Origin of the sequence: Bacteroides sp. 1_1_30, assembly GCF_020982715.1 — a bacterium.
In the GTDB taxonomy this organism is placed as follows: domain Bacteria; phylum Bacteroidota; class Bacteroidia; order Bacteroidales; family Bacteroidaceae; genus Bacteroides; species Bacteroides xylanisolvens.
The window spans coordinates 1-57,671 of sequence record NZ_JAJKHN010000030.1; the positions used below are offsets into that span (position 1 = coordinate 1).

At 43.6% G+C, this 57,671-nt stretch carries 38 protein-coding genes (1 of these 38 running past the window's edge); 24 read left to right on the top strand and 14 right to left on the bottom strand.

What is annotated here, in order from left to right; translation table 11 throughout:
• Positions 1–234: 234 nt before the first annotated feature.
• Complete coding sequence (gene cdaA / locus LPH68_RS10690; RefSeq protein ID WP_004299718.1) at positions 235–999, bottom strand: diadenylate cyclase CdaA; 765 nt, start codon at positions 997–999, stop codon at positions 235–237.
• Positions 1,000–1,010: 11 nt separating this feature from the next.
• The gene (gene folP / locus LPH68_RS10695) at positions 1,011–1,877 is read right to left on the bottom strand and encodes a dihydropteroate synthase (RefSeq protein ID WP_192923073.1); all 867 of its coding nucleotides are present in this window, start codon (positions 1,875–1,877) and stop codon (positions 1,011–1,013) included.
• 117 nt (positions 1,878–1,994) lie between these two features.
• On the opposite strand from folP, the gene LPH68_RS10700 reads away from it, so the two are divergent.
• Together LPH68_RS10700 and murF are read left to right on the top strand one after the other, a co-directional pair.
• The gene (locus LPH68_RS10700; RefSeq protein WP_151923108.1) at positions 1,995–4,010 is read left to right on the top strand and encodes a HAMP domain-containing sensor histidine kinase; all 2,016 of its coding nucleotides are present in this window, start codon (positions 1,995–1,997) and stop codon (positions 4,008–4,010) included.
• Between the two features lie 77 nt (positions 4,011–4,087).
• The gene (murF, locus tag LPH68_RS10705) at positions 4,088–5,383 is read left to right on the top strand and encodes a UDP-N-acetylmuramoyl-tripeptide--D-alanyl-D-alanine ligase (protein ID WP_151923107.1); all 1,296 of its coding nucleotides are present in this window, start codon (positions 4,088–4,090) and stop codon (positions 5,381–5,383) included.
• Between the two features lie 122 nt (positions 5,384–5,505).
• Here the strand turns inward: murF and LPH68_RS10710 are convergent, their stop codons facing one another.
• Entirely contained in the window at positions 5,506–5,910 is a 405-nt protein-coding gene (locus tag LPH68_RS10710) for a VanZ family protein (protein ID WP_151923106.1), read from the bottom strand.
• Between the two features lie 103 nt (positions 5,911–6,013).
• On the opposite strand from LPH68_RS10710, the gene LPH68_RS10715 reads away from it, so the two are divergent.
• Together LPH68_RS10715 and LPH68_RS10720 are read left to right on the top strand one after the other, a co-directional pair.
• Positions 6,014–7,384, top strand: coding sequence for a sodium-dependent transporter (locus LPH68_RS10715; protein WP_151923105.1), 1,371 nt, complete (start codon positions 6,014–6,016; stop codon positions 7,382–7,384).
• Positions 7,384–8,304, top strand: coding sequence for a helix-hairpin-helix domain-containing protein (locus LPH68_RS10720; RefSeq protein WP_151923104.1), 921 nt, complete (start codon positions 7,384–7,386; stop codon positions 8,302–8,304). Before LPH68_RS10715 ends, LPH68_RS10720 begins: the two co-directional genes overlap by 1 nt.
• A 178-nt stretch (positions 8,305–8,482) precedes the next feature.
• On the opposite strand, the gene LPH68_RS10725 is transcribed toward LPH68_RS10720, so the two are convergent.
• Genes LPH68_RS10725 through LPH68_RS10735 form a run of 3 tightly spaced genes read right to left on the bottom strand, consistent with a single transcriptional unit; the run spans position 8,483 to position 11,999 of the window.
• A complete protein-coding gene (locus LPH68_RS10725; protein ID WP_004314881.1) occupies positions 8,483–9,139 on the bottom strand; it encodes an ABC transporter ATP-binding protein in 657 nt (218 codons plus the stop codon).
• 8 nt (positions 9,140–9,147) lie between these two features.
• Positions 9,148–9,882: a ThiF family adenylyltransferase gene (locus LPH68_RS10730; RefSeq protein ID WP_151923103.1), complete on the bottom strand. Its 735-nt coding sequence runs from the start codon at positions 9,880–9,882 to the stop codon at positions 9,148–9,150.
• On the bottom strand, positions 9,864–11,999 hold the full coding sequence (locus LPH68_RS10735; protein WP_118407375.1) for a cation:proton antiporter: 2,136 nt from the start codon (positions 11,997–11,999) through the stop codon (positions 9,864–9,866). Before LPH68_RS10735 ends, LPH68_RS10730 begins: the two co-directional genes overlap by 19 nt.
• Before the next feature lie 513 nt (positions 12,000–12,512).
• Between LPH68_RS10735 and LPH68_RS10740 the strand changes: the two genes are divergently transcribed.
• From LPH68_RS10740 to LPH68_RS10835, 20 genes are all read left to right on the top strand, one after another.
• Positions 12,513–13,520 (top strand): aspartate-semialdehyde dehydrogenase, encoded by a 1,008-nt coding sequence (locus LPH68_RS10740; RefSeq protein ID WP_004299708.1) that lies wholly within the window; start codon positions 12,513–12,515, stop codon positions 13,518–13,520.
• Positions 13,521–13,761: 241 nt separating this feature from the next.
• On the top strand, positions 13,762–16,599 hold the full coding sequence (locus LPH68_RS10745) for a TonB-dependent receptor (RefSeq protein ID WP_141408809.1): 2,838 nt from the start codon (positions 13,762–13,764) through the stop codon (positions 16,597–16,599).
• 4 nt (positions 16,600–16,603) lie between these two features.
• On the top strand, positions 16,604–17,836 hold the full coding sequence (locus tag LPH68_RS10750) for a DUF4876 domain-containing protein (protein WP_008642975.1): 1,233 nt from the start codon (positions 16,604–16,606) through the stop codon (positions 17,834–17,836).
• Complete coding sequence (locus LPH68_RS10755; RefSeq protein WP_230296928.1) at positions 17,829–19,340, top strand: DUF6850 family outer membrane beta-barrel protein; 1,512 nt, start codon at positions 17,829–17,831, stop codon at positions 19,338–19,340. The genes LPH68_RS10750 and LPH68_RS10755 overlap by 8 nt, the downstream gene beginning before the upstream one ends.
• A gap of 56 nt (positions 19,341–19,396) precedes the next feature.
• Entirely contained in the window at positions 19,397–21,019 is a 1,623-nt protein-coding gene (locus LPH68_RS10760; protein ID WP_118407379.1) for a fimbrillin family protein, read from the top strand.
• A gap of 115 nt (positions 21,020–21,134) precedes the next feature.
• On the top strand, positions 21,135–21,722 hold the full coding sequence (locus tag LPH68_RS10765) for a hypothetical protein (RefSeq protein WP_008642972.1): 588 nt from the start codon (positions 21,135–21,137) through the stop codon (positions 21,720–21,722).
• Complete coding sequence (locus LPH68_RS10770; protein ID WP_118407380.1) at positions 21,709–22,275, top strand: PepSY-associated TM helix domain-containing protein; 567 nt, start codon at positions 21,709–21,711, stop codon at positions 22,273–22,275. The genes LPH68_RS10765 and LPH68_RS10770 overlap by 14 nt, the downstream gene beginning before the upstream one ends.
• Before the next feature lie 23 nt (positions 22,276–22,298).
• Positions 22,299–23,186, top strand: coding sequence for an ABC transporter ATP-binding protein (locus tag LPH68_RS10775; protein ID WP_118407381.1), 888 nt, complete (start codon positions 22,299–22,301; stop codon positions 23,184–23,186).
• Positions 23,187–23,256: 70 nt separating this feature from the next.
• On the top strand, positions 23,257–23,925 hold the full coding sequence (locus LPH68_RS10780; RefSeq protein ID WP_015532263.1) for a hypothetical protein: 669 nt from the start codon (positions 23,257–23,259) through the stop codon (positions 23,923–23,925).
• A gap of 41 nt (positions 23,926–23,966) precedes the next feature.
• Entirely contained in the window at positions 23,967–25,001 is a 1,035-nt protein-coding gene (locus tag LPH68_RS10785) for a DUF4857 domain-containing protein (RefSeq protein WP_087317051.1), read from the top strand.
• Positions 25,002–25,260: 259 nt separating this feature from the next.
• Positions 25,261–26,535, top strand: coding sequence for a hypothetical protein (locus tag LPH68_RS10790; protein ID WP_087317054.1), 1,275 nt, complete (start codon positions 25,261–25,263; stop codon positions 26,533–26,535).
• A gap of 92 nt (positions 26,536–26,627) precedes the next feature.
• The gene (locus LPH68_RS10795) at positions 26,628–28,121 is read left to right on the top strand and encodes a sodium:solute symporter (protein WP_118407382.1); all 1,494 of its coding nucleotides are present in this window, start codon (positions 26,628–26,630) and stop codon (positions 28,119–28,121) included.
• Entirely contained in the window at positions 28,121–30,586 is a 2,466-nt protein-coding gene (locus LPH68_RS10800) for a DUF4922 domain-containing protein (RefSeq protein ID WP_151923101.1), read from the top strand. Before LPH68_RS10795 ends, LPH68_RS10800 begins: the two co-directional genes overlap by 1 nt.
• A complete protein-coding gene (locus LPH68_RS10805; protein ID WP_151923100.1) occupies positions 30,583–31,941 on the top strand; it encodes a SpoIID/LytB domain-containing protein in 1,359 nt (452 codons plus the stop codon). Before LPH68_RS10800 ends, LPH68_RS10805 begins: the two co-directional genes overlap by 4 nt.
• Before the next feature lie 14 nt (positions 31,942–31,955).
• A complete protein-coding gene (locus LPH68_RS10810) occupies positions 31,956–33,239 on the top strand; it encodes an MFS transporter (RefSeq protein WP_022199305.1) in 1,284 nt (427 codons plus the stop codon).
• Between the two features lie 13 nt (positions 33,240–33,252).
• Positions 33,253–34,089 (top strand): ATPase, encoded by an 837-nt coding sequence (locus LPH68_RS10815; protein WP_151923099.1) that lies wholly within the window; start codon positions 33,253–33,255, stop codon positions 34,087–34,089.
• Between the two features lie 40 nt (positions 34,090–34,129).
• A complete protein-coding gene (murQ, locus tag LPH68_RS10820; protein ID WP_008642957.1) occupies positions 34,130–34,945 on the top strand; it encodes an N-acetylmuramic acid 6-phosphate etherase in 816 nt (271 codons plus the stop codon).
• Positions 34,946–35,453: 508 nt separating this feature from the next.
• A complete protein-coding gene (locus LPH68_RS10825) occupies positions 35,454–37,991 on the top strand; it encodes a glycosyl hydrolase 115 family protein (protein ID WP_087317135.1) in 2,538 nt (845 codons plus the stop codon).
• A 706-nt stretch (positions 37,992–38,697) separates the two neighbouring features.
• On the top strand, positions 38,698–41,133 hold the full coding sequence (locus LPH68_RS10830) for a glycoside hydrolase N-terminal domain-containing protein (protein WP_151923098.1): 2,436 nt from the start codon (positions 38,698–38,700) through the stop codon (positions 41,131–41,133).
• Between the two features lie 158 nt (positions 41,134–41,291).
• The gene (locus LPH68_RS10835; RefSeq protein ID WP_230296929.1) at positions 41,292–45,311 is read left to right on the top strand and encodes a two-component regulator propeller domain-containing protein; all 4,020 of its coding nucleotides are present in this window, start codon (positions 41,292–41,294) and stop codon (positions 45,309–45,311) included.
• Positions 45,312–45,332: 21 nt separating this feature from the next.
• Here the strand turns inward: LPH68_RS10835 and LPH68_RS10840 are convergent, their stop codons facing one another.
• From LPH68_RS10840 to LPH68_RS10875, 8 genes are all read right to left on the bottom strand, one after another.
• Positions 45,333–46,718: a glycoside hydrolase family 43 protein gene (locus tag LPH68_RS10840; protein ID WP_149941895.1), complete on the bottom strand. Its 1,386-nt coding sequence runs from the start codon at positions 46,716–46,718 to the stop codon at positions 45,333–45,335.
• Positions 46,719–46,725: 7 nt separating this feature from the next.
• Positions 46,726–48,651 carry a sialate O-acetylesterase gene (locus tag LPH68_RS10845; RefSeq protein ID WP_032855939.1) on the bottom strand — a complete coding sequence of 642 codons (1,926 nt, stop codon included), beginning with the start codon at positions 48,649–48,651 and terminating at the stop codon, positions 46,726–46,728.
• Between the two features lie 22 nt (positions 48,652–48,673).
• Complete coding sequence (locus LPH68_RS10850; RefSeq protein WP_099146530.1) at positions 48,674–50,632, bottom strand: cellulase family glycosylhydrolase; 1,959 nt, start codon at positions 50,630–50,632, stop codon at positions 48,674–48,676.
• Positions 50,633–50,676: 44 nt separating this feature from the next.
• Positions 50,677–51,414, bottom strand: coding sequence for a hypothetical protein (locus tag LPH68_RS10855; RefSeq protein ID WP_008776484.1), 738 nt, complete (start codon positions 51,412–51,414; stop codon positions 50,677–50,679).
• A 79-nt stretch (positions 51,415–51,493) separates the two neighbouring features.
• Positions 51,494–53,758 (bottom strand): endo-1,4-beta-xylanase, encoded by a 2,265-nt coding sequence (locus LPH68_RS10860; protein WP_230296930.1) that lies wholly within the window; start codon positions 53,756–53,758, stop codon positions 51,494–51,496.
• Positions 53,759–53,788: 30 nt separating this feature from the next.
• Positions 53,789–54,856: a DUF5627 domain-containing protein gene (locus LPH68_RS10865; RefSeq protein ID WP_224262915.1), complete on the bottom strand. Its 1,068-nt coding sequence runs from the start codon at positions 54,854–54,856 to the stop codon at positions 53,789–53,791.
• Between the two features lie 44 nt (positions 54,857–54,900).
• A complete protein-coding gene (locus tag LPH68_RS10870; protein WP_004309633.1) occupies positions 54,901–56,658 on the bottom strand; it encodes a RagB/SusD family nutrient uptake outer membrane protein in 1,758 nt (585 codons plus the stop codon).
• A gap of 44 nt (positions 56,659–56,702) precedes the next feature.
• A protein-coding gene (locus tag LPH68_RS10875; protein WP_004309632.1) for a SusC/RagA family TonB-linked outer membrane protein crosses the window boundary here: on the bottom strand, positions 56,703–57,671 show its final stretch. It continues 1,842 nt past the right edge of the window; the window shows 969 of its 2,811 coding nt (coding positions 1,843–2,811); its start codon lies off the right edge, out of view; it ends in the stop codon at positions 56,703–56,705.

Below are 57,671 nucleotides of genomic sequence, written 5' to 3' on the forward strand. Positions count from 1 at the left end.
TCGGAGATGTGTATAAGAGACAGAAGCAAAAATAGCGCCAATTGGCGCTATTTTGCTTTATTTCATTTATTCCCGATCGCAGAAATACTTGGCAGAAACATAACCATTAGTCACAAAAGGATTATTCATATCTATTGTTATTGCCCTAAAGATAATAAATAAAACACCAATGGTCAAATAATGATAGTCATAAAACGACCATCATTATTTGACCATTGGCCTAGCACTATAAAATCAGTTTTCTTTTGTCAGCAGACTTTCCAATTCTTCCGCGTTCAGACGAAGATAAAATTGTCCGCGATAGGCTACGGAGATACCGCCTGTTTCTTCCGAAACAATAATAGCATGAGCATCCGACTGTTGAGAGATTCCCATTGCTGCGCGATGTCGCAAGCCAAGTTCTTTCGGTATATTCAAATCATGGGATACAGGAAGAATACATCCTGCCGCCTTGATACGTTTTTTGCTGATTACCATTGCGCCATCGTGCAACGGACTATTCTTGAAGAATATATTTTCGATTAAACGTTGGTTGATCGCCGCATCAATCAGCTCGCCCGTACGGACGACTTCGTCTAAAGGAACGTTATGCTCAATAACAATCAATGCGCCGACTTTTTGCTTCCCCATATTCAAACAAGCCATTACCACCGGCATGATATCGTCATGCTTCAACGACTCTTTTTTCGAACCGTTAAAAAGACGGGCCAGTGCGCTGACATGTCGGTGAGACCCCAAAGTCAAGAGGAAACGGCGTATCTCATCCTGAAAAAGAACAATCAATGCGATCACCCCCACATTCATCAATGTGTCGAAAATAGAGCCCAACAATTTCATTTCCAGCACTTGCGTCACCACCAGCCAGATCAGGATAAAAACCAGAATTCCGGTGAACACCTTGATAGAACCGGAAGCTTTCATCAATTTGTAGGTATAGTACAAAACAAAAGCTACCAGCAGAATATCGATAAAATCTTTTATGCCAAACTCAAAAAACATGCACCCTCCTCTTATTTGTCATATCCACTCTCTATTTTTAATTTCTCTGTGATCCGGACAGCTTCCACCGCTTCACGCACATCATGCACCCGCAGGATATGCGCTCCTTTCATTAACGCAACAGTGTCCAATACGGTTGTCCCGTTCAATGAATCTTGCGGGGTTCCTCCCAACAATTTATAAATCATTGATTTTCGTGAAACTCCCACTAAAACAGGAAGTTCGAAGATATGGAATTCTTCCAGATGTGCCAATAGTTCATAATTATGTTCCAGTGTCTTTCCGAATCCGAATCCCGGATCGAGAATAATATCTTTCACTCCCAAGTCGCGAAGTTGCTGCACTTTACGGGCGAAATACAGGAAAACATCTTTTATCAGATTATCATAAGACGGTTCTTTCTGCATATTTTGGGGAGTTCCCTGCATGTGCATCATTATATAAGGTACTCCCAAGTCGGCTACTGTCTGAAACATCCGGTGATCCATTTCACCGGCAGCTATGTCATTAATAATAGCCACTCCATATTCTTTCACACATTCTTCCGCCACATCAGCCCGGAAAGTATCAACGGAAATAATGGCATCGGGATGATTACGATTCAGGATCTCCAAACCGGTGCGCAGTCTTCGCATCTCTTCTTCAGCAGAAATATGTTCGGCATTCGGTCGTGAAGAATAGGCTCCTATATCAATTATTGAAGCACCTTCATCAAGTATCTGCCGGGCCCGGGCAGCAATGTCTTCTTCAGTCTGCATCCGGCTGCCGGAATAAAAAGAATCGGGAGTAACATTTAAAATTCCCATCACCTGCGGAGTAGCAAGATCGAGCAACCGCCCTTTTACATTTATATAAATAGAAGATATAGGTTTCATCATTGACAACATTCCTTTTAGATCGCCTACAAATGTAGATAAAAAAAGCAAGTATTCGTACTAAAAAGAAGAAATAAACGTATATTTGCAAACTATAGAAGAACCCGAAAAATTCATACCATGAGCCGATTAACCCTATTTCGCGTAGGATTTCTTTTCCTCATTTTGTTCTTTACCACTACTGCTAAAGCTCAAAAAGAGGCTGAAACTTTCAATGTTGACTCTACTCTCTATGAATATTATCAACGTTGTCAAGAATACTTATTAGAGCCTGTTGTACTTAATATGTCCGACACTTTATTCCGAATGGCCGGCGAACGGCAGGACGAACGAATGCAGGCAGTAGCCATAGCCACTCAACTGGACTATTATTATTTCCAGGGAACCAATGAAGATAGCGTAATCCACTATACCAACAAAGTAAAAGAATTCGCCAAGGCCACTCATCAGCCTAAATACTATTACTTCGCATGGGCTAACAGATTAATCACCTATTACCTAAAAACAAGCAGAACGAACATAGCACTTTATGAAGTGCAAAACATGTTAAAAGAAGCTCAAGAAGAGGATGATAAGACCGGCCTCTCCCGTTGCTATAACATCATGTCGCAAATCTACACCATCAAAAGATTCGATTCGATGGCGTTCGAGTGGCGATTGAAAGAAATCGAGCTGACTGAAAAATACAAGATCGAAAACTACAACATCTCCCAGACTTATGCCCAGATAGCCAACTATTACATCAACCAGAAAAAGCAAAAAGAAGCATTGGCTGCTGTAGAAAAAGCCATTGCAACTGCCAATTCCTCTACGCAACAAATATCTGCCAAGTTGGAATTCGTAAACTACTACAGCAAGTTCGGCGACTTTCAAGCTGCCGAAAAATTACTGAAGGAGTGTCAGGCAGCATTTGAACAGGACAAAAGACTGGAGTCTATCAAAAAGAGACTGTATAATATAGAATGTTTATACTACCAGCAGACCAAACAATATCCGAAAGCGCTGGAAGCTGCAAAAATGCAGGAAAAAGAAGAACGTCGTTTAAGCGAAAGCATACTTAGCAGCATCCATTACCGCACACAGGGAGAAATCTACCAAAAGATGGGGAATATGAACCTGGCAGTCAAATATCTGCAAATGTACATCAACACGGATGACTCTTTGAAAATAGCCAATGAACAAGTGGCCAGCAGCGAATTCGCCACCTTATTAAATGTAGAAAAGCTCAATGCCGAAAAGAAAGAACTCATGCTTCAGGCACAAGAGAAGGAGTTGCATAATAAAACAACCTTGATTATTTCATTGATTATTTTATTAGGTATCTTATTCATATTCCTTTATAGAGAAAACTTCCTGAAACGCAAACTGAAAGTTTCGGAAGCCGAACTTAAAACAAGGAATGAAGAACTTATGGTATCGAGGGAAGAATTGCGTAAAGCCAAAGATATAGCGGAGGCAAGCAGCCGGATGAAAACAACATTTATCCAGAGCATGACGCACGAAATCCGCACACCGCTCAACTCTATCGTAGGCTTCTCGCAGGTATTAAGCGACCATTACAGCAATAGTCCGGAAACACAGGAGTTTGTCAATATCATCAAAAGCAACAGTAACGACTTGCTTCGACTGGTGACTGATGTGCTCACGCTATCCGAACTGGATCAATATGAACAACTGCCCACTGACGCCGAAACAGACCTTCATGCAATCTGTCAACTTGCATCTGAAGTTGCCAAAGATAACACGCAGAAAGATGTGGAGGTTTTATTCGAACCTGAAAGAGAAAGCCTGCTCATACGCAGTAATTCGGAACGTATATCACAAGTATTGAACAACCTGGCACATAATGCCGCTAAATTTACGACTCGTGGCAGTATTCGCATCGCTTATTCCGTATTGGAAGCAGAAAAGAAAATTGAAATCAGCGTCACCGATACAGGAACAGGCATCCCGAAAGACCAACAGGAAGCAGTATTTGAACGTTTCTACAAAATGAACTCTTTCACGCAGGGCACCGGGCTCGGACTTCCGATATGCCGGAGTATTGCCGAAAAGTTAGGAGGCAGCCTCCGGATCGACACTTCTTACACAGAAGGATGCCGGATGATCCTGACTCTTCCTTTGATATATGCCTAAGCAAAAAACTGTCCGAACTCCCATTAAATCCGAAAGAATAGCCTATCTTTGCAACGTTTTAAATAAAAGATCAGGTTATGAAACTTTCTGCTCTTTACCAGATTTTTCTGGATTGCCAATCAGTAACTACTGATAGCCGGAACTGCCCGGACGGTTCTTTGTTTATCGCCTTGAAAGGTGAGTCGTTCAACGGTAATGCATTTGCCAAATTAGCACTGGACTCCGGATGCGCGTTTGCCATTATCGATGAAATACAGTATGCCATAGAAGGCGATCAACGATATATACTTGTAGACGACTGCCTGCAAACCATGCAGCAGCTTGCCAACTATCATCGCCGCCAACTTGGAACGCGAGTGATTGGCATTACAGGCACTAATGGGAAGACAACTACCAAAGAATTAATTTCCAGTGTTCTCTGCCAAAACCATAATGTGCTTTATACTTTAGGTAATCTCAACAACCATATCGGTGTACCGACTACCCTGCTACGATTGAAACCGGAACATGACCTTGCCGTCATTGAGATGGGTGCCAGTCATCCGGGGGAAATTAAGTTTCTTTGCGAAATAGCCGAACCGGATTATGGTATTATCACTAACGTAGGCAAAGCTCATCTGGAGGGATTCGGTTCTTTCGAAGGAGTTATCAAGACCAAAGGAGAGCTTTATGATTTCCTCCGCAAGAAAGATGCCATCACCTTTATCCATCACGATAACCCCTATTTGATGAATATCTCACAGGGATTGAACCTGATTTCTTATGGAACAGAAGATGATCTCTATGTCAATGGCCGGATTACCGGCAATTCGCCTTATCTTGCTTTCGAATGGAAAGCCGGTAAAGACGGTGAACTCCATCAAGTCTGTACACAGTTGATCGGAGAATATAATTTCCCGAATGCCCTGGCTGCAATCACTATCGGACGTTTCTTCGGAGTGGAAGCAAAGAAGATCGATGAAGCTCTGGCAGAGTATACGCCACAGAACAACCGTTCCCAACTTAAAAAGACGGAAGATAACACGCTTATCATTGACGCATACAACGCAAACCCAACCAGCATGATGGCTGCCTTGCAAAACCTCCGGAACATGACAGTCCCTCACAAGATGCTCATATTAGGAGATATGCGCGAACTGGGTGCTGATAGCCCGGCCGAGCATCAGAAAATCGTTGACTACATCAAAGAAAGTGATTTTGAGAAAGTATGGCTCGTGGGAGAACAGTTTGCCGCAAGTGAACATACTTTTAAAACTTATGCAGATGTGCAGGAAGTTATAAAGGATTTGCAAGAAGATAAACCCAAAGGATATACCATTCTTATTAAAGGTTCCAATGGAATCAAGCTTAGTTCAACGGTAGAATTTCTATAAAGCCGGAATGGTAAACTTCAAATGATAAATGATAAACGGTGAATAATGGTTGACTATATCATATCCATTATTCACCGTTTATTATTTGCCATCGTTCACGGCTTATCGTTCACCTTTGTTGTTCATAGGTTGCTTTTACTATTTATTTTCATCCTCGGCCGTACGACATAATAGGCCACTAAACTAGCCAGAATCGCCCCTGTTGTATTGGCCGCAAAATCCAACCAGTCACCACCCCGGTAAGTAGTACAGTATTCCTGCAGCAACTCTACACAACCGCTGAAAAGCACCGGACAAAGGAACGCACCTACCCACGCATGCCACATCGGAGCATGATCCCTGCGATGTGCACGCAAAAACTCCAGCCACAACATCCCCGACATACCGAAATACATACAAACATGAACCAGTTTGTCTAAATTGGGAATTTCATTCAAATCCGTCTTAGGCGGTTTAAAGAACGACAGATAAATCACTGTCAAAATGATAAAAAGCGAGATAGGATATTTCTTAATATAAGATAGCATATCTAAATAATATTACAATTTTCGTGCAAATATAAGTATCATTTTCTATATTTGCACTTTAACTCGTATATTTTATAACGATTTGTAAGATAAAACAAGATCTATGGCAAAAATTGATAGAGTGAACTTCGGCAGCAAATTAGGGGTTATACTCGCTTCTGCCGGTTCTGCAGTCGGGTTGGGTAATATATGGAGGTTTCCATACGAAACAGGAAATCATGGAGGTGCCGCTTTTATACTGATCTATTTAGGTTGCATCTTTCTCTTGGGATTGCCTATTATGATTGCCGAGTTCCTGATAGGACGCCGATCAAGAGCCAACACTGCAAGAGCGTATCAAACACTAGCTCCGGAAACGCATTGGCGTTGGGTAGGACGCATGGGAGTATTAGCAGGTTTTCTTATACTTAGTTATTATGCAGTAGTAGCAGGATGGACACTTGAATATATTTTTGAGGCTGCCACCAATGGCTTTGCCGGAAAAAACTCCGGAGAGTTTATCTCTTCTTTCCAACAATTTTCCAGTAGCCCGTGGCGACCGGTCGTATGGCTGGTAGCATTTTTATTGATTACTCATTTCATCATCGTGAAAGGAGTAGAAAAGGGGATTGAAAAGTCTTCGAAGATCATGATGCCTACCTTGTTTATCATTATCCTCATACTGGTAGTTTGTTCGGTCACTCTGCCGGGAGCTGGTGCGGGTATTGAATTCCTGCTCAAACCCGATTTTAGCAAAGTGGACGGAAATGTGTTTTTAAGTGCTATGGGACAGGCTTTCTTCTCTTTGAGTCTGGGTATGGGATGCCTTTGCACCTACGCCTCTTATTTCAGTAAAGAAACCAACCTGACTAAAACAGCTTTCAGTGTAGGAATCATTGATACTTTTGTGGCAATACTAGCCGGATTTATCATCTTCCCGGCAGCCTTTTCGGTTGGCATACAACCGGATTCAGGTCCCAGTCTCATCTTTATCACGCTGCCTAATGTATTCCAACAGGCATTTGGCGGAGTTCCCGTATTAGCATACATATTCTCTGTAATGTTCTACGCATTGTTGGCGATGGCTGCTTTAACTTCTACCATTTCTTTGCACGAAGTAGTAACCGCTTATCTTCACGAGGAGTTTAATCTTTCCCGTGGAAAAGCAGCAAGGTTAGTCACAGGCGGTTGTGTCTTCCTCGGAATATTCTGTTCATTATCATTGGGAGTCATGAAAGGATTCACCGTTTTCGGACTGGGAATGTTCGATCTCTTCGACTTTGTAACAGCTAAAATCATGTTACCACTTGGCGGACTGTGTATCTCCCTCTTTACCGGATGGTATCTGGATAAAAAGATTGTATGGTCAGAGATTACCAATGACGGCTCGTTAAAGATACCGGTATACAAGCTTATCATCTTTATATTAAAATATATCGCACCAATCGCCATCTCACTGATATTTATCAATGAACTTGGGCTAATCAAGCTATAATGTTGAAAGACTTCCTTTATTATACTAAAACCGAACGACAAGGCATTATCGTCCTTGTCGTTCTTATTTTAGGAGTATATGCAGCTCCTGAACTCTTTGCCTTTTTCACTCGTGCCGAAGATACCGGCTGCACAAAGAATGAGAAAGCCGATCAAGAATATAATGACTTTATTTCCTCCCTCCGGGAAACAAAACCTCACCCAAAGTCCGGTCATTCTTTTCCATCAACCCCTCAAAGGGAAATCAAGCTTACGATGTTCGATCCGAACACCGCAGACTCCACCACTTTCCTTTCGCTCGGATTACCACCCTGGATGATAAAGAATATCCTGCACTATCGCCATAAACAAGGCAAATTCCGCCATCCGGAGGATTTTCGGAAGATATACGGACTCACAGAAGAACAATACCAGACTCTTCATCCTTATATCCAAATTACAGAAGATTTCAGTTCGAAAGATAAAGATACAATACGGTTATTAACCGTACAAAGCATACAACGGGACACACTTGTGAAATACCAACCGGGAACTGTCGTCAGCCTCAACTCTGCTGATACCACAGAACTTAAAAAGATTCCGGGAGTCGGAAGCACTATTGCCCGGATGATCGTAAATTACCGCGAACGGCTGGGAGGCTTTTGCCGGATAGAGCAGTTACAGGAGATTCATCTAAAAGCAGAAAGGCTCCGCCCGTGGTTTTCTATTGACACCGATCAGATACACCGTATCAATTTAAACAAAGCCGGTATGGAACGAATGATGCGTCATCCATACATAAACTACTATCAAGCGAAGGTCATCATAGAATATCGGAAAAAGAAAGGAATCTTAAAAAGTCTGAAGCAATTATCCCTTTATGAGGAGTTCACTCCTATTGATCTTGAACGGATCGAGCCCTACATTTGTTATAATAAATAAAAAAAGATGCATTCCTATCACACCAGACAAGAATGCATCACACACAAACAAAACAAACACTCTACTATCATCTTCACAGACTTCCGTAGAGAAGCGACTATAAATATATAGCTAAAAGATAGAACACTTGCAAGGCTCTACCTTTTTGGTATACATTTTTAGAAGTTAGGTTCTCTAATTAATATTTTTTAATCATACCATCCACCATATGGACTGTCCGGTCCGTGATTTTGGCAAGTCCCTCGTCATGCGTCACAATGACAAAAGTCTGCCCCAGACGGTCCCTCAAATCGAAGAACAGTTGATGTAAATCTTCTTTATTATGTGTATCCAGACTACCGGATGGTTCGTCTGCCAGAATAACTGCCGGGTCGTTAATCAAAGCCCGCGCTACCGCTACCCGTTGTTTCTCACCTCCCGACAGTTCATTCGGTTTATGAGAAGCCCGGTCAACCAGTCCCATGAAATCCAGAATCTTCGTGGCACGGTCATTTGCCTCTTTAGAAGAAACGCCTGCAATGAGAGCGGGAATCATCACATTTTCCAATGCCGTAAACTCCGGCAACAGTTGATGAAACTGGAAAACAAAACCGATATTCTTATTACGAAACGCAGATAGTTCTTTCTCTTTCATCCGGCTTACTACTGTTCCGTCAATCTGCACCGTACCTGCGTCCGGTTCATCGAGAGTGCCCATGATCTGCAACAAAGTCGTTTTACCGGCACCGCTCGGACCTACGATACTGACAATTTCTCCTTTGTTGATTTCCAGATCAATGCCTTTCAACACCTGTAATGAGCCGAAACTCTTCGTTATACCTTCTAGTTTTATCATAATAGCCTTTATAATCGTTTAATGACATATTCAGCCAGATAGCACCCAAACACGGCCGGCATATAACTGACTGTTCCACACGTCGATTTCTTATTCTGTTCATCATCCGTCAGCAACACGGCTTTCGGGTCGGCTTGTTCCGTACTGAACACTACCGGAAGTTTCCGTTTCATCCCCATCTTCTGCAAGCGTTTCCGTACCGCCTTGCTCAAACCGCAATGATACGTCTCCCAAAGATCGGCAAAACGAACTTGGGTGATGTCACTCTTCGCTCCTGCTCCCATACTGGAAACAATCTTTATACGACGTTTCATCGCCTCATAAATCAGAAAGCATTTCGGACTGATCGTATCAATAGCATCTACTATAAAATCATATTGATTGGCATCCAACAGTTCCGGTATATTCTCATCTTTCAGGTAGACGGGCAGAACGGTCAATTCGATATCCGGATTTATATCTTTATAACGGGCAGCCAATACTTCCGCTTTCGACATTCCCAGTGTGGAATGCATGGCCGGCAACTGACGATTCATATTGGTAGGCTGCACTGTATCGGCATCTACAATCGTCATCCGTCCGACTCCTGCGCGGCAGATCATCTCGGCGGCGTAAGCTCCCACTCCACCCAATCCCACGACCAATACGTGCGCGTTCCGGATGCGTTCCATCTTTTCCTCTCCTAACAGGAGTGCTGTTCTCTGTTGCCAGTCGTATCTTTCCATCAGTTTTTCTTTAACCATTTATAGAACCATTTACCCACTTTCTCATAATGTTGAGACTCATTATGCCCGCGAGGATCAGAGAATGACACAATTTCCTGCGGTTCTCCAAACTGATCGGGATAGATGATAATCAAACTATTATTAGAGAAATATTTTCCCAGTTGCGCCGGCAGACGTTCAAAAGAGGTATCGTAAGAGATAGACCCGCGACGGGCAGAAACAACCACCAGCAAGTGGTCATAATTCACCTGTCCTGTCAATAACAGAAGATCTTCCCATTCTTCCAGGATGGAAAATTCTGTCGGGGTACCTGCATGTCTTTTCTTCACCAGTTGCTGAAGGCGCATCAATGTACGCTCATTGGCAAAGAAATGCACCCGACAGCCGAGGATACTTCCCATACGGCAGAAATGTTCCACCCACTTTGAGAAACCCGATTCATATTCAGCCTTTGGCGGAACAGCAATATTAATTCGGCGCAGGGTGTTAACCGGCATCAGGAATTTGGCAATCATCACTTCACGATGCGTACCTTTCAATAGGCTTTCAGCCAGATGTCCGAAGAAAGAATCGACAATATTGGCCTTCCGGTGCAAACCGATCACAACATCCGTAGCTTCATATTCTTTAATCGTATGGATAATCCCCGAAGCAATATTCAAATCATAACGACTCACCATCGTGACAGGCACATCGGCGGCAGCAGCAATCATAGCAGCCTTCTCCAAATTCCGTTTGCCCTGCTGCTCTTTCTTCTCCGAACTGTTATTATCATTAATCACATTCAATGCCACCAATGCATTCTTTTGCTTGGCATCCTTTATCACCAAAGCCAGATTAACCAAATCTTCAATCGTCTCCGGATTAGCGACCGGAATCAGGATCTGTTCCTTATTTATCTGTTTAGCTTCTTCTTCCGCTTGCACATTTTCATCCAGAGCAAAACGGCGGGCCGAACGTTCAGTCACCAAAGAACTGATGACGCAAGTGAAAAGTATCATCACTACCGTGCCGTTCAATACATCATCATTCAACAAACGTTCTCCATTCTCCATAATGATTTCATGGCCGATCAGTACTGCTGCCAGTGTAGCCGCAGCCTGCGCATTACTCAAGCCAAATATCATGCTCCGTTCATTCGACTGCATCCGGTATATCTTCTGCGTAATCCAAGCAGCCAACCATTTACTAAAGGTCGCCACCACCGTCATTACAATAGCCACCTTCAATGCTTCACCTCCGGTAAACAGGCTCCTTACATCAATAATCATCCCGACACCAATCAAGAAATAAGGAATAAACAAGGCATTTCCCACAAACTCCAGGCGGTTCATCAAAGGAGATACATGAGGAATCAAACGATTCAACACCAAGCCTGCCAGGAAAGCGCCTAAAATTCCTTCCATTCCCACGAATTCCATCAATCCTCCTCCAAGGAAGACCATTGCCAGCACAAACACAAACTGCATCACGCTGTCATCATACTTCCGGAAGAACCAACGCCCGATACGGGGAAAGAAGAAAACAATCAGGAATCCGAGAAAAGCCACTTTTGCCACAAGAAATACCCAGAACCAACCATCAACAGTGCCTTTAAACATACCACCTATGACGGCAAGAATAATCAAAGCAAGGGTGACGGTGACAGCCGTCCCCCCAATGGTTATATTGACGCTGCGCAAACGCGACAATCCATAACGGCTAATAATAGGATAAGCTATTAAAGTATGGGAAGCGTACATACTTGCCAATAACACCGCCGTGAGAAAGCCATAACCCAGCATACTCATACTACTCCATATTCCCAACGCCATCGGAATCAGAAAGGTGAGCCAGCCGAACACAACACTTTTCGTCCGGTTTTTCTTAAAGTCCTCCATATCCATTTCGAGTCCGGCAAGGAACATGATATAATATAATCCCACTTTGCCGAAGAGTTCGAAACTGCTGTCACGGTCGAGCACATGAAAGCCGTGTTCGCCAATCAACACACCCGCCAGAATCATGCCTATAATATGAGGTATATGAAGACGTCCGAGGATCATCGGAGCAAAGAGAATGATAATCAATACCAAAAAGAATACCCAAGTCGGGTCGGTAATCGGTAAGGTTAAATTAAAATCAAACAGGTTCATAGGCTGTGGCTTTAGGAATTCAATGCAAAGGAACAAAAAAGTTTGCAGAATCACAATGAATGTCCAGACGTATTATTCAGCAGTCAATTACTTACTTTACTACTTTTTTTCCCCCGCTTACCTATCAAGATCTATTTCGTTAGGCACTTTTATTTCGTTCTACTATAGTCTCCCTTTCGTATGACTATAGTTATACGCAAGGGAGACTATAGTTATCCTTTCGTTACACTATAGTTAAACGAAGTAATATTAGGCAATAAAGATAATCTTATCAAGCTACGAAACCAATCCGATTCGCATCGCGACGGAGAACGCATCCCTTTTGGTGCATTTATCCCGTCCAACAACCACACTTGATTATACGTAAGGTTAAAGAAATCCGCCGAAAAACTGAAATATTTCTCTCAAAAGCGATGTTTATATGCTAAATTGTTATAATTTTGCAGCCAAATCTTTTCTATTCGACAGGATAAGGAGAGAAATTCAATATTCACAATTTAACAAAAGAAAAAGATGAAAGTAGCTATTGTTGGCGTAAGCGGAGCCGTAGGACAAGAATTCCTGCGCGTGCTCGATGAGAGAAACTTCCCGATGGACGAGTTAGTTTTGTTCGGTTCTAAACGTAGTGCCGGAACAACTTACACTTTCCGCGGTAAACAGATCGAGGTGAAACTCTTACAACACAACGATGACTTTAAAGGGGTAGACATTGCTTTCACTTCTGCCGGTGCAGGAACATCCAAGGAGTTCGAAAAAACAATCACCAAGTATGGTGCTGTGATGATCGACAACTCCAGCGCATTCCGTATGGATGCCGATGTACCTTTGGTTGTGCCTGAAGTAAATGCCGAAGATGCATTGGAACGTCCGCGTGGCGTTATTGCCAACCCGAATTGTACGACTATCCAGATGGTAGTTGCACTGAAAGCCATCGAAAAGCTTTCTCATATAAAAACCGTGCACGTGTCTACCTATCAGGCAGCAAGCGGTGCGGGTGCTGCTGCGATGGACGAATTGTACGAACAATATCGCCAGGTATTGGCAAACGAGCCTGTGACTGTAGAGAAGTTTGCCTATCAGTTGGCTTTCAACCTGATTCCGCAGATTGACGTATTCACAGAAAACGGTTATACGAAAGAAGAAATGAAGATGTATAATGAAACACGTAAGATCATGCATTCTGACGTAAAGGTTAGTGCAACTTGTGTACGTGTTCCTGCATTACGTGCTCACTCGGAAAGTATCTGGGTAGAAACAGAACGTCCGATTTCCGTAGAGGAAGCTCGTGAAGCATTCGCTAACGGTGAAGGGCTGGTTCTTCAGGACAATCCGGCAGAAAAAGAATACCCGATGCCGCTGTTCCTGGCAGGTAAAGATCCGGTATACGTAGGCCGTATCCGCAAAGACCTGACAAACGAAAACGGATTAACTTTCTGGATTGTAGGTGACCAGATCAAGAAGGGTGCTGCTCTGAATGCTGTTCAGATTGCCGAATATCTGATTAAAGTAAAAAATATCTAATACAATAGACTGGATATAATATCCGGTCAATGACAGATAAGCCAAATAAATCAACCGGCTTGCAATGTGATAGTGATCGCAATGCAAGCCGTTTTTTTATTTTCTAAATTACCTATTAAAGAAAAGGTACCTATTATTAGGTAAAATATCCCCAGTTGCAGGTATTAAGATTTGTGAAAATAGCTATTTATAGTGATTGATATAAACTTGGTTTTTATCGAATTTTGCACAAAACTTATCTATGAAATATTGTCTTTTTAACATAGCATTCTGGGGGCTGCTATTTTTCAATTTATTTGAGGCCGCAGCTAATTCAAACATCTATACAATCTCGGGACGTGTGACCGAGCCCAAAACGAATTCCCCCTTGCCCGGTGCTTCCATTCTCATTAAAGGCACCTATTTATGGGCTGTATCCAATCAGAAAGGCGAATTCACGATACAAGGAGTGCAGGAGGGAAAATATAATCTGGAAGTTTCTTTTCTGGGTTATGTACCGGCAACAATTCCGGTAAATGTGCACAGTAATATCAAAAACCTACATATAGAACTCAAAGAAAACACGCTTGCACTGGATGATGTAGTCGTTACTGCACAAGCGCCCAAGAATGAGTTAAACACTACGCTCACCATCGGTAATAATGCGCTGGAACATTTGCAGGTATCCAACGTGAGCGATATCTCCGCTCTTCTTCCGGGAGGAAAGACAAAAGTGCCGGATCTTACCACTAATAATATCTTCTCATTACGCGACGGAGGGTCGACAGCCGGTAATGCAGCCTTTGGGACAGCCGTTGAAGTGGATGGGGTACGTATTGGCAATAATGGCTCATTTGGAAATATGAACGGAGTGGATACCCGTAATATCACCGTGGCGGATATTGAATCGGTTGAAGTCATCACCGGAGTACCTTCGGCTGAATATGGGGACTTGAATAGCGGAATGGTCAAGATTCACACCCGAAAAGGGAAAACACCCTGGAACATATTATTGTCCATCAATCCCCGCACCGAACAGGTTTCCTTCTCCAAAGGATTGGATTTAGGAAACGACAAAGGCGTTATCAATATAAACGGAGAATGGACAAAGGCTACCCAAAAGTTGGTATCTCCCTATTCGTCTTATACGAGAAGGGGATTCTCTGCCGGATATAGCAACACTTTCAGCAAAGTGTTCAGATTCGATATCGGTGTTACAGGTAATATCGGAGGAATGAATACCAAAGATGACCCGGATGCCTATTCGGGAGAATACAACAAAGTGAGGGATAACGTATTCCGGGCAAACACTTCACTGGCCTGGCTGCTCAACAAATCGTGGATTACCAACCTCAAGTTCGACGCATCGGTATATTACAATGACAACAATTCCCATGCACATACTTTCTATTCGTATGCATCGGAACAGCCGGCTGTTCATGCCACGCAAGAAGGATATTTTATGGCAAACAAACTGCCATATACCTACTTCGCAGATCAGATCATCGACTCCAAAGAACTGGATTATGCCGCATCGTTAAAATATGAATGGAACAGACGATTCAAGACTGTAAACAGTAACCTGAAAGCGGGTGTTCAGTGGAAAGCAACAGGGAATGTGGGTGAAGGAGAATATTACAAAGACCCTTCACTGGCTCCGAACGGTTATCGCCCCCGCCCTTACACCGCTTATCCATATATGCATAACGTTTCGCTTTATGCAGAAGAGAGTCTGTCGTTACCAGTGGGAAACACGATGCTTAGACTGATGGCGGGAGTGCGTTGGGAACATTTGTTTATCAAGGGAACGAACTATAAAAACCTGAATACTCTTTCACCGCGTTTCAATGCCAGATGGCAGTTGAACGAACATATCGCTATCCGTGGCGGTTGGGGAATCACTGAAAAGCTTCCCTCTTTCTATACCTTGTACCCCAAACAGGAATACCGGGACATACAGACATTCGGTTTTTCCTATAATAACAATGAATCATCTTATATCTATTACAGCCAGCCCTACACATTACTGCACAATGAAAATCTACGCTGGCAACGGAATCAGAATTCGGAATTGGGCATTGACGTCCATATAGCCCGGACCAGGATTTCGCTAGTCGGTTATTTCAACCGTACCAAGTTACCGTATAAATACACGAGTTCCTATAACCCGTTCTCTTACGATGTTCTCCAATTACCAGAGGGATTCACTATGCCGGCCAATCCGCAAATCAATGTGGATAATCAGACAGGAATGGTGTACATACGTGACAATGCATCGAGCTACTGGACTCCTATGGACGTAAAGGTGACCGACCAGACTTTTGTCAAGTCAACCTCTCCCGATAATGGAATGGACGTCATTCGCCGCGGAGCGGAAATGATTGTTGATTTCCCGGAAATAACTCCTATCCGTACGCAATTCCGGTTAGATGCCTCCTATGCTTATACTAAATATATCGACAATTCTTTGTCTTATTATTATCAGAACGGATGGTCGCACACCAGTCTTGCCAACCGCTCCTACCAATATGTAGGTATCTATGCCAATGGCGACAACTTATCGACGACTGCCAACGGTAAACGTACCCACTCATTGGATGCCAATATCACAGCCATCACCCGTATTCCGAAAGCCAGACTGATTATTTCATGCAGACTGGAGGCTTCGCTTGTGAAGCGTTCGCAGAATATCTCCGAATATAAGGGAAAAGAATACGCGTTCAACGTAAGTGAAAGCAGCAATGCCCAAACGGGTGGAAGCATTTATAACGGTGACTCTTATACGGCTATCTGGCCGGTGGCATATCTCGACCTGAACAATGAGATGCATCCTTTCACGTCAGCCGAAGCCGAGAATCCGGAATTCTCTTATCTGATACGCAAATCGGGCAATGCCTACACATTTGCAGCGGATGGATATGATCCTTATTTCTCCGCCAATATCAACATAACCAAAGAGATTGGCGACCATGTGTCTCTTTCTCTCAACGCTATCAATTTCACCAATTCACGGCCGTATGTAAAATCTCATGCAACCGGTGTGAGCGCGCTCTTTACCCCGGATTTCTATTATGGACTTACTTGCCGTATTAAATTTTAAAGATATGAAGCAGTCTATCTACATATTATTACTAACAGTGACCGGGATCTTTGCAGGATGCACGGATCTTGATAAAGAGAATCCGTACGACGATCAGTTGCACAGCCTGCAAGTGACTGCCGTATACCCGGATGGATACTCGGAATATCTCCGGGAAGGAGTGACCGTAAAGATTGAAGATGTCGATCGTGGAAATTCTTACAAGGCTAAAACCGACAAGAACGGAGTGGCGCAATTCTCTCTGACTAAAGGTATATATCGCGTGCAGGTCAGCGACAAGGACGGACAGGATATTTTCAACGGACTGGCCGATAATGTGAAACTGACCAGCGGAAACATGGCGTTCAACCTCCCGCTCATCCATTCCAGAGCCGGGGCTATTATTATTAAGGAGATTTATTGCGGAGGATGTACAAAGTTGCCGCTGGAGGGAAACTACCAGTCCGACAAATATATAATCCTGCATAATAACGATTCGGAAGTGCAATATCTCGATAGTTTATGTTTCGGAGCGCTTGATCCTTACAATTCCCAAGCTACCAATGTCTGGGTAACGCAGGATGAAATAACCGGAGCAACCATCTTCCGGGATTTTGCTCCCATCGTTCAGTGCATCTGGCAGTTTGGCGGTACCGGCAAGACTTTCCCGCTTCAACCGGGAGAAGATGCAGTGATTGCCATCAATGGGGCAGTTGACCATGCAGCGCAATACCCGCAATCTGTCAATCTGAACAAACCGGGATACTTTGTCTGCTACAATAACGTTTATTTTCCGAATACACAGTATCATCCGGCTCCGGGGGATCAAATCACACCGGATCATTATCTGAACGTGGTATTGAAAACCGGACAGGCGAATGCTTACTCGTTCTCTATCTTTTCTCCTGCTACGGTTATCTTTAAAGCTAAGGATACCACGATACAGGACTTTGTTCTAAAAGAGGGAAGTGTGATACAAAAACCGGGAAGTACCACCGACCGGGTGATAGCAGTTCCGCTCGACTGGGTGATTGATGGAGCGGAAGTGTACTACGGTGGTTCCTCCAACAACAAGAAACGTATATCTCCTTCCATCGACGCAGGATATGTCACTCAAAGTGCGACATACAACGGACGCAGCTTATATCGACATGTGGACGAAGAAGCTACGCAGGAAGCAGGTTATGAAGTATTGATGGACACCAACAACTCTTCTACCGATTTTTATGAAAGAGAAAAACAATCTTTGCATGAGTGAGATGAAAAAAATATATATAACAGGTCTTTGGTTACTATGTATAGTGTACGGTGTTTCGGCACAGACTTACGACATTATAGAACGGCGTAATTCCTGGAATACCGGAAAAAATGTTACAGGTATCAGGATGGATAGCATCTCTTCTTCCTATGCCGAACTGTATGGTAAGAATAACCATGGTGATTTCCACCACTCTTACGAAGCGGAGAAATCATGGAATGCCGGAGCAATAGCCAAGTCTATCACTCATCTGAAAGGGTATTCGCTGACTGGTTCTTTCTCATTCGATCATACTTCCGGTAAGGACATGAGTGGTTCCATGTTTATCCAGCCGGGATTTTATCCGGTAGACATTCTAGAGTTCACTCCCGGACGCAAAGACCTGCAACGATACGCTTTTATGGGCGGTATTGCATCAGATATTGCACCTAACTGGCGATTGGGAGGAAAGATTGACTTTGCCGCCTCCAACTATTCCAAACGGAAAGACTTGCGACATACCAATTACCGGCTGGATTTGAAAGTAGCCCCCAGTGTGATGTATCACTCGGGCGATCTAGCCATCGGTTTTTCTTATATGTTCAGCAAAAACAGCGAATCGGTCAAGGCGGAAGTAATCGGGACTACCGAAAACTCCTACAACGCCTTCTTGGACAAAGGACTGATGTATGGAGCTTATGAAGCATGGGACGGCAGCGGGATTCATCTAAGCGAATCGGGAATCAACGGCTTTCCGATCAAAGAACTGTCTAACGGGGGAGCACTGCAACTTCAATGGAAGAGATTTTATGGAGATATCGAATATACCTATTCTTCGGGGTCTGCCGGTGAAAGAGATGCTATCTGGTTCAAATTCCCCACTCACCGGATTGCCTCTCATTTGAGTTATCATTTCAAACAGGGAAAGAAAGAGCATTTTCTACGATTGAACCTGCAATGGTCACATTTGGTCAACAACGAGAATGTGATTAATAAGGAGACTGTTAACGGAATAACGACGACTTATATCAACGGCTCCAACCGCATTTTCGAAAGAGATGCTTTCTCGGTCCATCCCGAATATGAATTTATAAGTCCTCGTACAGAAGTTCGTTTGGGAACACATATTTCAACTTTCAAACGACTGACTACCCAGATGTATCCGTATGTAGCGTCGGAAAAGATGCTTTGTACGCAGACTTATGTATCCAGCGTGTTTCATATAGGGAAATTTGACTTAAAGGCAGCCGCTTCCTTTGCCATAGGAAACTCTACCGAGAAAAACAGAGTCGTTGCAACAGATACGGAGCCGGGTGATCCACCTTATCGTCTGACAGATTATTATAATCTGCAGAATGAATATGCTACCGCTCCACAAGCAACGCTTCGTCTCGGTTTACGCTATCATTTCAACCATGGGATCTATGCTGAAGTACAGGGAAGTTATACACGCGGTTTCAACCTTCACTATATAGATGGTTCGAGCCGTTGGAATGAGACTATCAAGTTAGGATATACTTTTTGAGGACCGGGATATGCTTTTTGAAAACAATGAATATATATAAACTAAATTATTAAGCAATGAAAAAGAGTTTAACATTTATCTTTGCAGCAGCACTTTTGGTATCTTGCCAGCAGGAAGAGAACGAAACGCTGACACCTGCCAACAGTCGTATTACTATCTCGCCTGTTATCACACGCGCTACCGAAGTTAACTTTGAGACCGGAGATAAAATTGGCGTTACAATCATCCAAAACGATGACTTCGTATATGCGGAAAATAAACAGATGACATTCAATGACGGAGTATTTGCAGGTGACTTGCTTTGGTATCCGGAAGGAAATGACAAATCGCAGATAGTAGCATACTATCCTTATAGAGAAGGTAATACTCCTACTTCTTTTTCTGTAGAAGCCGATCAGACCACCGGATATGGGGCATCAGACCTTATGGCAGCAAGCAATAAAGATGTACTTCCTACTGTAAATACTATAACAATGAACTTTAAGCATCTGCTTACCAAACTGGTCATTAATGTAACAAAGGAAGTAGAAGCCAACATAACATCCATTGCATTGAAAGGCTCTATCCCGACTGCAACTCTTGATCTGGCTGCCCTTACAGTTACTGCTGACGCGAATGTCGCAGCTACAAACATTACGGCACAGGTTGTTGAAGCGAACAAAACTTACCGCGCCCTCATCGTTCCCCAAACGGTAGCTTTGACGCTCGAAGTAGCAACTTCTGATGGCAAGACCTTGTCGCAGAAACTCACATCTACTACTTTAGCGCAAGGAGGACAATACAGCGTAAACATCCGTGTATTGCCTGACGATATAGAGGTTAAACTTATCGGTGACATCGAAAACTGGACAGATGAAGGTGAAATCGGAGCAGACAATGAGATTCCTTTCGAAGAACATCTCGATGAGAACTATTTCTTATACGATAATGTAAAATATAACACGGTAACTTTGGCAAACGGTACTACGTGGATGGCTGAACCGCTTATCTATCTTCCGAAAGGATATACTCCTTCTACCGATCCTACTGCTGATAGCCATGTTTGGTACCCGTATGAAATCAAAGCTGACGGTGCAACCGTAGCCACAACAGAGGAAAGTGCTATCAAAGAATTAGGTTATCTATATGATTTCCAAGTTGCACTGGGCGGTAAGGAAATTACTGAAAGTAATCTGAACTCTTTTGAAGGAGCGCAAGGTATTTGTCCGAAAGGTTGGCACATACCAACACGTCTGGAATACTTTAATCTGGTAGGAAAAACAACGAATGATGTCGACGGCAAGGTACCGGCTGATGGTGATAAAGCTCTTTTCTATGATGCAGTTTATGACGGCGCCAAAATATCATCACTGAATAATGCAGGATTCAATTACCAATTCTCCGGCGTTCGTATGGCAACAAGCCTTACAGGTGCCGGCAGCTATCAAAAAACGGCAATAGCAGAAGATGCCAATATTCAAACTGCATGGCACGGAAAACCGGCAATGAATTATCTTATGACTTCGACTGCCTTCAAGCCCGTATACAATAGCACCAGCGGACTACTTACCAATATACAGTTCTTTGGATTAATGAGTACAATCAATGCAAAGTATTCGGAAGGCAGATTATCATTATCTTATGTCAGCATTAAAGCCGGTATGCAACTCCGTTGCGTAAGGGATCAAGCTGCCAACTAAAGGAGTAGTATTTGTTTCAAGCATGGTTGAAACTCCCCGCCCGTAAGGCGAACTATTAAAAGCTATAAACAAACGAAAAACAGATTACAAACTATATAAAAACGAAGCAATAACAATGAAAACAAAAAAGCTAACAATCGCAATTGCCCTTATGGCAATGACTTTTATCGGAACTTCATGTGGTAACAAACAACAGAAAAGCGCATCAGAAGCGACTACAGAACAGTCTGCATCTTCCGCTTTGGAAATTGATTCTCTCCTTGCCAATGCCGAAAACCTTGCAGGACAAGAAGTAACCATTGAAGGCGTTTGCACACATACCTGCAAACATGGTGCAAAGAAAATCTTCCTGATGGGCAGTGACGATACCCAAGTGATCCGTGTAGAAGCCGGGACATTGGGAGCCTTCGATCCTAAATGTGTGAACTCTATCGTCCGTGTTACCGGAACATTGAAAGAACAACGCATCGACGAAGCCTACCTCCAAAACTGGGAAGCACAACTCAAAGCACAAGCTGCCGAAAAACACGGAACCGGTGAAGCCGGATGCGATTCTGAAAAGAAAGCACGCGGCGAAACAGCCAACAGTCCCGAAGCCCGCATCGCAGACTTCCGCGCAAAAATAGCCGACCGCAAAGCAGAAACAGGAAAAGAGTATTTATCTTTCTATTTTATGGAAGCCAACTCGTATGAAGTGGAGTAGTACTGTTCGTAAATGGAGCCGGCTCATACACCGTGACCTGTCATTTTTCTTTTCCGGAATGGTATTGATATATGCCATTTCCGGAATTGTAATGAATCACCGTGACACGATTAATCCGAACTTCTCCATCACACGGAAAGAATATAAAATAGCGGAAAAGCTACCGGACAAAGCAGGAATGAGTAAAGAGAAAGTACTTACTCTACTGGAACCTTTGGGAGAAACCGGCAACTATACCAAATTTTACTTCCCGAAAACGGACGTAATGAAAGTCTTCCTGAAAGGCGGTTCCAACCTCCTGGTAAACGTGAAGACAGGAGACGCGGTATATGAATCCGTCACCCGTCGCCCGCTTATCGGAGCGATGTCCCGTTTACATTACAATCCGGGACAATGGTGGACTTACTTCGCGGATATTTTCGCTATCGCCCTTATTATCATTACTCTCTCCGGCATTATCATGCTGAAAGGGAACAAGGGCATTATCGGCAGAGGAGGAATAGAACTAATAGTCGGAATCTTGATTCCCATTCTTTTCCTTTTCTTCTTTTGAATCGAAATAACAGATAAAATCAAATGGAACAAATTATCGAATGTAACAACCTGACGCACTACTACGGTAAACGGTTGATTTACGAAAACCTTAGTTTCACAGTGCCCAAAGGACGTATCCTGGGACTATTGGGAAAGAACGGTACGGGCAAAACCACCACTATCAATATCTTGAGCGGTTACCTGAAACCCCGTTCGGGAGAATGTCGCATCTTCGGACAGGAGATACAGACCATGGCACCGGCTCTGCGCCGCAATATCGGACTGCTCATCGAAGGTCATGTGCAATACCAATTCATGACCATCACCGAAATAGAAAAATTCTACGCAGCCTTCTACCCCGGCCAGTGGAAAAAAGAAGCGTACTACGAACTGATGAATAAATTGAAAGTAGCTACCGGACAGCGCATCTCACGTATGTCCTGCGGACAGCGCTCTCAAGTAGCTCTCGGACTGATTCTCGCACAAAACCCGGAACTTCTGGTACTGGACGACTTCTCGCTCGGACTCGATCCCGGCTACCGCCGCCTGTTTGTGGACTATCTCCGCGACTATGCCCGTTCGGAAGGTAAAACCGTCTTTCTGACCTCGCATATCATTCAGGATATGGAACGTCTCGTTGACGACTGCATTATTATGGACTACGGAAAGATACTGATTCAGAAACCAATCACCGAATTACTGGAAAAAGGACGCCGCTACACCTTCACCATTCCCGAAGGTTACGAGCTTCCTGCATCGGATGATTTCTACCATCCTTCCATCATGCGGAACCAGCTGGAGACTTTCTCCTTCCTGCAACCGGCAGAAACAGAAGCCAAACTGAAATCAATGTCAGTGCCCTACACAGACTTGCACTGTGAGCAAGTCAATTTGGAAGATGCCTTTATCGGCCTCACCGGGAAATACTGATTAAATTAAGAATAAGAGTTGGCAACTCGTAACCCATAAATCATCATTCATAAATCATAAATCCTCAAGAATGTACGCTATATTTTATAAAGAATGGATAAAGACACGGTGGTATTTTCTGCTTGCCGTGCTCGCCACACTTGGTTTTACAGGCTACTGTATGCTCCGCATTAACCGGGTGGTAGAAATGAAAGGGGCTGCCCATGTATGGGAAGTCATGCTGCAACGGGATGTCATCTTCATTGATATGTTGCAATATATACCTCTGATTGCCGGAATCCTGATGGCAATCGTGCAGTTTGTCCCCGAGATGCAACGCAAATGTCTGAAACTGACTCTCCATCTACCTTATCCGGAACTGAAAATGACGGGCAATATGTTACTCTCCGGACTCATACTGCTTCTTGTCTGCTTCGCTTCCAATTTCCTGTTGATGGAGATCTATCTGAACGGAATCCTTGCCCATGAGCTCAAAAACCACATACTGCTTACCGCTTTAACGTGGTATCTCGCCGGCATCTCCGGCTATCTGCTCGTCGCATGGATTTGCCTCGAACCGGCATGGAAACGCCGTATCCTGAATCTCATTATCGCAGTATTGTTACTCCGAATCTTCTTCCTGTCGCCTACGCCGGAAGCATACAACAAGTTTCTCCCTTATTTAGTGGTCTATACTTTGTTGACAGCCTCTTTCTCGTGGCTCTCTATCGTACGGTTCAAGGCCGGAAAACAGGATTAACCAATAAAAAAATTAAAGATTTAAAATTAAAAGATTGAGAAATGAGACGTTTCAGTACCATACTATTATATGTAACCATCGCTTTTCTGCTTCTTTGGCAGCTGCCCTGGTGTTACAATTTCTTTGTCGTAAAGCCGGAAAAGACTCCCTTTACCCTGTATAGTTTCGTAATTGGCGATTTCGCCCAGATGGGACAAGAAGAAGGGAAAGGAACCGTGCGCCGCGACCTTGCAGGAAACATTTATTCGGAAGCTGCTTTCGACAGCATCCTGCCTATGTTTTATTTCCGTCAGTTGATGTCTGATGAGCGTTTTCCGGATACCATTCAAGGAATCGCAATGACTCCTAAAATGGTGCAGACAGAAAACTTCAACTTCCGCAGTGTGCCTTCGGATATAAACGCACCTTCTATCGGGCTTTACCCACTGATGGAATCTATGTCAGGACGTGTGGACCTGAAAATGCCGGATGACGTATTCCGTATCACCTCCAAAGGGATCGAATTTATCGACATGGCTACCAACAGCGTGAAGGAAGACAAAAGCCTTCAGTTTACCGAAGCTATGACTAAGAAGGATTTTCGTTTTCCGGCAACGGAAATCGTAGGAAATCCGACGGTGAAAAAGGAGTATGACGAAGGTTATCTTCTGTTGGATGCCGACCGTCGTCTGTTTCATCTGAAACAGGTGAAAGGACGCCCGTATGTCCGTGCCATCACCTTGCCTGAAGGCCTGACATTAGAACATCTGTATCTGACCGAGTTCAGAAATAAAAAGACGCTTGCTTTTATGACCGATGCCAACAACGCTTTCTATGTGTTGCAGAACCGGACGTATGAAATCGTAAAAACAGGAATCCCAGCATTTGATCCGGAAACGGATGCGCTCACCATCATCGGTAATATGTTCGACTGGACAGTCCGTGTGACAACTCCGGCTTCAGATAACTATTACGCATTGGACGCCAACGATTATTCGTTGATAAAGAAGTTGGAGAACGAATCGAACGTTCATTCCATGCCAGGTATTACGTTCACATCTTACACAGATAAATATGTAATGCCACGCTTCGAATAATGTTTCAATAATTGAATGTAACATGGGTGAGGGGTTATCAAAAGTCAATAAATTAAATGTGACTTTTGATAACCCCTCACTGTTTCCTTTCCACGCATTTAGAGAAAACAAAAGGATTTACAATTATTTCTTCAATAAGTATGTTTTTTCCCAGCAAAAGGTTTACCTTTGCCGACTCATCAACTATTTAAACCGCAATTGCTTCTGCATTATACTCAAACAAATACGGTAAAACGAAATAACTCAAACTAAAAACCGTATGAAAGTTTACCAAGCATTTGCTTTCCTAAGTATCTTCATCATATTGTTCTATAATTGTTCGCTCCCTGCTGATGACGAAGAAAAGGGAGATTTAAAAGGAGGAGACACTATCACACCCGAACTTCCTTGGGAAGGAGAGATGGACAAATTCACCATCAATTCTAAAGAAGGAATCCATCTAAATGATCCACAGGAAGACGCCGGAACAGCATATATCACCATTCCTTCTACCTCTGTAAAAAACACCCGTTGGGAATTTGGAGTTCACCTCACCTTCAACCCCTCCGCCAACAATTATGCACGATTTTATCTGACTTCTTCCTCAAACATTCTTTCCGGTAATTTAAACGGCTATTACATTCAGATTGGAGGAGCAAAAGATAATGTAGCTCTTTATCGCCAAAACGGAAACCAATCTAAACTACTGGCTTCGGGAAGAGAACTAATGAAAGGAAACTCTTCACCGAAACTATACATAAAAGTAGAATGTGACAATAACGGTTACTGGACTTTTTGGACACGGCTTGAATCCGAGAATGAATACGTAAAAGAAAAACAGATAAAAGATACCGATATACAGACTTCCCGCTACTGCGGTATATACTGCATTTACACCAAAACCCGTTGTAAAGGATTCACGTTCCATCACATACAGTTGTCTAATGACGTAGAAACGAACACATCACCCGACGAAACACCCGATAACCCCGATACGGACCTTCCAGATAATCCGGACACTCCCGAACTACCGAGAGATGTGAGAGGTATGCTTCTTTTCAATGAAATAATGTATAACAATGCCACTGATGGTGCAGAATATGTAGAAATCTATAATCCAACTGAACAGGCAGTCATTTTACCCGCACTTTATCTATATAAAATGCATGAAGACGGGACAATATACAATACTACTATCCTTCAAAATGAGAGTCCTTCTACTCCCCTAGCCATTCCTTCCAAAACTTATCTTTGTTTCACGAAATACTTCAACAGAGTTGTTCAGAAACATAAAGTTGGTGGAGAAAATATAATAATTATACCGAACTTCCCGGCACTGAACAATAATGGTGGGTATCTGGCACTTTCGAGTAGTAAAGAGACTGCACCAGGACATACTTTTGACACTTGTTGTTTTAGAGATGAAATGCACACCATTGACAAAATAACCGGCATTTCGCTTGAAAAGAAATCTCCGGAGTTGTCCTCGCTCAATAAAAACTGGCGTTCGTCCAAACACGCGACCGGAGGCACACCGGGAATAAAAAATAGGTAAGAGTATACATATCTATGATAAATTCCCTACTTTTGTAGACAAAGATAAACTAATTCGGATCATTCATCCTCAAACGAATTTAAATAGCAGATATGAGTCCAGCCGTTATATCTATCACTATTGTGGCATACTTTATAATCCTGTTCACTATCTCTTATATAGCAGGACGCAAAGCTGACAATGAAGGGTTCTTCGTAGGAAACCGTAAATCGGCATGGTATGTTGTTGCTTTTGCCATGATTGGTTCCACCATTTCGGGAGTTACTTTTGTATCTGTTCCGGGCATGGTACAAGCCAGTAGTTTCTCTTATCTGCAAATGGTACTCGGCTTTATAGTCGGACAGTTTATTATCGCCTTTGTGCTTGTTCCACTGTTCTATCGGATGAATCTGGTTTCTATCTATGAATATTTGGAGAACAGATTCGGAGCTTCATCCTATAAAACAGGAGCATGGTTCTTCTTTATCTCAAAGATGCTGGGAGCTGCCGTTCGACTATTTCTGGTATGCCTGACGCTGCAACTGCTGATCTTCGAGCCTTTCCATCTTCCTTTCCTGTTGAATGTCATGCTTACCGTATTTATCGTATGGCTCTATACTTTCCGGGGCGGAGTGAAATCATTGATTTGGACGGATGTATTGAAAACATTCTGCCTGGTAGTCTCTGTGGTACTATGTATCTATTATATAGCCTCCAACTTGCACCTCAACTTTAGCGGCCTGGTTACTACCATATCAGATAGTGACTTTTCCAAGACATTCTTTTTTGACGACGTGAACGACAAACGCTATTTCTTCAAACAGTTCCTGGCAGGAGTGTTCACTGTCATTGCCATGAACGGGCTCGACCAGGATATGATGCAACGCAATCTTAGTTGCAAGAATTTCCGGGATTCTCAAAAGAATATGATTACAAGCGGTATCTCACAATTCTTTGTCATTCTGCTTTTTCTGATGCTGGGAGTACTATTATATACGTTTACAGCACAACAAGGCATTGGGAATCCGGAAAAAAGCGACGAGTTGTTTCCGATGATTGCTACCGGAAATTATTTTCCCGGCATAGTCGGAATATTATTCATTATCGGACTGATAGCCTCCGCCTATTCTGCAGCGGGTTCTGCCTTGACGGCACTGACCACTTCCTTTACTGTAGATATTTTACATGCACAGAAAAAAGGAGAGGCGGCACTTAGCCAAATACGCAAACATGTACATATCGGTATGGCAGTTGTGATGGGAGCAGTCATTTTCGTATTCAATCTGCTGAACAACACCAGTGTGATTGATGCGATTTACACATTGGCCAGTTATACGTATGGCCCTATCTTAGGACTGTTCGCTTTCGGCATCTTCACCAAGAAACAAGTTTATGATAAATATATTCCGTTGGTAGCTATCGCTTCTCCTATTCTTTGCTATATCCTGCAAAGAAATTCGGAAGCATGGCTCAACGGTTACCAAATTAGTTACGAGTTGTTGATAATCAATGCCCTGTTCACATTCCTTGGACTTTGTTTGTTCATCAAAAAACAAGACAAAGAAACATCTTACACAACTCATACTACAAAACAAGAAGTAAAATAATGAAAACAACAATCAACTGTTTTCTTCCTTTCAGCCGGTTGGAAGAAACTATGCAAACAGTTAAGGAGTTACGTGCATCGACGCTGGTAGACAAAATTTATTTATTAGCATCGCCAATTACCAATGTCTGTATTCCCGGATGCGAACTCATCTCTGTAGAGAAAATGCAGTCTACACAAGCGATGCGAGCTATTGCAGAACATTCTGATAAAACATATACCTTGCTCTATACCAAACACACTGCACTAAAAATAGGCATGTTCGCTCTTGAAAGAATGGTTCAAGTAATGGAAATGACCCAAGCTGCTATGGTATATGCAGACCATTACCAACAGATAGACGGTGTGCAAAAAACAGCTCCGGTCATTGATTACCAACCCGGTAGCCTGCGTGACGACTTCAATTTCGGCTCGGTTCTACTGTTCAATGCCAACGCATTCAAGGAAGTTATAGAAAATACAGAAGAGGAATATCAATATGCAGGTTTGTATGATTTGAGACTCAAAATATCCCAAAAGAGCAAACTGGTACACATCAACGAATATTTATATACCGAAGTAGAAAGTGACAAGCGGAAAAGCGGTGAGAAGCAGTTCGATTATGTAGACCCTAAAAACCGTCAGGTACAGATTGAAATGGAACAGGCATGCACCAACCATTTGAAGGAAATTGGCGGATATCTTTATCCTATCTTCCGTCCCGTAGACTTTTCTTCCCACACTTTTGAATATGAAGCTTCTGTCATTATACCCGTACGCAACCGTATTCGCACAGTCAAAGATGCCGTACGCTCGGCACTGAACCAGCAAACGACCTTTCCGTTCAATGTCATTGTCATCGACAATCATTCGACAGACGGAACCAGTGAAGTTCTCCGTGAACTTAGTTCGGACAAGCGACTGATTCACGTCATTCCCGAAAGAGATGACCTCGGTATAGGCGGATGTTGGAACATAGGTATCCATCACGAGAAATGCGGAAAGTTTGCCGTCCAACTTGATAGCGATGACGTGTATAAAGACGAACATAGCCTGCAAATCATCATTGATACTTTCTATACACAGAAATGTGCAATGGTAATCGGCACTTATATGATGACTAACTTTGATATGCAGGAAATTGCCCCCGGCATCATCGATCATAAGGAATGGACGCCCGACAACGGACGAAATAATGCATTACGTATCAACGGTCTGGGAGCTCCCCGTGCATTCTACACGCCCATTCTTCGGGAAATCAAAGTCCCGAACACAAGCTATGGAGAAGATTATGCCCTTGGATTGAAAATTTCACACGATTATCAGATAGGCAGAATATACGACGTGATTTACCTTTGTCGCCGTTGGGAAGGCAACTCGGATGCTGCACTGCCTGTTGAGAAAATCAACCAGAATAATCTATATAAAGACCGGCTTCGTACGTGGGAATTGGAACAGCGCATCCTGCAACAAAAAACGACATTAGAGGAAATTCAGCAAAGTATCGAACAGTTATTCCAAAAGCAAACTCTTTCTTGGGAACTAGCCAAAGAAAATTACCAAGCACTGGAACAGTATCGGTCACGAACAAAAAAAATATCCAAGTGGTTTGGTAACAATTGTTTAAGTGCGAAACTATTCTTTAATCCGAAACGTATTCTTTCGGCTACCGCACAGACAGATACTGCCTCCATTCACTCACGGCCTTGCTTCCTCTGCCAAACAAACCGACCGCAGGAACAAGAGTTCATCAGTTACAGGAATTATCAGATACTGGTTAATCCCTATCCCATATTTAAACACCACTTTACAATTGTAGATAAGGAACACAAGTCACAATCCATAGCCGGGCGTTTTAAAGATATGATAGAACTCACCGACATTATGGAAGAATACTTCCTTTTGTATAATGGACCGGAATCTGGAGCTTCCGCTCCCGATCATGCCCATTTTCAAGCTTGCAGTAAAGAGGAAAGAATGCAAGGACCATATTGCGATCACATAGATTTAATAGATAACGACAAGGTGCAAATTAGTTATGAAGATTTCCCGTACAGTTTCATCAGGATTCAGGCGAAAAACAAGACAACAATGTCGAAAACCTTTCATCTGATTTACGACATTTTAGCTGCCAATAATAACGGAAAAGAACCAATGATGAATATTCTTGCCTGGTATGGTTTGGAACGCACCAAAGAGGATTTTGGAAAGAACTATGACGATGAATTTGAGTCAGTGGCCGAACACCCTTACAATTGTATTATCTTCTTACGCAGCAAACATCGTCCTGACTGCTATTACGCAAAAGGGGACGAACAAATTATCATCAGTCCTGCTATTGCTGAAATGAACGGCATATTCCCTATAGTACGTGAAGAGGATATGGAGAAACTGACTCCTGAAAAGGTATATGAGATCTATCGGGAAATATCTATATCCAAAGAAAAACTGCAAAAAATATTAGAACGTATTAAGGCTGTATTATGACTCAACCTCAAATAACAGTTGGTATCCTTTCCGGGAAAGAGATTGAATTCTCTTTCCCGGTGAAATTTAGTTCTTCTGTCGGAACGGAAATTTCCGGGACACAGAAAGTTATTTATCAGGATGGGAAGATTCATTGGCAAGGGAAAGAGTACGACGAATTATCCTTCATTCCTCCACAAAATGCACATGCTTTCTTTGAACTGAAAGATGTGACCATCGGAATCAACTTCCATTGGGAACGCAAAGAAGTCCAGAAATTCAAAGGGGAATTAAAGATTATCATCGAAGGAGAACAACTAACCGCCATCAATGTGATTTCCATTGAAGAATATCTTACCAGTGTAATTTCATCAGAGATGAGCGCAACAGCTTCTTTAGAACTACTAAAGGCTCACGCCGTCATCTCCCGAAGCTGGCTACTCGAAAAAAATAAAGAATTAAGAATGAAAAATGAAGAATTTAAAAGAACTTTGCAAAAAGACAGCGCAGCCAATTCTTCATTCTTCATTCCTAATTCTTCATTTATTAAGTGGTATGACCATGAAGCACATAGAAATTTCGATGTATGTGCCGATGATCATTGCCAGCGTTATCAGGGAATTACACGAGCCTCAACACCACAAGCCATCGAAGCAGTCTCCGCCACGCGGGGGGAAGTGCTGATGTATAAAGGAGCGATTTGTGATGCCCGTTTCTCTAAATGTTGTGGCGGAGCTTTTGAAGAGTTCCAAAATTGTTGGGAAAACATAAAGCATCCTTATCTAATCAGACAACGGGATAGCAAGACTGAAAAACAACTTCCCGATTTGACCATAGAGGCGGAAGCTGATAAATGGATACGTACCTCACCTGTTGCTTTTTGTAATACGCAGGATAAGAAAATTCTAAGCCAAGTACTAAACAACTACGATCAGGAAACAGCAGACTTCTATCGTTGGAAAGTCAGTTATTCGCAGCAGGAGCTTTCAGAACTGATTCATCAACGTTCAGGGATTGATTTCGGACAAATCATTGATTTAATTCCTGTAGAACGGGGAACATCCGGACGTCTTGTCCGATTGAAAATTGTAGGAACCTTGCGAACGCTTATTATCGGGAAAGAACTGGAAATACGCCGTACCTTATCTACTTCCCATCTGTATAGTTCCGCCTTCGTAGTAGACAAGGAATATGAGGAAAAAGGACATAAAGAGGATAAAATCCCTTCACGATTCATCCTTACCGGAGCCGGATGGGGGCATGGAGTAGGACTTTGCCAGATTGGTGCTGCCGTAATGGGAGAGCAAGGTTACAAATATGAAGAAATACTGTCTCACTATTACCCCGGCAGTACACTCGAAAAACAATATCAATAAAAAAGAATAATACCATGACAACACCCACTACAAAAAGAAATCCCTGGAGCTGGATACCCACCCTCTACTTCGCAGAAGGGCTGCCATACGTAGCGGTAATGACGATTGCTGTTATCATGTACAAGCGTTTGGGATTATCCAATACGGAAATAGCCTTATATACTTCCTGGCTCTATCTTCCCTGGACTATCAAACCGCTATGGAGTCCTTTCGTCGACCTGGTGAAAACGAAACGCGCCTGGATTATTGCCATGCAAGGTTTCATCGCTGCCGGATTTGCGGGGATAGCCTTCTTTATTCCGACTGCCCATTATGTACAGTTGACTCTTGCTTTTTTCTGGCTGCTGGCGTTCAGTTCCGCTACGCATGACATCGCAGCAGACGGTTTCTATATGCTCGGGCTCAATAATAAAGAACAATCTTTCTTTGTCGGTATTCGAAATACGTTTTACCGGCTTGCCAATATTTTCGGGCAGGGAATTCTAGTCATGCTGGCAGGATGGCTGGAAACATCACAGAACAATATTCCCTTGGCATGGAGTATTACATTCTACCTCCTTGCCGGATTATTTCTGGCTCTTACTATCTATCATCGACTTATCCTCCCCCATCCTGATTCGGACATTAAACGTCCCGGACTCACACCGGGTAAGTTGTTGGGGGATTTTCTCCTGACCTTTGTCACATTCTTTCAGAAAAAGAACCTCGGTCTCATGTTCTTTTTCCTCCTCACCTATCGGTTGGGAGAATCACAGTTAGCCAAAATAGCTTCTCCTTTCCTGCTCGACACGACCGATAAAGGTGGACTGGGTTTATCCACAGCAACTGTCGGAATGATCTACGGTACCATAGGTGTCATAGCTTTATTGCTCGGTGGAATCATTAGTGGTTTCCTCGTTTCCCGTGACGGATTCAAGAAATGGATATTACCCATGGCATTAGCCATCAACATTCCCGATCTATTATATGTATGGATGGCTGCCGCCACCCCGGACAATCCTATATTTATAGCCATTTGTGTAGCGATCGAACAGTTGGGGTATGGTTTCGGCTTTACCGCTTATATGCTATATCTGATTTATATAGCGGAAGGTGAACACAAAACGGCGCACTATGCTATCGGAACCGGATTTATGGCACTGGGCATGATGATTCCCGGTATGCCTGCCGGATGGATACAGGAACATCTCGGATACACAAACTTCTTTATCTGGGTTTGTATTTGTACCCTGCCCGGTATCGTCGCCTCATTAATGATTCGCAACCGACTGGAGGATTCTTTCGGAAAGAAACAATAAAAAACTCAAAGATATGATACTCATTGCAGATAGTGGTTCTACCAAAACCGACTGGTGCATCGTTTTCAACGGCACCCCAATCAAACGAATTGGAACGAAAGGGATTAATCCCTTCTTCCAATCAGAAGAAGAAATTCAACAAGAGCTGACACATTCCCTCCTGCCACAACTACCGGAAGGAACAATCAACTCCGTCTTTTTTTATGGTGCAGGATGCACTCCCGAAAAGGCTCCCGTCCTCCGGCGGGCTATTGCCGACAGCCTGCCCGTCATCGGGAACATCAAAGCCAACTCGGATATGCTTGCCGCTGCCCGCGGACTATGCGGACATGAAGCTGGGATTGCCTGCATCCTCGGCACAGGTTCCAATTCCTGTTTCTACAACGGTGAAGAGATTGTCAACAACATCTCCCCTCTTGGATTCATTCTGGGAGATGAAGGAAGCGGCGCAGTCTTAGGAAAACTATTGGTAGGCGATGTACTGAAAAACCAGCTTCCACCCGCCATCAAAGAAGCTTTCTTAAAACATTTCGACCTGACGGCTCCCGAAATCATCGACCGCGTTTACCGCCAACCCTTTCCGAACCGTTTTCTGGCTAGTCTCTCCCCTTTCCTTGCACAGCATCTGGAAGAACCGGCTATCCGTTCACTAGTGCTCAACAGCTTTATCGCTTTTCTCCGCAGAAACGTGATGCAATATGATTATAAGCAATATCCGGTACATTTTATTGGTTCCGTAGCTCACTGTTACAAGGAGGTTTTGCAGGAGGCTGCGCAAACAACAGGTATTCAGATCGGTAAGATTCTTCAAAGTCCGATGGAAGGACTGATTCAATACCATCAACAATAATTCTTTTACCTATTGTAATTTATAACCAGTAATTATAAAAATGCAGATAACCGAACAACCGTCACTTTACGATCATCTGGAAAAGAAATCTGTGCGAGAGATATTAGAAGATATCAACCAGGAAGATCAGAAAGTAGCATTAGCCGTACAAAAGGCTATTCCACAAATTGAAGAGCTTGTCAATCAGATTGTGCCCCGCATGAAACAAGGCGGACGCATCTTTTATATGGGGGCCGGTACAAGCGGTCGCCTGGGAGTATTGGATGCTTCCGAAATTCCTCCTACTTTCGGTATGTCTCCCAACTGGATTATCGGACTGATTGCAGGAGGCGATACAGCCCTGCGCAATCCGGTAGAAGGAGCCGAAGATGATGAAAATCGCGGCTGGGAAGAACTCGTCGAACACCAGATCAACGAAAAAGACACCGTTATCGGCATTGCCGCTTCCGGCACTACCCCGTACGTAATCGGTGCTTTGCGGGAAGCCCGTAAACACGGTGTCCTGACAGGTTGTATCACCAGTAATCCCGATTCTCCAATGGCAGCAGAAGCGGATGTAGCCATCGAAATGATTGTAGGGCCGGAATATGTGACAGGCAGTTCCCGGATGAAATCGGGTACCGGACAGAAAATGATTCTGAATATGATTAGCACCTCTGTCATGATTCAACTCGGACGGGTGAAAGGAAATAAGATGGTAAACATGCAGCTTAGTAATCATAAACTGGTAGAAAGAGGCACCAGGATGATTATGGAGGAACTAGGATTAAATCATGACCATGCACAAAAATTGTTACTGTTACACGGTTCGGTTAAGAATGCAATTGACGCTTACCGATATTCTCAAGATCATTAAAATCTCTACTTACTCTTGTTTAACCAACTTATATTATACGCATCACATACCAATCTTATTAATACGGAATATGACACATTAACCATCATTATTCATCCGACAGCCTCATAGATACAATACAAAAAGATTTTGAAACAAAATCAAAAACATTTATTGAACAAAGCAGTTTGTTCACACTTCTTCATTTTATCTCCGAAGAAAAAACTTCAAGAAAAAGTAGATTGGTATCAACAGTATAAATAATTGAAACATACCCAAAGCCCGTTCTTATCAATACCAACTATCTTTGCATCGTGTCACAGTACAGACAAAAAATAAACCATTTTTGGAATTTAAGACACAAAGAAAATAATTTCATTAAATATAGTATTTATGAAGAAGGATATTTGCATCATTTTGAGCCTGCTGTTATATACTTTTCAATTACCAATTATCTGCAAAGTAGAATATCCGATTACAGTGAAACGTAAGATCAATGATTAACAACAAATTATTAAATATTGAAACCATGAAAAGATTATTTCTATTCTTCTACCTCTCTGTTGTGAGTATAGCGGCATTTGCCGCTGAACAATTTGTAATATTCACACCGGCCGGTAATCATTTTCCGTTGATTGCCAACGGAGTTCCTTGTCCGATATATGTAGATTCTTCCGAAGACAAAGGGGTAATGATAGCTGTCGGCAATCTTCAACAAGATATACTGCAAGTATGCGGAACGAAGCCTGTGCTCTTAACAAACGTAAGTTCGAAACACTGTGTCATTGTAGGTACCTATAGTACTCCTTTTGTAAAAAAACTGATAGCTGCAAACAAAATAGATAAAAAAGAGCTGGAAGGGAAAAACGAGAAATATATCCTGCAAGTTGTCACTAATCCCTGTGAAGGAGTAGATGAAGCAGTGGTTATCATCGGCAGCGACAGACGCGGTACGATCTATGGTATCTATGAACTTTCCGAACAAATAGGGGTATCTCCCTGGTATTGGTGGGCAGACGTCCCTATCCGAAAGCAACAGAATGTATATGTAAAGCCGGGACAGTATACAGACGGAGAACCTGCGGTGACCTACCGCGGCATCTTCCTCAATGATGAAGCGCCCTGTCTGACCGGTTGGGTAAAACAGACCTACGGCACAAACTATGGTGACCACCGTTTTTATACACAAGTTTGCGAATTGATACTACGCCTGAAAGGTAATTTCCTTTGGCCCGCCATGTGGAGCTGGGCTTTCTATGCTGACGACCCGCAGAATAGTAAGACTGCTGATGAAATGGGAATCATCATCGGCACGTCCCACCACGAACCGATGGCACGCAACCATCAAGAATGGTCACGCAAGCGCAAAGAATATGGAGCATGGGATTATGCGACCAATCAAAAAGTGATCGATCAGTTTTTCCGTGAAGGCATCGAACGGATGCAGGGCACAGAAGATATCGTAACCATCGGTATGCGCGGAGACGGTGACGCAGCCATGAGCGAAAACACCAACGTGAAACTGCTGGAAAATGTAGTCAAAAATCAACGCAAGATTATTGAAGAAGTCACCAAACGTCCTGCCAAAGAAACCCCGCAAGTCTGGGCACTATACAAAGAAGTACTGGATTACTATGATAAAGGTATGCGTGTGCCCGATGATGTTATCATGCTATTATGTGATGACAATTGGGGCAATGTATGCCGTCTGCCAAATGCCAAGGAACGTAAGCATCCGGGCGGTTGGGGCATGTATTACCATGTAGACTACGTAGGTGCTCCGAGAAACTCCAAATGGCTGAACGTAACCCCTATACAAAATATGTGGGAGCAACTTCAACTCACATACGATTACGGAGTAGAAAAGCTGTGGATACTGAATGTAGGCGATTTGAAACCAATGGAATATCCGATCACGCTTTTCATGGATATGGCATGGAATCCCAAGCAATTCAACGTCTCTAACTTGCTGGATCATCCCCGTCGTTTCTGCGCACAGCAGTTTGGCGAAGATCAAGCGGATGAAGCTATGCGAATCTTAAACCTGTACAGCAAATATAACGGTCGCGTAACGGGAGAAATGCTCGACCGGAATACTTATAACCTGGAGACCGGCGAATGGAAACAAGTATCTGATGAATATCTGAAACTGGAAGCGGAAGCTTTGAGACAATACATATCATTGAAACCAGAATATAAAGATGCCTACAAGCAATTAATCCTCTTCCCTGTTCAAGCCATGGCAAACCTGTACGAGATGTATTATGCACAAGCCATGAACCATAAATTGTACAAAGAAAACAATCCGCAAGCTAACGAATGGGCAGATAAAGTGGAACAGGCTTTTGCACGGGATAAAGCGTTGAGTGACGATTATAACAACGTTATGTCCGGCGGCAAATGGAAGAACATGATGATTCAGAAACATATCGGTTATACCTCATGGAATGATAATTTCCCCGCTGATACACTACCACAAACCTACCGAATCGAAAATCCGGAAAAGGCTGTCGGTGGATACGTCTTCACCGGGAAAGACGGATATGTAGCTATGGAGGCCGAACACTATTACAGCACTAAAGCAGCACCAAGTACGGAATGGACAGTGATCCCCTACATGGGACGAACCCTTAGCGGCATGGCTCTGATGCCTTATACCCAGCCGACCGACGGAGCTTCTATCTCCTACAAAATAAAATTGCCTAAAGGAGTCGACAAAGTGACTGTTCACGTGATAGTGAAATCGACTCTTGCTTTCCACGACCGGAAAGGGCATGAGTACAGTATCGGATTCGAAGGGGCGAAGGAACAGACTATCAATTTCAATCAGAATTTGAATGAACTTCCCGAAAATGTGTATAGCATATACTATCCGACAGTTGCAAGACGTATCGTCGAGAAAAAGGTCAAACTGAATGTGCCGAATACATCAGACGGCATGCAGACACTAATTTTCAAACCTCTTGATCCGGGCATCGTACTGGAAAAGTTGGTTGTAGACTACGGAGGCTACAAGAAATCTTATCTGTTTATGAATGAATCGAAAAGCAAGAGAGATAATAGATAAAAAGATCAATGTAGAGACAAGTCAATTACTACACACTGATTATATTTACATATAAATTTTGCAGTTCTTATTGTCAGCCGTCATTCCTATTCATTAGATAAATGATTTTCAACCCATTAGATGCTGACAATAAGCCCTGACAATAGGCTGACAATAACATTTTATAAGTTTTATTGTCAGCCTATTATTTTATGATTTTGCTCTCCCATATCTCCTATCCAGCTTTACTTACTTTTCAAGAAAAGCCTCCATTAAACATCCGTCATACAACCGGCATACTTATATCATTCAATAACTATTGTTCGATCAGGATACCGGTATACTTAATTCTTCACGGCCGTGGTAGCTTCTTCCCACAGCCGTGACGAGTTCCTACCACGGCCGTGGGAAGATCTTGTCACGGCCGTGGGAAATTAATGATACCGGTACTTTAATGGAACGATACCGGCATCCCAACGCAACTATACCAGCTTCCCTTCTTATACCTCCCTACTTAATCAGCTTGCAAACAAGCTACTTGACAAGAGGGCAAGGCTGATAATAAATCAAAAAGAAACCGGCAGTTATTATTTTATCATTTGGAACATACAACATATATATTAGTAACATAAATATGGAAAGAAGTTACTTCCAAGGTAGATTTCAGAAACAGTTTTTTGCCTTTTGTATTGGGAAATGAGCTACCTTTGCTACAAATCCATACAATATGAACAGAAACACTTTTTTTGTATTATTCCTATTAATAAGCAACCTTGTTTCAGGACAGGACCTGAAACTGTGGTATAGTCAACCTGCACAAAATTGGTCGGAAGCTCTCCCTATTGGCAACTCCCGTCTTGGAGCCATGGTATATGGCGGAATCGAACGCGAAGAATTACAACTCAACGAAGAAACATTTTGGGCAGGTTCTCCATACAATAATAATAACCCGAATGCCGTACATGTGCTACCGGTTGTACGCAAACTGATTTTTGAAGGGAGAAACAAGGAAGCGCAAAGACTCATTGACGCCAACTTCTTAACCCAGCAACACGGAATGAGCTATCTGACATTAGGTAGTCTTTACCTGGAATTTCCGGAACACCAAAACGCATCCGGCTTTTACCGCGATCTGAATCTGGAGAATGCAACGACAACTACCCGTTATCAAGTGGATGACGTCACTTATACCCGTACCACTTTTGCATCATTTACTGATAATGTCATTATTATGCATATCAAAGCAAGTAAAGCAAACGCACTGAACTTTACTATTGCATATAACTTCCCTCTAGTACATAAGGTGAATGTTCAGAATGATCAGCTGACCGTCACCTGTCAAGGGAAAGAGCAGGAAGGTTTGAAAGCCGCACTACGGGCAGAATGTCAAATCCAGGTAAAAACGAATGGCACTCTCCGCCCGGCAGGAAATACGCTCCAAATTAATGAAGGAACAGAAGCCACCCTTTATATATCGGCAGCAACCAACTACGTAAACTACCAGGATGTCAGCGCCAATGAATCCCGACGGACCAGCGAATATCTGAAAAGAGCAATGCAAATACCTTACGAAAAAGCTCTCAAAAGCCATATCGCTTATTATAAAAAACAATTTGACCGTGTACGCCTTACATTACCGACAGGCAAAGCTTCCCAACTGGAGACTCCCAAACGAATTGAAAACTTCGGAAATGGGGAAGACATGGCAATGGCAGCTCTACTTTTCCATTATGGACGTTATCTGCTGATTTCTTCTTCGCAACCGGGTGGGCAACCGGCTAATCTGCAAGGTATATGGAACAACAGTACTCATGCACCTTGGGATAGTAAATACACCATCAACATTAATACAGAAATGAACTATTGGCCGGCAGAAGTCACTAATTTAAGTGAAACACATAGTCCGCTATTCTCTATGTTGAAAGATTTATCCGTCACAGGAGCAGAAACAGCCCGAACTATGTATGATTGTAGGGGATGGATGGCGCATCATAATACTGATTTATGGCGAATTTGCGGAGTTGTAGACTTTGCTGCAGCCGGAATGTGGCCTAGTGGGGGAGCCTGGTTAGCACAACATATCTGGCAACATTACCTCTTTACAGGAAATAAAGAGTTCCTGAAAGAGTACTATCCCATCCTGAAAGGAACAGCGCAGTTCTACATGGATTTCTTGGTAGAACATCCAGTGTATAAATGGTTGGTAGTGTCGCCTTCTGTGTCACCGGAACACGGTCCTATCACGGCAGGTTGCACCATGGATAACCAGATTGCCTTTGATGCACTGCATAATACCTTATTGGCTTCATACATCGCAGGTGAAGCCCCTTCTTTCCAAGACTCCCTCAAACAAACACTAGAGAAGTTGCCACCTATGCAAATAGGAAAACATAACCAACTACAAGAATGGCTTGAAGATGTTGACAATCCCAAGGACGAGCACCGTCATATTTCACATTTGTACGGGCTATATCCGAGTAATCAAATTTCTCCATACTCGAATCCCGAGTTATTCCAGGCAGCAAGAAACACATTGCTGCAACGCGGTGATAAGGCTACCGGTTGGAGTATCGGCTGGAAAGTCAATTTCTGGGCACGCATGCTGGATGGAAACCATGCCTTCCAGATCATCAAAAATATGATTCAACTATTGCCCAACGATCACTTGGCTAAAGAATATCCGAACGGGCGTACCTATCCCAATATGCTGGATGCCCATCCGCCTTTCCAGATTGACGGTAATTTCGGTTATACAGCCGGAGTAGCGGAAATGTTGCTCCAAAGTCATGACGGTGCCGTGCATTTATTGCCAGCATTGCCTGATGCATGGGAAGAAGGAAGTGTGAAGGGGCTGGTGGCACGTGGAAACTTTACTGTCGATATGGACTGGAAAAACAATATGTTAAATAAAGCGATCATCCGATCGAATATAGGCGGTACGCTCCGCATCCGGTCTTATGTCCCACTGAAAGGGAAAGGCTTAAAACAAGTAAACGGGAAAGAGTGCTCAAATAGATTATTCGCCACCACTCCTATCAAACGGCCTCTTGTAGCCAAAGGGGTAAGTGCGCAATCTCCCAAACTGCAGAAGGTTTATGAATATGACATCGAAACAAAGGCGGGTAAAACCTATATTGTAAATACAATCGAAGGAAAACAATAATACAGAAGAAGGGATAAATCTTTTCTCATGTTACATTATTTACAAACGATGTTACAACATCCGATTGTACTCCCGGAGCCTAATGAAAATATTCATTTTTTATTAGGTTATATTTAGGTTTTTAGTTTTCTTTGTACAACAAACAACGATCTATAACTATGAAAAATGTATTCACTTTTCTATTATTATTGTTTTCTTTGTTATGCAACGGACAATCTCCTAAGTTATTCACTACTGACAAAGAACTCTCCAGTAGTCTGATTAATCAAATATATCAAGACCGGAACGGCTTCATTTGGATTGCAACAGAAGATGGTCTGAACCGTTATGACGGTGCTAAATTTACCATATACAAACATGAACCCAATAATGAACATTCGTTAGCCCACAATTTTGTTCGTACTGTTTTTGAAGACAGCAAAGGTCATTTGCTTATCGGCACATATATAGGAATTCAAATGTATGATCCGGCCACGGACAATTTTACTCCACTTGCCAAATTGGAAGATACCGGAGAAACGCTTGAAAGCAACATTAATTCTTTCATAGAGCGAAAAAACGGAGAGATATGGGTATCCGGAAATGTGTTGTGCAAGCTGGACATCAAAGACCATCTGTTGACTGTCCGGAAAGTCGATATTGCAGTCACTTCACCCGGAAGCCTGTTTGAAGATAAAAAACAAAATGTATGGATGGCAAAAGGGGAAGAAGGAGTATATCAACTCACTCCCGACAATCAGCTTACGTTACACTTGTCTAAAGACAACGGATACGTCAAAAGTATATGTGAGGATCAACGAGGCAACATCTATGTAGGAAGTATACGAAAAGGACTATTCATTTACGATAAAGAACGTAAAACCTTTGTTCCAATCGATTTGAAAGAGAAAGGCGAGCTTCCTGTTTGTTTCCTTTATTCCGGGATACCCAATGAATTGTATATCGGCACTGACGGCAAGGGAGTAGTCATTTATAATATCCGAACACACGAAATCTCCGAATACAAGTTTGACAATAATTATTTCGATTCGGGGAACTCGAAAATACACTCCATCCTAAAGGACAATTCGGGTAACTTATGGTTAGCTGTTTATCAGAAAGGAGTTATATTAATCCCAGCCCGCACCAACAGCTTTAAGTATATCGGACATAAATCAACAGATAAAAATTGCATAGGCTCCTGTTGCATTACTTCGTTCTGCAAAGATAATAACGGGACTCTATGGGTGGGAACGGATAACGACGGTATTTATGCCCTTACAGAAAAATTGGAGCCGGCAAAACATTTCTCACACACCACCCATCCTCATTCAGTACCCTCAACTGTTATTAAATTGTATGAAGACTCCGAACACAATATGTGGATTGGTTCATTTATCAACGGTATGGGAAAGCTGAACAAACAGACAGGATTATGCGATTACCAGTACAAACTGGTAGATAAGAACAACAACTATATACAACGTGTATATGATTTCGCAGAAGATAAAAACAAGCGTCTTTGGATTGCGACAATGGGATTCGGTTTGTTCTACTATGACCTGAAAACGAAAGAATTTACATCCGTACAATCTCAGACATCTCTAATCAACGAATGGATAGGTTGCCTGCACTATTCCGATGATAATAAACTGTATGTCGGAACTTATGACGGCGTCAACTGTATAGACCTTGACAGTCCTGATTTTCAAAGTCATAAGATACTCTCACAAAATGTTATTTATTCAATCTTTGAAGATGCCGACGGAGTTGTCTGGTTGGGCAGTTCCGAAGGATTATCCGGTTGGAATAAAAAAACGAAAGAACTAACCACTTATACTACTGCAGACGGATTGCCCAGTAATACAATATATGCCATACAAGGAGACGGAAAAGATTTTCTTTGGATAAGCACCAATGCCGGAATTTCCCAATTCCAAAAGAAAAACAACATATTTATCAATTATTATGTCAGCGACGGATTACAGGGAAATGAGTTCTACAAGAATGCCTCCTTCAAAGATAAACAAGGTATTATCTGGTTTGGCGGAATGAATGGTATCACCTATTTCAATCCGCAAGACATTATCAATCCGGCAAAAACATGGAATATCCGAATTACCGACTTTTTCCTGCATAACAATCCGGTTAGAAAAGGAATGAAATCCGGTATTCACAATATTATCAACTGCCCTGTATTCAACGCAAAAGAGTTTTATCTATCCCATAAAGACAATGTGTTCAGTATCGAGTTTGCCACTCTGGAATTAAATGCCCCCGAACACATCAACTACCTTTATTCTATCAACGATGAAAAATGGATTAGTTTGCCCAAAGGTGTAAACCGTATCTCATTCAGCAATCTGAAACCCGGTACCTATAACTTTAAAATCAGAGCAAAAGACAACACTGTGTATTCAAATATAAAAGAAATTACCATCTTTATATCTCCTGCATGGTATGCTTCATGGTGGGCCAAAGTTATCTACTCCTTATTATTACTGACCATTATATTTATCATTATTCTTCAGATCAGACATCGGTACAGAATGCATCAGGAAATGCTGCAACATATCCATACCGAACAAATCAATGAAGCAAAATTGCAGTTCTTTATCAACATCTCTCACGAGATACGCACTCCGATGTCTCTAATCATCAGTCCTCTACAGAAACTGATTAAGAATGAGGAGAACAATGAACGCCTGAAAATATATCATATTATCTACAGAAATGCGGAACGTATTCTGAATCTTGTCAATCAACTAATGGATATTCGGAAAATTGATAAAGGACAAATGTTCCTGATGTTCCGGGAGACCAATATTATTCCTTTTATAGAAGATTTATGTACAACTTTCGGTCAACAGGCAAATACAAAAAATATCCAGCTACAACTTCACAGTACGCTCCGGGAACTGAATGTATGGGTAGACACAGGTAATTTTGATAAGATTATCCTGAATATTCTGTCTAATGCCTTCAAGTTTACTCCTGAAAAAGGAAACATAGATATTACCATCCGTACTGGAGAAGATAATACACTGCCCGATCCCTTGAAACAATATGCCGAAATAATTATCGCGGATACCGGAACAGGCATCGATGAACAGGAAAAAGAACATATCTTCGAACGTTTCTATCAGATCCGTAACAGCCAACAGAATCCGAAAGGCGGAACAGGAATAGGATTACATCTTACTCGTTCATTAGTGGAATTACATCATGGAATTATCTATGTAGAAAATAATAAAGAACAACCGGGTTGCCGTTTTATTATCCGATTACCGTTGGGTAACAAGCATCTACGACCTGAAGAAGTTGACAACAATGAGCAAAAGGTAACAGTAGCCGTACCAACTGTTCCTGTCATCTCTCCCATTATAGAAAATGAGGAAGAAAAGAAAGTCAGGGTAAAAACTAAATATCGCGTATTAGTTGTAGAAGACGACGAAGAAATCCGAAATTATATAGCGAAGGAGTTCGGGGACAAATTTCATATCATGGAAAGCCGTAATGGTAAAGAAGCATTAGAGCAAATATTTAAAAAGGCTCCGGATTTAGTCATTAGTGACATCATGATGCCCGAAATGGACGGACTTACCTTATGCCGGAAGATCAAGCAGAATGTAAATCTCAACCATATCCCAGTCATTTTGCTTACTGCGAAAACGAGGGAAGAAGACAACCTGGAAGGTCTGAATACAGGAGCCGACGCCTATATCATGAAACCATTCAATATCGAAATTCTGCAAAAGACGGTAGAAAATCTGATTAATACACGGCAGCAGTTACGCAAAGTATTTACAGGACAGCAAAATCTGGAAAACAAGGTTCAGAAACTGGAAGTGAAATCACCCGATGAGAAATTGATGGAACGTATTATGAAAGTGATCAATGAAAACATCGGTAACCCTAACTTGACAATAGAGACAATCACCACCGAAGTAGGTATCAGCCGCGTACATCTTCACAGGAAACTCAAGGAGCTCACCAACCAGACAACCCGTGACTTTATACGTAATATACGTTTAAAAGAAGCCGCTCGTTTATTGTCCGAAAAACAGCATACCATATCCGAGATAGCCATGTTAACAGGATTCACTGATCCTAATAATTTCTCGACAACATTCAAAGAATTGTATGGAATGCCGCCTTCAATGTATATGAAAGAGCAGTTGAGTAAAAAAGAAGAGTAACCCAACTGCTCTCTAGCATGTTTATCTGTTAAACTTGTACCAATCAAAGTTAAACAGTTTGCAGCCTTTACGTCCTTTGAATACAAAATAAATATCTTGTATTCCTGTGACCGGTTTTACAATATCAGCCTGCAATGTTTTCCAGCATTCCCAACCTCCCGTTGAAGGAATAGTCAGTTCCGCAATTAATGGTCCGCTTATACTGTCTGTACGTACTTCAAGTGTTCCGCCACGAAGGGCACTGGCAACGGTAGCAGTGAACCGTTTGGGGGATTTATTGCCGAAATCCACTTCACGTACCTTTATATAATCTCCATTATGAATTTCAGATATATATATACCGGTTTTCACATTTGGTTCGGACTTCACACCTTCAGAAAAAGCGATTGTTTCAGCTTCCACCCTTTCGTAAGGATTGAGCGTACCTACCGGTGACACCCCTTCCCGGGTAGCATTAATAATCGGGAAAGTGCCGTCAGCGTTATACTTAAACTGCTCCACCGCCGCACTTCGCCCGAAACCTCCACCGCCCGGCAGCTTACCCGTATGATAGAAGAAATAAGAATTGCCTTTATAGTCTATCACTCCACAATGGTTAGTAAACGAGCCCGTATCTTGTAAAGGCATGATTTCTCCCATATACTTCCACGGACCAAGAGGTCCGCCACTCATGGAATAGGCAATATGTTCGGGGACACCTCCAGCAGCATAAAGAAGATAGTATTTTCCTTCCCGTTTATGAAGCCATGGACCTTCTGTATAAGTATCTTTATACTTAACACCTTTGACACGCTTTTCCGGATTAGGTGCACCAAAACTCTCAACAGTCTGTTCCAGTTTGCCCACTCCACCTTTCAAAGAAATCATATCTTCATTCAATTCTGCATAATAGATATTCGGATTTCCCCAATACAGATAAGCACGACCGTCATCATCAATGAAGACCGTAGGATCAATATAGTCCCAGCTTCCGTCATGAAGCGGTTTGCCGATGGCATCTTTAAAAGGACCGACAGGCGAATCGCCTACCGCCACACCGATTGCCATCGTATTGGAAAGTTTGGAATGCAGGCAGACATACCAATAAAACTTACCATTACGTTCGATGCACTGTGCTGCCCAGGCACGGTCGTCCGCCCAGTCGAATGATTCGATGGCAAGAGGAGAGCCGTGATCGGTCCAGTTCACCATATCTTTGGTAGAATACACGCGCCATTCCTGCATCCAGAAAAAATCAGCCTTATCTTCATCATGTCCCGTATAGACATACAATGTGCCATCATGCACCATAGGAGCAGGGTCTGACGTATAACAGGTTTGCACAAACGGATTTTGCGCTCCTGCCTCATGGGGTAGAGCACCTCCAAGCAGCAATAATGCCGCCACAAGTTTTGCTTTCAGATTCATATCATTTTCAATGTTTAAACAAGTGTGGAACAAACTCTTTCAGACAGCGTCTCCATGTGAGCCATTCGTGGCCGGTGCCTTGCGATTCATAATAAGCCACGTTGATGCCCAGTTTGCGGAGAGACTCCACCAACTGCTTCGTGCCCATCTGTTCGTCCGTGCCGCAGCCGAGGAAGAGATAATGCACTTTCTTGTTGAACTTACCTGCATCGGCAAACACACCGTCGAAGCACGTTTTCACGTCCAGCCCGAAAATCGCCCCGCTGAACCCGCCAATGTAGGAGAACATGTCGAGACGCGGCAACGCTGTTTGGAACGTCTGGTGTCCTCCCCACGACAAGCCTGCCATTGCACGGTGTTCGCGGTCGGTCTTGGTGCGGAATGTACGGTCTATCATCGGAATGAGGTCTTTCAAAATGACATCATAGAAAGAAGCGCCGTAAAGCGCACGCTCTTCGTTCACATCTTTCCCCGGACGCGGCACGAAGGGAGTCTCCACATCTCCGCTATCCATCACCACGAGCATGGGCACGCACTTGCCGGTGGCTATCAGGTTGTCCATGATGTAGTGCATATATCCCTGGGTGCTCCAGCCGGTTTCATCTTCTCCCATGCCGTGCTGCAAGTAGAGCACCGGATAGCGTTTTTTGGGGTGAGACTCATACTCTGCCGGTGTGTACACCATGCAACGACGAAACTCTTTCTTCGCTTCCGAATAATAGGTGCAGGAGCGCACTTGCCCATGCGACACTTGCTGCGGGCGATAGTAATCGCCCTCTGCCCCTTCGGGTATCTCGATGCCGCTCGCCATGCGGCAACAACCGAAGAAGGTGCACGAAGAGGGATCTACCACCCTGAATCCGTCTACCAACAGGAAATAATAGTGGAATCCCACCGGCAGCGGGTCGGTCTTCACGCTCCACCAGCCGTGCTCGTCCATGGCCATCTCATACTTCTTGCCGCAAACATCTGCCTGCAAGCGTTTCACATCGGGAGCGTAGCAACGGAAATAAGCACGGTTGTCCTTGTCGATACGAGGGAAGTCGCTGCCGTGCATATTGGTGGGGGCTGCCACTGTGTGCTTCCACACATCATCGGGCGAAGGAAGTTCAATGCCCATCAGGTGGAGTGCCTGTGCCGCATAGCGGCGTCCCAGCACCCGGTAACCGGCAGCATCGAAGTGAAGATGGTCGGGAGCGCAGCTCAACCCCTTGGAGGAGACAATAGCGCAGTTCTTTATCACCTGCGGCAGCATAGCAATTACCTCGTTCATGCCTGCACAAACACCACCGTGGTCGGCATTCACCACTTCACCGGCAATCAGGGGCACCTCGTCAGCCTGCAGATGAAGGTCAGCAAGCAGGTTGTCGTATACGCTCTTCACCTTTTGGGACCACTCCTTGTCACCGGTGTTCGACTCGCCCTGATGTAGAAGTATCCCTTTTATCACACCGCTTTTCTGTGCAATGCGTGCCATCTCCACCAAACGGGTATACGGGTCGTTGTCATACTCTTTCAGCGTATTCACCATCCAGTCGGGAGCTGTTTTGATATACTCCTCGCATTTGTCTTTCTGGAAAAGCTCGATCCGGCACCCGCCTATCGCCACGTGCACCACTCCGATGCGCACATGCGGGGGCAAGTTTTCTACCAAGGTCCGTCCGAAATAATCAGCCGGTGTCAGCCCGGTGTTCGGACGGCACAGCGGAGCGCGGGCGGGATACCATTCGCCTTTCACGCGTCCCAACTCTTTATTGTCTACCGCCGCCAACACTTGGAAGCGTGCATCCACCAGCGTATCTTGTGCTTCATAGCGGGCATTGCCTTCCATGTTAGACTGCCCTAGGCACAGATAAATGTAAAAGTTTGCATCCTGTGCAACCGCGCAAAGGCTTGCACACAACAAACAACTCAACAATAATAACTTCTTCATTTACTATCTTTCTATATTATATTTATTCCAACTTCATGCTGCTTATCACAATCGGCTTGCCACCAGTCGACCAGAACCCGACAATGTAGAGGTGCGACGGGTCTACCCTATTGCCGTCAGTATCTTTCATCTGCTGCAAATCTACCACCACTCTGCGTGTCTGTCCGAAATCGTAGGTGGCGGGCTTCGTCCAGTAGTCGTTCTTGTCAAAAAGGCGGAAAGAGACACCGCACTCGTTGTCGTTGCCCAATTCCACGGTCAGCCTCCGGTAGCCCGACAAGTCAAGTCCGCCGGGGTATTTCCATCCGCCAAAGCCATATTTGCCTGTCACCAAGATGCGGGTCGTTTCGTCAAAGGTGCCTTCTTCCCATATCGAAGGGTCAAACACGTCTTCCGTCAGCACAAAAGGCGAAACCACCGTCACCTGCAATGTCTGTTGCATGCTGTTTCCCGCTGCTGTGCGGTAAGTCACCGTTACCGTAGCATTGCCTGGTACCACTGCCACCAGTTTGCCAGTCGGCTCCACCTTCAGCACTTGTTCGTCCGAGCTATTGATAGTCGCCTCGGCAGTCACCATTCGCGAGGTGCCATCTTTATACACCGCCTTCACTTTCAGGTAGTGCACTCCTCCCATCTGCAACGAGCGTGTCGCCTGCTCGCCCATCAGTTCCAGTCTCTCGGGCTCGCCATTGACGGTCACTCCCTCGGCATACTCCTTGAACCAATGATACATTGCCCACGGACAGGCTTCGGGATCGTTGAGGAACGTATAGTTGCCCTCTGTACCCGGCACGTCCTTAAACGCTGCCAGCTCGTGGCTTCTTGTAGTGAAAAAGAGCCACGACACATTTCCCGCATTGTCGGCTATATATTTGAAGTTGGCGCCGAAGCCCTTGCCACCGGCTTCGCCTGTGATGCTTTTTCCCCAAGTGGCATCGTATTTCAAAGGTGCCCAGTCTATTTCCGTCACCATGATGGGGGCAATCGCCGCCACCGGACCTACTTGCGTATCCCATCCGCGCTGGAAGGGCTCGTAGCCGCCACCGGTGGAAGAGCCGATTCCCTCGCCACTGTCTTTTTCGGCATCGCTGCCATACCATCCGGGATAGCAGTGCACGGCAAAGCCGATGTTATCGCCCTCGATGCGGTGGGTGGCATACCCGGCATACTGCGACTGGTAGGCCAAGCCTGGCACCCAAATGATATTACGGCAATGGCTCCTTATCTTGTCTACAATGGACTGGAAGTAAATCTTTGCATTGGCAAAGCAGGCATCGGAGGTGCTACCATAGGCGCCGTCGGTCCCTTTGATGTTGACCGGTTCATTGGCAAGTTCGAACATGATGTCCGTATTGTTCTTCACTTTAGGATGTTGCGAAACGATGTCCCACACGTTAAGCAGGAACTGCTGATAGCTATCGCCCACCTCTATTCCCTGATAAGGAGCTTCGTTGGGGCATACCCCGGGCGGGCGCATCACCACATACATTCCCTTAGATACAAAATACTCCGCCATCGGCACAAACAGTTCGTCGAGATACTTGCGGAAACGGGTCTCGGAAAAGCGTTCGTGCCCTTCGTATCGTACAAACGGCTTTGAAGTATCATCGCTCCAATAAGGGTCGAGATGCATCCGCACGAAGTTGAACTTCCATCCGGCAGCCACAATTCCGTCTACCATACGTTTGTTATAGCTGAGACACGACTGCACGTCATAGTTAGTCCATGCGTTATCGTTAAAAAAGGGGCTGTAGGTCTGTGTAAATCCATGAAGATTGACCGTCTCGCCCTTTTCGTTTTTAAGGTAGCGCCCCTCTACGTGCAACACCGGCAACTGATGATAGTCTTTCTCCGGAGCCGGTTCGTCCTTAGGTGTTTCCGGTTCGGCAGGAATCTCCGGTTGTATAGGAAGAGAGCTTTCGTCTGAGCAAGACGCCAAAGTCATGCCTATCCACACCAGCAAATAAATTATCTTTTTCATAATGATGTTGATGTTACATAATAGTTGTTGCAAAAATAACAATACTACCAATAGCGATAAAAACTATAGTTGTAAATACCGTCACCACTGATAGTTCCTTCATACAATTTATAGCCTTTTATATCACCATGATAAAAAACTAACGGAGAGCCGTTATAATCCATTTCGTAAGTTCCTTTCGTTTCCCCTTTAGGAATAGTGATTGATGCACTACTCTCATACTTTCCACCATCATTGTATGCTTCGTATGGGATTCTGCAACTTATATCTTTTTTTACGGGATAAGTTGTCGTGGCAGTAAAAATAGGATGATTGGAATACAGTTCTTTCATTGAAATCATTATGCGATTATCAATTCCATTTTGAGTAATACCAACTGTTAATGTTTTATTAGATCCCGGCTGTTTCAATACAATTTTTCCACTTCTGAGAGAGGAAGTATTGTCCTGGGCTACTACCGATAGAACATATATATCATAATACTGAAAACATATAAGATAATCCAACCATGAAGGACCACTCACTATTTCAGGTTGCAATAATGTTTTTGTTCCATTAACCTCTACATAGGAACATAAAGTTCTACTAAGAGGTTGTGAGTCATCCTTCGGACTAATAACAAAGTCCTCCACTACATCCGAATCTGAAGCCCCAAAACAATATGTACTATCCGAATTTGCAGCCCTTGTAACTATATCTCCTACTTTATCTATATCAAACAGAATTTCATTACTACAGCTACACCAAATAATCAAACTTAAAATAAATAATATGTTTTTCATTATTATCCGACTTTTATTGAAACAATAAAGGCAGCGGATTCATGTTATATGCCCCGCTGCCTTTTCTTATCAATCTCTATTATTTACCAGCCAATCCGTCAGCAAAACCGGCATAAGTATGCTTACGGTTGTAGTTGGAATCCCATAAACCTACAGGTTCACCGCCACGCCAGTTAGAATCACCGGGGGCACCGGGAGCATCGGTAGCACACCACTGCGTGATGCCGTATTGCTGTGCCACAGGAATAATCTCGAAGTATTTCTTCACGATAAACTTATAATATTCAGCCATCGCTTTATGTTGTTCTTCTGTCATATCCTTTGTCAACACCGTAGTGCCGCTTTCATCCACATATCCCATATCCAGCTCAGATACTTTCACGAGTTTGCCACTCTTGGCTAAGATTTCAAACATTTTCACTACATGTTCTTCTTGCTTCTGCTGGTCAGCAGCATTGGCGCGATAAGCCACGTGCATCTGTGTACCGATACCGTCAATCTTTGTCACACCGTCAGATTCCCACTTCTCTATCCAGTGTACCAAGCTCTTGGCTTTCTGATTGTTATCCCAAGTGGATTCCAGATTGTAATCGTTGATGAAAAGTTTGAGAGGTTTAACACCACCGTTTTCTGCATAATATTTACGGGCGGCAGCTACAACAATACGAACATAATCTTCACTACCCAAGTAATCTTGCCAGTAGAAATTATTGGCAGCGTCAGCACCGGCATTAGATGCAGATTGCAAGACATAGAAACCTTCACCGTCGTTGCCACCACCTGAAATAGCTTCGTTCACTACATCCCAAGTAGTCACGTAACCACCAGTAGCTTTCATCATTCCTTCAATCCAATTGTTCATTGCCCGAGTAAGCGCTTCTTTTTTCTCTTCGGGAGTAAGAGGAATAGTGTTACCTTTAGTAACTATTTGCAATTTGATATTATCAAAATAATATTTATTAGCAGGTGCATTGGGCGCGCCTACATCCAAGTTCCATGCAAAAGTCTGCATGTTTCCCTCAGGAGAAAGGGTAGTGTTAATAGTAATAGTTTTTTCAAAGTGTTGCCATTCCGTAGTGAAACTAACAGCACACCCACCATCATTATGAATATAAGCTCCAGGGGCAGCATGAGCCTGAAACTCAGAATTATTGGATGTATCTGCACGATAATCGAAAGAGATACGTACAACATCATTTTCCACCAACGGACGGTCAGCATACAAAAAGAATTGAGTATCCCAACTGTTTGTTCCTCCACCAGCAGAAGTAACAACGAAAGCACGACTACCGTCTTTACCTACTCCATCAACAATATCGCAAGCAGCATTAGCTCCTCCCACATGAGTAGAAACAAAATTGGTAGTTTCACTGCCTTGCGCATCACCATTAGTAATGATGTCAGTTAAAATCTCTACTGCCGCATCTCCCGGTGTAGGTATAATTGAATAAGAATGCGCATGCCAACTTGGTTTAGACCAATTAGAAGGCAGATTTCCTTCTTCAAAAGTTCCGTTCTTTATCATATTTTGCTCAGAACCTTTTTCAACCAGCACCATGTCATCAAACCAAAGATCTCCTCCAAACTGTCCGAAATTGAATAACAAACGAGAACAATCACTATTAGGTGTAAATTCAATGCTTATTGTGCTCCATGTAGTTCCTGCTGAAATCTGTGGTATGCCATAATGTGTATTACCAGCATTCGGTGTTTCTATCCAAAGCGGAAATGTCACAGCTGATGAAGCCTTGGTTCTCATAGAGAATACATAAGATTTCCCTTGTAAAAGAGGAGATTCCAAATCATAGTAATTTTGCCAATCCCATGGATTCGCCTTCGCTTCAGAAGTATTGATATGCAAACAATTTCCTTCTCCTACAGAGGGCGGCAATTCTTTGTCTTTAATCAAAGAATTCAAATACTTATTATTCTGCTGTGCATGCCAAGCCAATGTATGTCCATATATAGTAATTCCGGCAGCTTGGGCGGCAGTGACAAATTTATCCACAGTTTCGAAATTCATCTCCCCTTTATCGTTCACACACGAAGCATATTTCATCGCATTGCCTGCGGTCACTTCGTCGAAGTTGGCTTCCGCTAAACGAAATACCAATCCTCCTTCGATAAATTCGTTGGCTGCCAACGCTAATCCCAATTTAAAATCGGGATTAGCTGCACGGTCTATGTACGATTTCAGCGGGGCATAATCATTCAGATACTCGTATTGCGCTATCGACTCCGGTTTTGTCACCGTGACATCGGCAATCTCGGTATCCACGCAAGAAGCCAGCAAAGCTGCTACCAGCGTGCCCCATACCATATTATTTTTTCTATTCATCTTCATGTAGTTTTCTTAAATTGTTTAGATTGCGGTTCACTTCAACTTCACGTTAAAAGTTTCAAATTTGCTCTGTCTGTCGCGTGACACCAGCGCGTCCGTGCTGCTACATTTGGCAGTGCCCGTTTCACCGGTCACAGCATTCAACACATAAGGCGCATAAGTCACTTCATAGGTCAGTTCGAACAGGTCGCGGTCTTTGTCGCCCCACGCTTTCTTGGCACCATGATAGGTCCACTTGCCCGAACCGCTTGCCTGAGCCCCCGGTGTGTCGGTAGTGATGGAGCAATTGCCGTTGTCGTCAACCGTTATCACCAAGTCCATTGTCAACGTTTGCTTGGAAGATTCGCCTTTCTCATTCACCACATCCACCGAAAGCGAAAGAGGATAACGCACTTTGTTGAGGGCAATAGTTCCCAATGTACGTTGGTCTGCTTTCTCTATATTCTGCGGGTTACGGTTGAGCGTAGAAGTGTTGCCATTGATGTCGAGCTGGTCTGTGCCACGACTCAACCAAACGCCCTCATACTTGTTTTTGTAGGTCACCCCATAAAGCGCATAGTCTTTGGGAAGCACGTCCCAGTCTGCCACATTCAAGCGATTGGGAGACTCAACTTTAGGTTTGCCCGCCAAGATAGAGTCTGAAGCCTGTGCTAACCGTACCGGAATGACATAGGTGAGTTCGGGCGTGAGAGGATCATTGAAGAAAGCATCGGTCAACTGTATGTCCATACGTCCATAAATGTCTCCTTTGGGAAATACCACCTGTTCCGAAGAATAAGTATAATATTCCTTAGGCATAGGAAGTATCGGCTTGCCATTGTCGAAATAAGCATTGGTACACAAACTTTCATCGATAACAATCTGTGCTGTGCGCTCTTTGCGGTTTGACCACACACCGCCCAATGTAGCGATGATCTGCATCCGATATTCATTGTCTTGTTCGGTAGGATATACATCTTCGCCCAATGTGATGGTGCGTATAGGAGTCTGAGTAGCAAAACTGATGGTCTGATATTCGTAATCGTCGAATTCTTTGTCTCCGTTTTCACAGCCGGCAAACAACAAGCCAAGGACCATGCATTTCATTATTGTCTTATTCATAATCATTGTATGCTTTAGCATTTTATTAAATTTACACTATCGGTTTACCAACCCTGATTCTGTTTCAGTTCGTCATACTTAAGAACTTCCGAATAAGGAATAGGACCGTAATACATATACTCACTGAACGAGCGTTTGTCTACCTCCATCGGAGTATAACGGGTTCCACTGATATTCATCCCTTTAGCGGTTTCGGTCAGATTGCTCTTCCAGCGGCGCAAATCCCAGAAACGGAAACCTTCGAAACAAAGTTCGATGCGACGTTCGTTGCGGATGAGTTCCGCCATCTTTGCCTGATCGTTCTTGATGGATTCCAAGTAAGCATCACCATTGTCGCGACCGATGCCGGCACGGTGGCGCAACTTTTTCACCACATCATAAGCAGAATAGCCGTTGCCTCCTTTATCTTGCGGACCGTACGCCTGATTTGCCGCCTCGGCATACGCCAAGAATATCTCGGTATAGCGGATGCGCGGTGTGTAATGATACTGGTCAGCTTTCGCATTCGGGTCGAGGCTGATGTCCTGACGCAACAGTTTGCGCAGATAGTATCCGGTACGGGTAGAACGTCCTACCACCTTGTTCAGTGCATCATTGGTAGTTCCGTCGGCTGCCGTAAAGATTTCCTTATTCGTATTGCCTGCCTTACAACCATTATAAAGAATGTATGCTTCCAAGCGCGGGTCACGGTTGGCGTACGGAAGATTTTCATCATATTCGCCGGACAGATGAGACACCGGATAACCGTTCAGCATCGGGAATGCATCCACCAGATTTTGAGTTGGGTTGATACGTCCGTTACCGTAGAGTGTGGGCGGGAAGTTATCTTCTTCGAGCGAGAGGGATTTGGCACGTTCACCACGCCACAGAATTTCAGCAGGTGATTCGGTTGGGCTAAGTTTTTCAATATCATCTACATTGCAATACCATGTCCATCCGGTAGGATCCATACCGTCTACCCCTCCGATATGATTCAGCACCTTTGCAGCACTAGCAGCAGCCGTTTTCCAATCAACGCCTGACTGGTCACTATATGCCGGACTGGCAGCGAGCAAATCCGCTTTTGCCACAAACGCTTCCACCACCTTTCCGGACATACGTCCGATAAAGTTTGCGCCAAACACACGGGTGACTTTGCCTTGGTCTGCTCCTGCATATTTAGCAGACAAGCGTTGCATTTCCGCTGCGTCACCATATTCCCAAGGCAATCCTTCGAGTGCCAACCGGGCGTCTTCTTTCAACGCCTTCATGCAATCTACAAATGTGCTGCGGGGCACATTGAAATTGGATCCGGCTGCTTCCGGTTCGGTCAGGATGGGCACCCCCATCAACACACCGTCTTCGGTATAGCCCGCATGGGCTTCGAGGAGGTAATACATATACATGGCACGCAAGCCATAGGCTTCCGCTTTCTCACGGTCGCAGAACATCTGCGCCACCACTTCGTCTTTCGCCCATTTCACCTTGTCGGCATTGGCAAGGAAAAGATTGATGTACTGTATGGCGGAACGGCAGGAAGTCCAACGGTCGGCAGGATTGTTGTTTGCCGTCCACATGCCGGAGGCTATTTTACGCCAGCTGTTTTCCGCATCATTGCTCACAGCGTCATCGGTAGCCACGTCGTTGAAAGAATAGCCTGCGCAGGGTATGCGTGTATAGGCATTTGCCAGTATTCCTTCGGCATATTGCGAATTCTCGTACATATATTCCAGTCCGAGGTTGTTCTCGATAGCCGGTTCGAACAAGTCATCGCATCCGGTCAGACAAGCGGCAAAGGCACATATTGTTATAATTTTCTTCATGACTTATTTATTCTATATTTTTATATTCTACAACGAGAGACCCATCAAAAGTCTACCTTTACACCCAGTGCGTACGAACGGCATTGGGGAGAAGTCCCTACATTCATCTCCATATATTTACGCTCCTTCGCCAAGGTCAACAGGCTTGTTCCGTTGGCATAGATTTGTAAACCTTTCACAAGTTTGCCTTTCAGCATAGCAGCCGGGAAGTCGTAAGACAATTGAACACGGTTCAAATCGAAACGTGAAGTGTCGTACAACCAGAAGTCGGAAGCCACAAAGTTCAGGTCGCCACCTTGTGTTGTGAGACGCGGGTATGTGGCGATATCTGCCGTCTCTTCCGTCCAGCGTCCGCGAACCACTTCAGAATATTTGCGATCGCCATACACGTGCATATAACTATTATTCTTCAGTCCTTTGCCACCAAACGATCCGGTGCCTGCCACAAACAATGTGAAGCCTTTGTACTTGGCAGTCAGGTTGAGACCCATCACCCAGGAAGCACCCCACTTGCCCAATACCACCTGGTCTTGCTCATTGATGACACCGTCGTTGTTTTGGTCTACATACTTCAAATCACCGGGTTTGGTATTAGCATTCACCTTTGCCGAGCTTTCCACATCGGCAGCGTCTTTGAAGAATCCGATGCATTGATATCCGCGCAAAGCATCAATCGCCTCACCTTCGGCTTTCAGCCAGTCATATTTCACATTCTCGTCCCATTTGGTGTTCTTGGAGGTGTAGTACATACCCACAAGCCCCACATTCCATTCAAAGTCACCGTGCTTTTTGCCCACATTTACACTCAAGTCCACACCCGTACGACGTTGGTTGTTCATGTTAATATAAGGACGCATATCGGACTTCGGATAATAAGTCTGGAAATAAGACGGATAATTTTGGGGCTGCGCCAGCAATCCTTCGGTATTGGTTACGAAGTAATTGGCATTGAGTCTCACCAATCCCTTCCAAAGAGAAGCGTCCAATCCTACCGTAAATTCCTTACGCTTGAT

Bases quoted from the DNA above. Each gene is read 5' to 3' on its own strand.
- cdaA (WP_004299718.1), bottom strand. From the start codon at position 999: ATGTTTTTTGAGTTTGGCATAAAAGATTTTATCGATATTCTGCTGGTA.
- folP (WP_192923073.1), bottom strand. From the start codon at position 1,877: ATGATGAAACCTATATCTTCTATTTATATAAATGTAAAAGGGCGGTTG.
- LPH68_RS10700 (WP_151923108.1), top strand. From the start codon at position 1,995: ATGAGCCGATTAACCCTATTTCGCGTAGGATTTCTTTTCCTCATTTTG.
- murF (WP_151923107.1), top strand. From the start codon at position 4,088: ATGAAACTTTCTGCTCTTTACCAGATTTTTCTGGATTGCCAATCAGTA.
- LPH68_RS10710 (WP_151923106.1), bottom strand. From the start codon at position 5,910: ATGCTATCTTATATTAAGAAATATCCTATCTCGCTTTTTATCATTTTG.
- LPH68_RS10715 (WP_151923105.1), top strand. From the start codon at position 6,014: ATGGCAAAAATTGATAGAGTGAACTTCGGCAGCAAATTAGGGGTTATA.
- LPH68_RS10720 (WP_151923104.1), top strand. From the start codon at position 7,384: ATGTTGAAAGACTTCCTTTATTATACTAAAACCGAACGACAAGGCATT.
- LPH68_RS10725 (WP_004314881.1), bottom strand. From the start codon at position 9,139: ATGATAAAACTAGAAGGTATAACGAAGAGTTTCGGCTCATTACAGGTG.
- LPH68_RS10730 (WP_151923103.1), bottom strand. From the start codon at position 9,882: ATGGTTAAAGAAAAACTGATGGAAAGATACGACTGGCAACAGAGAACA.
- LPH68_RS10735 (WP_118407375.1), bottom strand. From the start codon at position 11,999: ATGAACCTGTTTGATTTTAATTTAACCTTACCGATTACCGACCCGACT.
- LPH68_RS10740 (WP_004299708.1), top strand. From the start codon at position 12,513: ATGAAAGTAGCTATTGTTGGCGTAAGCGGAGCCGTAGGACAAGAATTC.
- LPH68_RS10745 (WP_141408809.1), top strand. From the start codon at position 13,762: ATGAAATATTGTCTTTTTAACATAGCATTCTGGGGGCTGCTATTTTTC.
- LPH68_RS10750 (WP_008642975.1), top strand. From the start codon at position 16,604: ATGAAGCAGTCTATCTACATATTATTACTAACAGTGACCGGGATCTTT.
- LPH68_RS10755 (WP_230296928.1), top strand. From the start codon at position 17,829: ATGAGTGAGATGAAAAAAATATATATAACAGGTCTTTGGTTACTATGT.
- LPH68_RS10760 (WP_118407379.1), top strand. From the start codon at position 19,397: ATGAAAAAGAGTTTAACATTTATCTTTGCAGCAGCACTTTTGGTATCT.
- LPH68_RS10765 (WP_008642972.1), top strand. From the start codon at position 21,135: ATGAAAACAAAAAAGCTAACAATCGCAATTGCCCTTATGGCAATGACT.
- LPH68_RS10770 (WP_118407380.1), top strand. From the start codon at position 21,709: ATGAAGTGGAGTAGTACTGTTCGTAAATGGAGCCGGCTCATACACCGT.
- LPH68_RS10775 (WP_118407381.1), top strand. From the start codon at position 22,299: ATGGAACAAATTATCGAATGTAACAACCTGACGCACTACTACGGTAAA.
- LPH68_RS10780 (WP_015532263.1), top strand. From the start codon at position 23,257: ATGTACGCTATATTTTATAAAGAATGGATAAAGACACGGTGGTATTTT.
- LPH68_RS10785 (WP_087317051.1), top strand. From the start codon at position 23,967: ATGAGACGTTTCAGTACCATACTATTATATGTAACCATCGCTTTTCTG.
- LPH68_RS10790 (WP_087317054.1), top strand. From the start codon at position 25,261: ATGAAAGTTTACCAAGCATTTGCTTTCCTAAGTATCTTCATCATATTG.
- LPH68_RS10795 (WP_118407382.1), top strand. From the start codon at position 26,628: ATGAGTCCAGCCGTTATATCTATCACTATTGTGGCATACTTTATAATC.
- LPH68_RS10800 (WP_151923101.1), top strand. From the start codon at position 28,121: ATGAAAACAACAATCAACTGTTTTCTTCCTTTCAGCCGGTTGGAAGAA.
- LPH68_RS10805 (WP_151923100.1), top strand. From the start codon at position 30,583: ATGACTCAACCTCAAATAACAGTTGGTATCCTTTCCGGGAAAGAGATT.
- LPH68_RS10810 (WP_022199305.1), top strand. From the start codon at position 31,956: ATGACAACACCCACTACAAAAAGAAATCCCTGGAGCTGGATACCCACC.
- LPH68_RS10815 (WP_151923099.1), top strand. From the start codon at position 33,253: ATGATACTCATTGCAGATAGTGGTTCTACCAAAACCGACTGGTGCATC.
- murQ (WP_008642957.1), top strand. From the start codon at position 34,130: ATGCAGATAACCGAACAACCGTCACTTTACGATCATCTGGAAAAGAAA.
- LPH68_RS10825 (WP_087317135.1), top strand. From the start codon at position 35,454: ATGAAAAGATTATTTCTATTCTTCTACCTCTCTGTTGTGAGTATAGCG.
- LPH68_RS10830 (WP_151923098.1), top strand. From the start codon at position 38,698: ATGAACAGAAACACTTTTTTTGTATTATTCCTATTAATAAGCAACCTT.
- LPH68_RS10835 (WP_230296929.1), top strand. From the start codon at position 41,292: ATGAAAAATGTATTCACTTTTCTATTATTATTGTTTTCTTTGTTATGC.
- LPH68_RS10840 (WP_149941895.1), bottom strand. From the start codon at position 46,718: ATGAATCTGAAAGCAAAACTTGTGGCGGCATTATTGCTGCTTGGAGGT.
- LPH68_RS10845 (WP_032855939.1), bottom strand. From the start codon at position 48,651: ATGAAGAAGTTATTATTGTTGAGTTGTTTGTTGTGTGCAAGCCTTTGC.
- LPH68_RS10850 (WP_099146530.1), bottom strand. From the start codon at position 50,632: ATGAAAAAGATAATTTATTTGCTGGTGTGGATAGGCATGACTTTGGCG.
- LPH68_RS10855 (WP_008776484.1), bottom strand. From the start codon at position 51,414: ATGAAAAACATATTATTTATTTTAAGTTTGATTATTTGGTGTAGCTGT.
- LPH68_RS10860 (WP_230296930.1), bottom strand. From the start codon at position 53,758: ATGAAGATGAATAGAAAAAATAATATGGTATGGGGCACGCTGGTAGCA.
- LPH68_RS10865 (WP_224262915.1), bottom strand. From the start codon at position 54,856: ATGAATAAGACAATAATGAAATGCATGGTCCTTGGCTTGTTGTTTGCC.
- LPH68_RS10870 (WP_004309633.1), bottom strand. From the start codon at position 56,658: ATGAAGAAAATTATAACAATATGTGCCTTTGCCGCTTGTCTGACCGGA.